Annotated in this window: 51 protein-coding genes (1 of these 51 running past the window's edge); 14 read left to right on the top strand and 37 right to left on the bottom strand. The window is 72.7% G+C overall.

What is annotated here, in order from left to right; translation table 11 throughout:
- Window positions 1-122 precede the first annotated feature (122 nt).
- Window positions 123-2,579, bottom strand: coding sequence for a DNA translocase FtsK (locus ABZV00_RS27100; protein ID WP_355610924.1), 2,457 nt, complete (start codon window positions 2,577-2,579; stop codon window positions 123-125).
- Between the two features lie 113 nt (window positions 2,580-2,692).
- On the opposite strand from ABZV00_RS27100, the gene ABZV00_RS27105 reads away from it, so the two are divergent.
- Complete coding sequence (locus tag ABZV00_RS27105) at window positions 2,693-3,172, top strand: YbjN domain-containing protein (RefSeq protein ID WP_355610927.1); 480 nt, start codon at window positions 2,693-2,695, stop codon at window positions 3,170-3,172.
- Window positions 3,173-3,279: 107 nt separating this feature from the next.
- Complete coding sequence (locus ABZV00_RS27110; protein ID WP_355611051.1) at window positions 3,280-4,899, top strand: YbjN domain-containing protein; 1,620 nt, start codon at window positions 3,280-3,282, stop codon at window positions 4,897-4,899.
- A gap of 99 nt (window positions 4,900-4,998) precedes the next feature.
- Here ABZV00_RS27110 and ABZV00_RS27115 read toward each other — a convergent pair whose 3' ends face one another.
- The 5 genes from ABZV00_RS27115 to ABZV00_RS27135 all read right to left on the bottom strand — a co-directional run bounded on the left by ABZV00_RS27115 (window position 4,999) and on the right by ABZV00_RS27135 (window position 11,191).
- Window positions 4,999-6,687, bottom strand: coding sequence for a ribonuclease J (locus ABZV00_RS27115; RefSeq protein ID WP_355610930.1), 1,689 nt, complete (start codon window positions 6,685-6,687; stop codon window positions 4,999-5,001).
- A 52-nt stretch (window positions 6,688-6,739) separates the two neighbouring features.
- Entirely contained in the window at window positions 6,740-7,666 is a 927-nt protein-coding gene (dapA, locus tag ABZV00_RS27120) for a 4-hydroxy-tetrahydrodipicolinate synthase (protein ID WP_355610933.1), read from the bottom strand.
- A 47-nt stretch (window positions 7,667-7,713) separates the two neighbouring features.
- A complete protein-coding gene (gene thyX / locus ABZV00_RS27125; protein ID WP_355611054.1) occupies window positions 7,714-8,454 on the bottom strand; it encodes an FAD-dependent thymidylate synthase in 741 nt (246 codons plus the stop codon).
- Between the two features lie 789 nt (window positions 8,455-9,243).
- Entirely contained in the window at window positions 9,244-9,867 is a 624-nt protein-coding gene (locus ABZV00_RS27130) for a DUF2752 domain-containing protein (protein WP_355611057.1), read from the bottom strand.
- 94 nt (window positions 9,868-9,961) lie between these two features.
- Entirely contained in the window at window positions 9,962-11,191 is a 1,230-nt protein-coding gene (locus tag ABZV00_RS27135; protein WP_355610936.1) for a crosslink repair DNA glycosylase YcaQ family protein, read from the bottom strand.
- A gap of 79 nt (window positions 11,192-11,270) precedes the next feature.
- Here ABZV00_RS27135 and ABZV00_RS27140 point away from each other — a divergent pair, with 79 nt between their 5' ends.
- Window positions 11,271-11,822 (top strand): GNAT family N-acetyltransferase, encoded by a 552-nt coding sequence (locus ABZV00_RS27140; protein WP_355610939.1) that lies wholly within the window; start codon window positions 11,271-11,273, stop codon window positions 11,820-11,822.
- On the opposite strand, the gene ABZV00_RS27145 is transcribed toward ABZV00_RS27140, so the two are convergent.
- Window positions 11,721-12,995 carry a glycosyltransferase 87 family protein gene (locus ABZV00_RS27145; RefSeq protein WP_355610942.1) on the bottom strand — a complete coding sequence of 425 codons (1,275 nt, stop codon included), beginning with the start codon at window positions 12,993-12,995 and terminating at the stop codon, window positions 11,721-11,723. The two genes, ABZV00_RS27140 and ABZV00_RS27145, sit on opposite strands and share 102 nt — an antisense overlap.
- Window positions 12,996-13,030: 35 nt before the next feature.
- Here ABZV00_RS27145 and ABZV00_RS27150 point away from each other — a divergent pair, with 35 nt between their 5' ends.
- Window positions 13,031-13,615: a GNAT family N-acetyltransferase gene (locus tag ABZV00_RS27150; protein ID WP_355610945.1), complete on the top strand. Its 585-nt coding sequence runs from the start codon at window positions 13,031-13,033 to the stop codon at window positions 13,613-13,615.
- 46 nt (window positions 13,616-13,661) lie between these two features.
- Here ABZV00_RS27150 and ABZV00_RS27155 read toward each other — a convergent pair whose 3' ends face one another.
- The 4 genes from ABZV00_RS27155 to ABZV00_RS27170 form a co-directional block, all read right to left on the bottom strand.
- Window positions 13,662-14,549 (bottom strand): carbohydrate ABC transporter permease, encoded by an 888-nt coding sequence (locus ABZV00_RS27155; RefSeq protein ID WP_355610948.1) that lies wholly within the window; start codon window positions 14,547-14,549, stop codon window positions 13,662-13,664.
- A 1-nt stretch (window position 14,550) separates the two neighbouring features.
- Entirely contained in the window at window positions 14,551-15,672 is a 1,122-nt protein-coding gene (locus tag ABZV00_RS27160) for a sugar ABC transporter permease (protein ID WP_355610951.1), read from the bottom strand.
- 77 nt (window positions 15,673-15,749) lie between these two features.
- Window positions 15,750-17,003, bottom strand: a complete 1,254-nt coding sequence (locus ABZV00_RS27165) for an extracellular solute-binding protein (protein ID WP_328424671.1) — start codon at window positions 17,001-17,003, stop codon at window positions 15,750-15,752.
- Between the two features lie 25 nt (window positions 17,004-17,028).
- Entirely contained in the window at window positions 17,029-18,018 is a 990-nt protein-coding gene (locus ABZV00_RS27170) for a LacI family DNA-binding transcriptional regulator (protein ID WP_355610954.1), read from the bottom strand.
- Window positions 18,019-18,164: 146 nt separating this feature from the next.
- Here ABZV00_RS27170 and ABZV00_RS27175 point away from each other — a divergent pair, with 146 nt between their 5' ends.
- On the top strand, window positions 18,165-20,267 hold the full coding sequence (locus ABZV00_RS27175; RefSeq protein WP_355610957.1) for a glycogen debranching N-terminal domain-containing protein: 2,103 nt from the start codon (window positions 18,165-18,167) through the stop codon (window positions 20,265-20,267).
- Between the two features lie 136 nt (window positions 20,268-20,403).
- On the opposite strand, the gene ABZV00_RS27180 is transcribed toward ABZV00_RS27175, so the two are convergent.
- The 7 genes from ABZV00_RS27180 to truB form a co-directional block, all read right to left on the bottom strand.
- On the bottom strand, window positions 20,404-20,874 hold the full coding sequence (locus ABZV00_RS27180; protein WP_355610960.1) for a GNAT family N-acetyltransferase: 471 nt from the start codon (window positions 20,872-20,874) through the stop codon (window positions 20,404-20,406).
- Window positions 20,875-20,951: 77 nt separating this feature from the next.
- Window positions 20,952-21,725 carry a 4-hydroxy-tetrahydrodipicolinate reductase gene (gene dapB, locus ABZV00_RS27185; RefSeq protein ID WP_328424667.1) on the bottom strand — a complete coding sequence of 258 codons (774 nt, stop codon included), beginning with the start codon at window positions 21,723-21,725 and terminating at the stop codon, window positions 20,952-20,954.
- A gap of 116 nt (window positions 21,726-21,841) precedes the next feature.
- Window positions 21,842-23,239 (bottom strand): pitrilysin family protein, encoded by a 1,398-nt coding sequence (locus ABZV00_RS27190; protein ID WP_355610963.1) that lies wholly within the window; start codon window positions 23,237-23,239, stop codon window positions 21,842-21,844.
- 47 nt (window positions 23,240-23,286) lie between these two features.
- Window positions 23,287-25,683, bottom strand: a complete 2,397-nt coding sequence (locus tag ABZV00_RS27195) for a polyribonucleotide nucleotidyltransferase (protein WP_355610966.1) — start codon at window positions 25,681-25,683, stop codon at window positions 23,287-23,289.
- 226 nt (window positions 25,684-25,909) lie between these two features.
- Window positions 25,910-26,179: a 30S ribosomal protein S15 gene (gene rpsO, locus ABZV00_RS27200; protein WP_074317913.1), complete on the bottom strand. Its 270-nt coding sequence runs from the start codon at window positions 26,177-26,179 to the stop codon at window positions 25,910-25,912.
- Window positions 26,180-26,380: 201 nt separating this feature from the next.
- Window positions 26,381-27,310, bottom strand: coding sequence for a bifunctional riboflavin kinase/FAD synthetase (locus ABZV00_RS27205; protein ID WP_355610969.1), 930 nt, complete (start codon window positions 27,308-27,310; stop codon window positions 26,381-26,383).
- A gap of 75 nt (window positions 27,311-27,385) precedes the next feature.
- On the bottom strand, window positions 27,386-28,309 hold the full coding sequence (truB, locus tag ABZV00_RS27210; RefSeq protein WP_355610972.1) for a tRNA pseudouridine(55) synthase TruB: 924 nt from the start codon (window positions 28,307-28,309) through the stop codon (window positions 27,386-27,388).
- A 59-nt stretch (window positions 28,310-28,368) separates the two neighbouring features.
- Here truB and ABZV00_RS27215 point away from each other — a divergent pair, with 59 nt between their 5' ends.
- Window positions 28,369-29,391: a hypothetical protein gene (locus ABZV00_RS27215; protein ID WP_355610975.1), complete on the top strand. Its 1,023-nt coding sequence runs from the start codon at window positions 28,369-28,371 to the stop codon at window positions 29,389-29,391.
- A 21-nt stretch (window positions 29,392-29,412) separates the two neighbouring features.
- Here the strand turns inward: ABZV00_RS27215 and ABZV00_RS27220 are convergent, their stop codons facing one another.
- The 10 genes from ABZV00_RS27220 to rimP all read right to left on the bottom strand — a co-directional run bounded on the left by ABZV00_RS27220 (window position 29,413) and on the right by rimP (window position 39,228).
- Window positions 29,413-30,726: an MATE family efflux transporter gene (locus tag ABZV00_RS27220; protein WP_355610978.1), complete on the bottom strand. Its 1,314-nt coding sequence runs from the start codon at window positions 30,724-30,726 to the stop codon at window positions 29,413-29,415.
- A gap of 533 nt (window positions 30,727-31,259) precedes the next feature.
- Window positions 31,260-31,469: a DUF6186 family protein gene (locus ABZV00_RS27225; RefSeq protein WP_328426356.1), complete on the bottom strand. Its 210-nt coding sequence runs from the start codon at window positions 31,467-31,469 to the stop codon at window positions 31,260-31,262.
- Window positions 31,469-31,876, bottom strand: coding sequence for a hypothetical protein (locus tag ABZV00_RS27230; protein ID WP_328424655.1), 408 nt, complete (start codon window positions 31,874-31,876; stop codon window positions 31,469-31,471). Before ABZV00_RS27230 ends, ABZV00_RS27225 begins: the two co-directional genes overlap by 1 nt.
- Before the next feature lie 95 nt (window positions 31,877-31,971).
- Window positions 31,972-33,030 (bottom strand): bifunctional oligoribonuclease/PAP phosphatase NrnA, encoded by a 1,059-nt coding sequence (locus ABZV00_RS27235; protein WP_328424654.1) that lies wholly within the window; start codon window positions 33,028-33,030, stop codon window positions 31,972-31,974.
- Window positions 33,027-33,518: a 30S ribosome-binding factor RbfA gene (gene rbfA, locus ABZV00_RS27240; RefSeq protein WP_328424653.1), complete on the bottom strand. Its 492-nt coding sequence runs from the start codon at window positions 33,516-33,518 to the stop codon at window positions 33,027-33,029. The genes ABZV00_RS27235 and rbfA overlap by 4 nt, the downstream gene beginning before the upstream one ends.
- A 126-nt stretch (window positions 33,519-33,644) precedes the next feature.
- Window positions 33,645-33,941 (bottom strand): DUF503 domain-containing protein, encoded by a 297-nt coding sequence (locus ABZV00_RS27245; RefSeq protein ID WP_328424652.1) that lies wholly within the window; start codon window positions 33,939-33,941, stop codon window positions 33,645-33,647.
- Between the two features lie 91 nt (window positions 33,942-34,032).
- Window positions 34,033-37,041, bottom strand: coding sequence for a translation initiation factor IF-2 (gene infB, locus ABZV00_RS27250; RefSeq protein ID WP_355610983.1), 3,009 nt, complete (start codon window positions 37,039-37,041; stop codon window positions 34,033-34,035).
- Between the two features lie 93 nt (window positions 37,042-37,134).
- Window positions 37,135-37,467: a YlxR family protein gene (locus ABZV00_RS27255; RefSeq protein ID WP_328424648.1), complete on the bottom strand. Its 333-nt coding sequence runs from the start codon at window positions 37,465-37,467 to the stop codon at window positions 37,135-37,137.
- A 16-nt stretch (window positions 37,468-37,483) separates the two neighbouring features.
- Window positions 37,484-38,527: a transcription termination factor NusA gene (gene nusA / locus ABZV00_RS27260; protein ID WP_355610987.1), complete on the bottom strand. Its 1,044-nt coding sequence runs from the start codon at window positions 38,525-38,527 to the stop codon at window positions 37,484-37,486.
- Complete coding sequence (gene rimP / locus ABZV00_RS27265; RefSeq protein ID WP_355610990.1) at window positions 38,524-39,228, bottom strand: ribosome maturation factor RimP; 705 nt, start codon at window positions 39,226-39,228, stop codon at window positions 38,524-38,526. Before rimP ends, nusA begins: the two co-directional genes overlap by 4 nt.
- A 154-nt stretch (window positions 39,229-39,382) precedes the next feature.
- Between rimP and ABZV00_RS27270 the strand changes: the two genes are divergently transcribed.
- The 7 genes from ABZV00_RS27270 (at window position 39,383) to ABZV00_RS27300 (ending at window position 45,967) form a co-directional block, all read left to right on the top strand.
- The gene (locus ABZV00_RS27270; protein ID WP_355610993.1) at window positions 39,383-39,910 is read left to right on the top strand and encodes a hypothetical protein; all 528 of its coding nucleotides are present in this window, start codon (window positions 39,383-39,385) and stop codon (window positions 39,908-39,910) included.
- The gene (locus ABZV00_RS27275) at window positions 39,907-40,344 is read left to right on the top strand and encodes a ferritin-like domain-containing protein (RefSeq protein ID WP_355610996.1); all 438 of its coding nucleotides are present in this window, start codon (window positions 39,907-39,909) and stop codon (window positions 40,342-40,344) included. Before ABZV00_RS27270 ends, ABZV00_RS27275 begins: the two co-directional genes overlap by 4 nt.
- A 53-nt stretch (window positions 40,345-40,397) precedes the next feature.
- The gene (locus ABZV00_RS27280) at window positions 40,398-41,000 is read left to right on the top strand and encodes a PadR family transcriptional regulator (RefSeq protein ID WP_355610998.1); all 603 of its coding nucleotides are present in this window, start codon (window positions 40,398-40,400) and stop codon (window positions 40,998-41,000) included.
- 17 nt (window positions 41,001-41,017) lie between these two features.
- The gene (locus ABZV00_RS27285) at window positions 41,018-41,731 is read left to right on the top strand and encodes an ABC transporter ATP-binding protein (protein WP_328426354.1); all 714 of its coding nucleotides are present in this window, start codon (window positions 41,018-41,020) and stop codon (window positions 41,729-41,731) included.
- Window positions 41,728-44,526, top strand: a complete 2,799-nt coding sequence (locus ABZV00_RS27290; protein ID WP_355611001.1) for an ABC transporter permease — start codon at window positions 41,728-41,730, stop codon at window positions 44,524-44,526. Before ABZV00_RS27285 ends, ABZV00_RS27290 begins: the two co-directional genes overlap by 4 nt.
- Before the next feature lie 77 nt (window positions 44,527-44,603).
- Entirely contained in the window at window positions 44,604-45,104 is a 501-nt protein-coding gene (locus tag ABZV00_RS27295) for a nitroreductase family deazaflavin-dependent oxidoreductase (protein WP_328424635.1), read from the top strand.
- Between the two features lie 125 nt (window positions 45,105-45,229).
- On the top strand, window positions 45,230-45,967 hold the full coding sequence (locus tag ABZV00_RS27300) for a nucleotidyltransferase domain-containing protein (RefSeq protein ID WP_355611004.1): 738 nt from the start codon (window positions 45,230-45,232) through the stop codon (window positions 45,965-45,967).
- Between the two features lie 6 nt (window positions 45,968-45,973).
- Here ABZV00_RS27300 and ABZV00_RS27305 read toward each other — a convergent pair whose 3' ends face one another.
- Window positions 45,974-46,687 carry a VIT1/CCC1 transporter family protein gene (locus ABZV00_RS27305; RefSeq protein ID WP_355611007.1) on the bottom strand — a complete coding sequence of 238 codons (714 nt, stop codon included), beginning with the start codon at window positions 46,685-46,687 and terminating at the stop codon, window positions 45,974-45,976.
- The gene (gene map / locus ABZV00_RS27310) at window positions 46,684-47,541 is read right to left on the bottom strand and encodes a type I methionyl aminopeptidase (protein ID WP_328424629.1); all 858 of its coding nucleotides are present in this window, start codon (window positions 47,539-47,541) and stop codon (window positions 46,684-46,686) included. The genes ABZV00_RS27305 and map overlap by 4 nt, the downstream gene beginning before the upstream one ends.
- 95 nt (window positions 47,542-47,636) lie before the next feature.
- Here map and ABZV00_RS27315 point away from each other — a divergent pair, with 95 nt between their 5' ends.
- A complete protein-coding gene (locus ABZV00_RS27315) occupies window positions 47,637-47,951 on the top strand; it encodes an STAS domain-containing protein (RefSeq protein WP_355611010.1) in 315 nt (104 codons plus the stop codon).
- A gap of 64 nt (window positions 47,952-48,015) precedes the next feature.
- On the opposite strand, the gene ABZV00_RS27320 is transcribed toward ABZV00_RS27315, so the two are convergent.
- From ABZV00_RS27320 to ABZV00_RS27350, 7 genes are all read right to left on the bottom strand, one after another.
- A complete protein-coding gene (locus ABZV00_RS27320; RefSeq protein WP_355611013.1) occupies window positions 48,016-51,675 on the bottom strand; it encodes a SpoIIE family protein phosphatase in 3,660 nt (1,219 codons plus the stop codon).
- A 188-nt stretch (window positions 51,676-51,863) separates the two neighbouring features.
- The gene (locus tag ABZV00_RS27325) at window positions 51,864-52,415 is read right to left on the bottom strand and encodes a pyridoxamine 5'-phosphate oxidase family protein (RefSeq protein ID WP_355611016.1); all 552 of its coding nucleotides are present in this window, start codon (window positions 52,413-52,415) and stop codon (window positions 51,864-51,866) included.
- Window positions 52,416-52,486: 71 nt separating this feature from the next.
- Complete coding sequence (locus ABZV00_RS27330; protein ID WP_355611019.1) at window positions 52,487-53,245, bottom strand: gamma-glutamyl-gamma-aminobutyrate hydrolase family protein; 759 nt, start codon at window positions 53,243-53,245, stop codon at window positions 52,487-52,489.
- Window positions 53,242-54,009 carry a 3-oxoacyl-ACP reductase gene (locus tag ABZV00_RS27335; RefSeq protein WP_328424619.1) on the bottom strand — a complete coding sequence of 256 codons (768 nt, stop codon included), beginning with the start codon at window positions 54,007-54,009 and terminating at the stop codon, window positions 53,242-53,244. The genes ABZV00_RS27330 and ABZV00_RS27335 overlap by 4 nt, the downstream gene beginning before the upstream one ends.
- A 5-nt stretch (window positions 54,010-54,014) precedes the next feature.
- Window positions 54,015-55,370, bottom strand: coding sequence for an aldehyde dehydrogenase family protein (locus ABZV00_RS27340; RefSeq protein ID WP_355611022.1), 1,356 nt, complete (start codon window positions 55,368-55,370; stop codon window positions 54,015-54,017).
- Window positions 55,371-55,394: 24 nt separating this feature from the next.
- A complete protein-coding gene (locus ABZV00_RS27345) occupies window positions 55,395-56,759 on the bottom strand; it encodes a glutamine synthetase family protein (RefSeq protein WP_355611025.1) in 1,365 nt (454 codons plus the stop codon).
- Between the two features lie 168 nt (window positions 56,760-56,927).
- Window positions 56,928-57,671, bottom strand: the 3' portion of a protein-coding gene (locus ABZV00_RS27350) for an amino acid permease (protein WP_355611028.1). It continues 843 nt past the right edge of the window; only the last 744 of its 1,587 coding nucleotides appear in the window; the start codon falls outside the window, past its right edge; the stop codon is at window positions 56,928-56,930.

Raw genomic sequence — 57,671 nt, forward strand, 5'->3', positions numbered from 1 at the left:
CACGACCCGCGGCGCAGCGGAATCCCGACGACGAGGCACAAACCGAACCCAACACCACCGGTACGACAACTTCCCAACCACTCACCAACCCGGCGCACGTTAGCGGCCACCGCACTAGCCGCTCAGTCCTCGTCGCCGCGCAGGCCGGCGAGGACCTCCTCCAGCTCGTCCGGCTTGACCAGCACGTCGCGCGCCTTGGAGCCCTCCGAGGGCCCGACCACGCCGCGGGTCTCCATCAGGTCCATCAGCCGTCCCGCCTTGGCGAACCCGACCCGCAGCTTGCGCTGAAGCATCGAGGTGGAGCCGAACTGCGAGGTGACCACCAGCTCCACCGCCTGCACCAGCAGGTCGAGGTCGTCGCCGATGTCCTCCTCGACCTTCTTCTTGGTGTCCTGCGCGGGGGCGAGCACGTCCTTGCGGAACTCCGGCTCGCGCTGGTCCTTGCAGAACTTCACCACGTCGGCGATCTCGCGCTCGGTGACCCAGGCGCCCTGGATCCGTACCGGCTTGGAGGCGCCCATCGGCAGGAAGAGCCCGTCACCGCGGCCGAGCAGCTTCTCCGCGCCCGGCTGGTCGAGGATGACCCGCGAGTCCGCGAGGGACGAGGTCGCGAACGCAAGCCGGGACGGCACGTTGGCCTTGATCAGACCGGTCACCACGTCGACCGAGGGCCGCTGGGTGGCCAACACCAGGTGGATGCCCGCGGCCCGGGCCAGCTGAGTGATCCGGACGACCGAGTCCTCCACGTCGCGCGGCGCCACCATCATCAGGTCGGCCAGCTCGTCCACGATCACCAGCAGGTACGGGTACGGGCGCATCTCCCGCTCGCTGCCCGGCGGGGCCTTGATCTCGCCGTTGCGCACCTTGCGGTTGAAGTCGTCGATGTGCCGGACCCCGTTGGCGGCGAGGTCGTCGTAGCGCATGTCCATCTCGCGGACGACCCAGTCCAGTGAGTCCGCCGCCTTCTTGGCATTGGTCACGATCGGAGTGACCAGGTGCGGGATGCCCTCGTACCCGGTCATCTCGACCCGCTTCGGGTCGATCAGCAGCAGCCGCACCTCGTCCGGGGTCGCGCGGGTGAGGACCGACACCAGCAAGGTATTGAGGCAGCTCGATTTCCCGGCTCCGGTGGCACCGGCAATGAGAATGTGCGGCATCTTGGCGAGGTTGGCCACCACGTAGCCGCCCTCGATGTCCTTGCCGAGCGCCACCACCATCGGGTGGTGGTCGCTGGTCGCCGCCCGCGAGCGCAGCACGTCGCCGAGCGCGACGTTTTCCGGGTCGGTGTTCGGGATCTCCACGCCGACCGCGCTCTTGCCCGGGATCGGGCTGAGGATCCGCACGTCCGGCGACTTCACCGCGTACGCGATGTTGCGGGAGAGCTGGGTGATCCGCTCGACCTTGACCCCGTGCCCCAACTCCACCTCGTACCGGGTGACCGTCGGGCCTCGGGTGAAGCCGGTGACCGCGGCGTCCACATCGAACTGGTCGAACACGCCGGTCAGCGCGGCGATCACCTCGTCGTTGGCCTTGCTGCGGGTCTTCGCGGCGGCACCGGCGCTGAGCATGTTGGCCGGCGGCAGGGTGTAGTCGCCGGCCAGCCCGGTCAGCGCGAGCTGTTCGGCCCGGGTCGGCGCAGGCGAGTGCTCCGGTGGCTCGGCCGGTTTGCGGCTGGCCGGCACCTTCCGCGGCGCCTTGCGCGGCAGGACCATCGTCTCCTGGAGGTCGACACCGTCCAGATCGTCGAAGTCATCCGGGTCCACCGGCGGCGGCATCCGCTTCGCCGGTCGCTTGCGCGCCGGCCGGGCGGCCGTCTCGTCCGCCTCCTCCGCGGTGGCGTCCGGCGGGGCGACCAGCCCACCGGCGAGCAGGCCCAGCCGCTCGGGGATCTTGTTGATCGGCGTCGCGGTCACCACGAGCAGGCCGAAGAGCAGCAGCAGGATCAGCAGCGGCACCGCGACCCAGGCGGTGACCGCCCGCTCCAGCAGCCCGCCGATGCCAGCGCCGACCAGGCCGCCGGCGAAGTCACGTTGCACCGGGTCGATCGGGTCCTGGCCGATCTGGAGCAGCGCGGCGGTGGACACCAGCAGCGAGCCCCAGCCGATCAGCCCTCGGCCCCGGTGCGCGGGATCGGCCGGCTGGCGCATCAGCCGCCAGGCACCGATCATCAGCAGCACCGGCACCACCACGGAGATCGCGCCCAGGAACAGCCGGATCGAGTCGGCCAGCCGCGCGCCCACCGGGCCCGCCCCGGAGAACCAGAGCGCGACGGCGCTGAGCAGGGCGAGCCCGAACAGCAGCAGCCCGCCGCCGTCGCGGCGGTGCTCGGGGTCGAGGTCACGGGCGGAGGCGGCCTGCCGACCAGCGGCCCGCACCGCCCAGCCCATCCCGTGCGCCAGACCCATCCACAGTGCACCGACCGCGCGGCCGACGTAGACGGCGGGGCCCGGACGGGCGGGTGTCGTGCGGCGCCGGACCGGTGCCCGGGTCTTCTTCGCCGGTTGACGGGCACGGCTGTTGGAGCCACCGCGCGGCGACGCGCCGCGCCGTCGGCTCGCCTGAGAGGTACGGCCCGCCATAGAGTCACGGTAACGGTGGGGGCCCGCAGATCCCCGCTTTTCCGGGTCGTGTCCGCGCGTCGCAGCGTGGACACCGCCGCCGGTCGTGATATCCGCCTCAGAAGGGATGCCCGATGGCGTCGCCGGGATTCGAGGACGGTCCGGACGATCCCCTGGCCGGGCACCCGGGTGCGTTGCGCCCGCTGACCGGCGAGCTGGTCGCCGCGGTGCTCGCCGCCCGCGGCCGGCGGGTCGGTCGGTCGGTGAACGGCGACCTGGTGGGCCGCTTCGACGACAACCTGATCTGGTTCCTGCGTCTCGGCGGGGACGGCGAGCTGCTCCAGGTCCGCACCATGGTCACGCCCACCTTCCCGATCGAGCAGGTGCCCGCGCTGTACGCCTTCTGCAACTCGTGGAACCACGACCGGCTCTGGCCGAAGGCGTTCGTGCACGTCGACGATGACGGCCGGGCCCGGGTCTACGGCGAGGTGATCACCGACCTGGAGCGTGGGGTGACCCCACACCAGCTCGACCAGCTACTCGACTGTGGCATCTCGGCCGGCTGCCAGCTCGCCGTGGCGGTCGGCCGGTTGCCGGGCGCGGTGCCGGCGTGACCGGCCGGGAGGAGTCCACGGGCAGCCGGACCGACCGGGCGGTCGACCCCGGCGCGCCGCACGCCACTCCCCGTGACCGGGTCGCCGACCGTCGCGTTCCCGCACTGGTGGCCGCGCTCGCCGACGCCCGGGACCTACCCGACGGTCCGGGCCGACTGGTGGCCCTGGAACGGCTCGCCGAGCGGTCCGACGCGGCCGGGGACGTGCGGTCCGGGGTGGACGCCCGGTTCGCGCTGATCGAGGCGTACCTGCTGCACGGGGAGCGGTGGCGGCTGGTGGAGCCGGTACGGCGCTGCCGGGCCGCCGTCGACCACCGTCCCGAGCTGCTCACCGACACCGACGCCGGGCTGCTGCTGCGCTACCAGCGGTACGCGGTGGAGGCTCTGCTCGGCACCCCCCGGGTCGGGCTGGACCAGACCCGGTCCCTGCTGGACGATCTGGCCCACCGGGTCGGGGCGGACGGGCCCGACGTGCCGACCGTCGCGGAGCTGCGCACCCGGATCGCCGACCATCTCGGCGACGAGCCCACCGCCCGCCACTGGTACGGGCGCTGGGCGGGCACGCGCCCCGGACCGGCCGGCGGTTGCCCGGGCTGCGCTCCCGCCCGGCGTGCGGAGCTGCTGGCCGGTTGGGGTGAGTGGCGAGCCGCGCTCACCGAGTTGCGGGAGTCCCCCGGCGACCTGGAGGCCTGTACCGACCAGCCCGAGCGGGCACTGGTCGCCGGGCTGCTGCCCGCGCTGCGGGCCGGCGAGCCGGAGCGGGCGGCGGTGGCGCACGTGCGGTCGTACCGCCGGCACCGGCGTGAGCGTGCCGCGTTCCCGCACCTCGCGGCGCACCTGCGGTTCTGTGCGCTGGGCGGGCACCTGGAACGCGGGCTGGCCATCCTGGCCGAGCAACTGCCCCGGCTGGACCGGCCCACCGACGACCTCGCCGCGATGGAGTTCGCCGCCGCTGGCGCGCTGGTCTGCGGGCTGGCCGTCGAGGCCGGGCTGGGCGGGCGGCCCGTCCAGCGCCCGGGGTACGGCGGGCGGCCGGCCACCGCGCTGGACGTGTCCATGCTCGGCGCGCTGCTGGTCGGGGTGGCCAGCGAACTGGCCGGCAGCTTCGACGCCCGCAACGGCACCGGCCACCACTCCGGTCGGATGGCCGCCTGGTTGGCCGAGCGCCCTCTCACGGCACCGGTCCCGCTGCCCACCGACGCCACCGACGCCGAGCACGTCGACGACGCCACCGACGACGGACGCTCCGACGAGTCCGACACGGACCCGGGTGGCGACGGTCGGGCCGACGCTGGCCAGCCCGGTGCCGGCCTGGGCGACCAGGAGCTGGTGGCGCTCACTCTCGATCTGATCACCTCGGTGCTGGACCGGCGCGGCGACCAGTACCTGGTGGACGAGGGCGGCACGGTGGTCGGCCGGTGGGGTGACGCGGTGATCCAGTTCCGCCAGGCCGGGGAGCGTGGCGAGGTGCTGCACACCCGGGCGATGGCCGTCCGCCGGCTGCCGGCGACCCGCCGCGCCGAGGCGTACGCCTTCTGCAACGCGTGGAACCACGACCGGCTGCTGCCCAAGGCGTACGCGCACGACCTCGGCGAGGAGCTGATGCTGGCCGGCGACGTCGCCACGGACCTGGCGCACGGGGTGGCCCCGGCACAGTTGCTGGTGCTGGTGGAAGCCGCGATAGCCACCGGCGTCGCGTACGCCGAGGCGGTCGCCGCGCTGCGCTGACCCGCATGCCGGGCCGACCCGCCGGTCGGCACCCGGTCCGGTCCGTGCACGGCGACGCCCGCCGCACCTGGGGTGCGGCGGGCGTCGGAACGCGCGGTGTCAGACCTCGACGACGGTGGGCACGATCATCGGCCGACGACGGTACGCGTCGTTGACCCACCGCCCCACGGTCCGCCGGACGATCTGCTGGAGCTGGTGCGGGTCGGTGATGCCGTCCGCGGCGGCCCGGTTGAGCGCCTCGGTGACCAGCGGGATCACCGGGTTGAACGCCTCCGGGTCCTCGGAGAAGCCCTTCGCGGACAGGGTCGGGCCGGCGACCACCTTGCCGGTGACCGAGTCGACGACCACGGTGGTGGCGATGAAACCGCCGTCGCCGAGTATCCGCCGCTCGGTGAGCAGCGACTCACTCACGTCACCGACCGCGAGGCCGTCGACGTAGACGTACCGGCTCTTCACGTGCCCCACCAGGGTGGCCCGGCCCTCGACGAGGTCGACCACGTCGCCGTCCTCGCAGATCACGACCCGGTCGGCGGCCACCCCGGACTCGATGCCCAGCCGGGCGTGGGCGCGCAGGTGACGCCACTCGCCGTGCACCGGCATCAGGTTGCTGGGCCGGACCACGTTGAGCAGGTAGAGCAGCTCCCCGGCCGGGGCGTGCCCGGAGACGTGCACCTTCGCCACGTCCTTGTGCACGACCACCGCGCCGGCCCGGGCCAGCCGGTTGATCACCCGGTAGACCGAGGTCTCGTTGCCCGGCACCAGCGAGCTGGCCAGCACGACGGTGTCGCCGGGGGCGATGGTGATGTGCCGATGGTCCCCGCTGGCCATCCGGCCCAGCGCGCTCATCGGCTCACCCTGCGAGCCGGTGGACATCAGCACGATCTGATCGGGCGGCAGCGTGGTCGCCTCCTCGATCCCGACGACCAGGCCGGCCGGGATGTTGAGCAGGCCGAGGTCCCGGGCGATGCCCATGTTGCGGACCATGGACCGCCCGATCAGCGCGACCTTGCGGTTGTGCTCCGCAGCGGAGTCGAAGACCTGCTGCACCCGGTGCACGTGCGAGGCGAACGAGGCCACGATGATCCGGCCCTTGGCCTTCGCGAAGATCGAGTCGAGCACCGGCCCGATCTCCCGCTCCGGGGTGACGAAGCCGGGGATCTCCGCGTTGGTGGAGTCGGACAGCAGCAGGTCGACGCCCTCGGCGCCGAGCCGGGCGAAGCCGGCCAGGTCGGTGATCCGGCCGTCCAGCGGGAGCTGGTCCATCTTGAAGTCGCCGGTGTGCAGCACCAGGCCGGCCGGGGTGCGGATGGCCACGGCGAGGGCGTCCGGGATCGAGTGGTTGACCGCGAAGAACTCGCACTCGAACGGGCCGAGCCGCTCCCGGCCGCCCTCCCGCACGGTCAGCGTGTACGGCTGGATCCGCCGCTCGGCCAGCTTCGCCTCGACCAGGGCGAGGGTGAACTGTGAGCCGACCAGCGGGATGTCCGGCTTGTGGGCGAGCAGGTAGGGCACCGCGCCGATGTGGTCCTCGTGGCCGTGGGTCAGCACGATCGCCTGGACGTCAGCCAGCCGGTCCAGGATCGGACCGAAGTCGGGCAGGATCAGATCCACGCCCGGCTGCTCGACGTCGGGGAAGAGCACCCCGCAGTCGACGATCAGCAACTTGCCGTCGTACTCGAAGACGGTCATGTTGCGACCGATGGCGCCAAGCCCGCCGAGCGGGATGATCCGCAGGCCACCTTCCGGCAGCGGCGGGGGCAGTTCCGCCTCGATGTGCGCCTCGGTCACGCGTCCACCTCATTCTGCGACGCCGTCAGTCGGCGCCCATCGTGTCGTTCGATCATTCGGGCAGCTCCAGGCCCGCCGCCGCGAAGTCCGCGCGCAGCTGGGCTATCTCGTCGTCGGTGGCATCCACCAGCGGGGGTCGCACCGGGCCGGCCGGCAGGCCCAACGCCGCCAGGCCCGCCTTTACCAGGATGGTGCCCTGGGTGCGGAAGATGCCGGTGAACAGCGGCAGCAGCCGCCGGTGCAGCGCCAGCGCGGCCGGCATGTCCCCCGCGTCGTACGCCTCGATCATCTGTGCGGTCAGCGCCCCGGTGAAGTGCGTCGAGGTGCCGACCACGCCCACGCTGCCGACGGCCAGCGCCGGCAGGGTGAGTGCGTCCTCGCCGCTGTAGAAGGCGAGGGCGGTCCGGCTGGTCACCCAGCTGGTGGCGGTCAGGTCGCCCTTGGCGTCCTTGACCGCGACGATCCGGCCGTGCTCGGCGAGCCGGACCAGCGTCTCGGTGTCGATCGGCACACCGGAGCGGTGTGGGATGTCGTACAGCATCACCGGCAGGCCGGTGGCGTCGGCCACCGCGGTGAAGTGCCGCAGCAGACCGCTCTGCGGCGGCTTGTTGTAGTACGGGGTGACCACCAGCAGGCCGTGCGCGCCCGCCTTCTCGGCGGCGGAGGCCAGCTCGATGGTGTGCCGGGTGTCGTTGGTGCCGACCCCGGCGACCACCTTGGCGCGGTCACCGACGGCCTCCACCACGGCCCGGATCAGGCGTTCCTTTTCCGCATCGGTGGTGGTCGGCGACTCGCCGGTGGTGCCGTTGACCACCAGCGCGTCGTTGCCCTGTTCGTCGACCAGGTGGCTCGCCAGCCGGACGACGCCGTCGAGGTCGAGCGAGCCGTCGGGAGTGAACGGGCTCACCATGGCTGTGAGCAGCCGCCCGAAGGGGCGGGACACCGGCCGGGCGGCCGCGTCAGGGTGGTCGTGCGTCATACCCTCCAACCTAGCGGACGACCAGTCGGCACCCGCCGGGGAAGGGCTCAGGACGCCTCGTGCGGGCTGGCCGCCACCTCGGTGCCGTCCGGCAGCGTGGAGATCACGAAGTCGGCGAAGACATTCGGGGCGACCGCCAGCAACTGGCGCAGGCACTCCACGGCCAGCTCACGGATCTCCACGTCGGCGTGCTCGGTGGCCCGCATCGAGATGAAGTGCCGCCAGGCCCGGTAGTTGCCGGTGACCACGATGCGGGTCTCGGTGGCGTTGGGCAGCACCGCGCGGGCCGCCTGCCGGGCCTGCTTGCGACGCAGCGTCGGGTTCGGCTCGTCGGAGAAGCGCTGCTCCAGCCCCTCCAGCAGTTCGTTGTACGCCCGCACGCTCGCCTCGGCGGCCTCGACGAAGCGCTTGTGCAGCTCCGGGTCGTCGGCGATCACCGCCGGCTCGACCATGGCCGCGTCCCGCTCCGGGACGTACCGCTGGGAGAGCTGGGAGTACGAGAAGTGCCGGTGCCGGATCAGCTCATGGGTGAAGGAGCGGGACACCCCGGTGAAGTAGAAGGTGACCGAGCCGTGCTCCAGCACCGAGAGGTGCCCGACCTCGAGGATGTGCGCGAGGTAGCCGGCGTTGGTGGCGGTCGCCGGGTTCGGCTTCTTCCACGATTGGTAGCAGGCCCGGCCGGCGAACTCGGCGAGCGCCTGGCCACCCTCCGCGTCGGTCGACCACGGCACGTCGTCCGGGGCCGCGAACTGGGTCCACGCGATCAACTTGACCTGGGGCTGCACCATCTCCGGCATGCCTGGGACTGTAATGGTCGCCGGCCCCGCACCCAACTCGGGCTCGCGGTGGCGAAACCGCCCAGCCGCCGCCAAATCACCGATACGTCCCGGCCCATCGGGCCCGCAGGTGTCCAAGATCTCGACGATCGGGACCCGCTGCCCGCCGCCTCCCGGCCGGGTCCCGCACTGCGTGTCGAGCTGCCCCAAATATGGGACGCAGCACGACCCTGAACCGGCAGATCACCGCGACACGACGGCAACCTCGACGCTCACCCAAGCGGCCCGACAGTCCCCCGCGGCCTGTCGAGCTGCCCCAAACATGGGACGCGGCTCAGCCCTGAACCGGCAGATCACCGCGACACGACGGCGACCTCGACGCTCATCCAAGCGGCCCGACGCTCCCCCGCCGCGTGTCGAGCTGCCCCAAATATGGGACACGGCACGACCCTGGACCGGCAGATACCCGCGACACGAGTGGGACGCGGCACGGCGCTCGACCAGCAGATCACCGCGACACGACGGCGACCTCGACGCTCACCCAAGCGGCCCAACGGTCCCCGCCGCCTGTCGAGCTGCCCCAAATATGGGACGCAGCACGGCGCTCGACCCGCGGATCACCGTGACACGAGGTCGGTCTCGCTCACCCCCAGCGACCCGATCGCCTGGCGGCGGCTCAGCCAGAGCGCACGGCGGCGGGTCACCCACGGCGCGGCGCGACCGCCCCATATCTGGGGCAGCTCGACAGGCACGACAAGGGGCCTGGCGAGCCCAGGCGGAGACACCGCCAGCGGCGCCGGGTCAGACGTAGAACGCGGTGAACGGCGCCCAGGGCAGGTTGCGCAGCACCGAGAAGGCGAGCCACGCGGCCAGGAAGCCACCGATGACCTTGGAGCTGATCCGCAATTCGGGCAGCCGCCAGCCGAACGCCTGGTTGCCCGCCCAGGCCACGAAGAGGTACGCCAGGAACGGCAGCGCGAAGATGAACAGGAAGTGGTGCCGGGCAGCGGCCGGCAGGTCGCCGTGCAACACGTACCAGAGCGCGCGGGTGCCTCCGCAGCCCGGACAGTCCAGCCCTGTCGTCAGCTTGAGCAGGCAGGTCGGCGCGGCGTCCGGGTCGGCGTGGGTCGGGTCGCTGACCAGCGCGTAAGCCATGCCGACTGCGACGCAGCCGACCGCGGCCAGCGGCACCGCCCAGCGCGGCGAGCGCTCGTAGAGCCGCAGCACGAACCGGGTGAGCCGGTCCGGCTCGGTGACCGGGTAGCTGCCCTGCGGGCTCGCCGGCCAGCCATCCTGCGGGCTTGTCGGGTAGCCGCCCTGTGGGCTCGCCGGCCAGCCGCCCTGTGGGCTCGTCGGGTAGCCGGCGGGGCCGGTGTCGGCAGCGCCGGCTGGGAACCCGCCCGGCGGCTCGGCCGCGACCGCCACGGTCGGCGACGCCGGCTGGCCGTCCGGCCAGGCCGGGACCGTCCCGGGCGCGGGCTGCGGTTGGTCGACCGGTCCGGGAGCGCTCGTCACGCGCTCACGGTACACCGGACACGCCGGCCAACGCGGCGGTGAGCGGACCGGCCAGGTCGCCGGCCGCAGGCGGCGCCACCGCGTCCAACCCGAGCCAGCCGGCGAGCCGGTACAGCTCGGCGGCGAGCGCCACTGCGGTCTCCCCCGGGTCGGCCCCGGGCTCGATCCACGCGGCCGGCACCAGCAGCACCCTGGCCTTGCGATCGGCCTTCAGGTCGACCCGCGCGGTGAACCGATCACCCTGGAGGAAGGGCAGCACGTAGTAGCCGTACACCCGCTGCGGCGCCGGGACGTAGATCTCGATCCGGTAGCTGAAGTCGAAGAGCCGTTCGGTGCGGCTGCGCTCCCAGATCAGCGGGTCGAACGGGCTGACCAGTGTGTTGCCCCGGACCCAGCGCGGCAGCCGGGCGCTCGTGTGCAGCCAGGTCGGCTGCCGCCAGCCCGGCACGGTGACCGGCACCAGCTCACCGGCTTCGGCCAGCTCCGCGACGGCCTGCCGGGCACCGGCCAGTGGCAGCCGGTAGTAGTCGCGCAGCTCCGGCTCGGCGGCCACCCCGAGCGACCGCGCGGCGAGGGCGACCAGGGTCCGGTACGCCTCGGCGTCGGTCGGGGTGGACGCGGCCAGCACGGCCGGCGGCAGCACCCGCTCGGGCAGGTCGTAGCGGCGGGCGAAGGAGGTGCTGCGCTCTGCGGCGGTCACCTCACCGGCCCAGAACAGGAACTCCAGCGCCCGTTTCACCGCCGACCAGTTCCACCCCCAGTTGCCGGTCTCCCGTGGTGCGTCGTGTTCGATCTCAGCGGCGGTCAGCGGACCACGGGCGGCCACCTCGTCGCGCACCCAGGTCACCAGCTCCGGCTGCTCCTGAGCGATCCGCCGCATGCCACCCCAGGACTCGCTGTGCGCCCGAGCCATCCGCCAGCGCAGTGTCGGATGCAGACCGACCGGGACCAGCGACGCCTCGTGGCCCCAGTATTCGAACAGCTCGCGGGGGCGGCGGTAGGCGGCCTGGTCGAGCAGGGTGGTCGGATAGGGCCCGAGTCGGCTGTACAGCGGCAGGTAGTGCGCGCGTTGCAGCACGTTGACCGAGTCCATCTGGATCAGCCCGACCCGGTCGAGCACCCGGCGCAGATGCCGACGGGTGGGCAACCCGGCCGGGGCCGGGTCGGCGAAGCCCTGGGCGGCGAGCGCCACCCGCCGGGCCTGGGCAAGCGAGAGTGATTCCGGTGCGGCCATCGTCGGGGACCCTAATTCATTGGTACGACGCCGGTGCGGGAAGCTGGACGGGACGGCTACCGGGGCATAGAACGGTGCAATGCTGACCATCCGCCGGGAGGAACCGGACGACGCCGAGGCGGTCGCCCGGGTACACGTGCACGGCTGGCAGGCGGGCTACGCCGGGTTCATGCCGGACGAGGTGCTCGGGCGGCTCAACGTGCTGGCCTGGGCGCAGCGCCGACGCGACATCGGTACCGCCGACCCGGAGCATCCGTTCACCACCCTGCTCGGCGAGGTGGACGGGCTGGTGGTCGGCTTCACCACCTTCGGGCCGTACCGCCGCAACCAGGACCGGGACGACCTGGACCCGGCGGTCGGCGAGGTGCTGGCGCTCTACGTGGAGCCGGCCTGCTGGGGCGACGGGACCGCTGCCGCGCTGCTGGCCGCCGCCCGAGCCGGGCTCACCGAGCGGGGCTGGACCGGCTACCGGCTGTGGGTACTGGCGGAGAACCTGCGGGCCCGCCGGTTCTGTGAGCGGGCCGGACTGTCAGCGGACGGTGAGCGGTCGACCTACCACGTGCCGCTCGCCGGTGGGAGCCCGCCGGTCGGACTGGTCGAGCTGCGGTACGCCGGACGACTCGACGGCTGACCCGCCCGGGGTCAGCCACCGGCGCACCGGCAGGAAGGCCAGCAGCGCCAGGCTGATCCAGACGTAGGCGTTGCTGCCCACGAAGCCGTCGACGCCGGTGAAGTCCTTCTCCCAGAACCAGACGGTCCGGCTGATCAGCAGCACGTACCCGACGGTCGCGGCTACCAGCAGGATCCGGCGGCGGCCACCGGCCGGAGCGGCCATCGCGTTGTCGACCAGCAGGATCAGCGCGGGCAGCAGCCAGACCAGGTGGTGCACCCAGGTGACCGGGCTGACCAGGCACATCACCGCGCCGGTCAGCGCCAGGCCGGTCGCCTCGTCGCCGGCCGCGACGGCGGCCCGGGACCGCCAGGCCCAGAGCGCCAGGGTGCCGAGCACCAACAGCAGCCAGAGCAGGGTGCTCGGGTGCTCCGGGTTGAGCCGGGCGACCACCCCGCGCAGCGACTGGTTGGAGACGAACGCCAACTCGCCCACCCGACCGGTGTTCCACAGCGCTTCGGTCCAGAACTCGCGGGAGGCGTCCGGGAAGAGCGCGCCAGCCAGCAGCGAAACCCCGGCGGCGGCGCCGCTGGCGGTGAGCGCCGCCCGCCAGCGCCCGGTGACCAGCAGGTAGACGATGAAGATGCCCGGGGTCAGCTTGATCGCGGTGGCCAGCCCGATGCCCACCCCGGCCCACCGGTTGCCGGCCGGCAGCAGTCGCAGCAGATCCACCGCCACCAGAAAGAGCAGCAACATGTTGACCTGGCCGAAGTTGACCGTCTCCCGCATCGGCTCGAACGCGGCGGCCAGGCAGAGCGCCACGGCGAGGGCGAACCACCCGGTCCAGCCGGCCCGCCGGGCGATCGGGTCGACCAGCCACCAGATCAGCACCGTGGTGGTGACCACGCTGGCGAGCACGCTCACCACGATCGCGGCCGACCACGGCAGGTACGCCATCGGCAGCATGACCAGCGCCGCGAACGGCGGGTAGGTGAAGCCGTACTGGGTGCCGGGCTTGAGGTAGTCGTAGATCTCCCCACCGTCGTGCACCCACCACGTCAACGCGCCGTAGTAGACCTTCAGGTCGAAGAAGCCGTGTCGCACGGCCGCGACGGTGAGGAACGCGGTGACCGCCGCGGCGAGCACCACCACGCCGACGACCTGCGCGGCCGTCCTGTTGGCACCCTGCGCCACCGTCGCCTCCCTGGCCCTGCGTAGGCTTCCGTCCCATGGCTCTCGGGTACGTCCGCCCGGCGCGTCCTGAGGACGCCGGCGAGATCGCACGCATCCAGCTCGCGACCTGGCGGGTCGCGTACCGCCGGATCCTGCCTCGGCACGTGCTCGACAACCTGGACGAGGCGTTCCTCGCCCGGCGGTGGAGCGCCGCGGTGCTGGAGCCGCCCTCTGGCGCACACCGGGTGCTGGTCGCCGTCGAACAGGCCGAGCAATCGTATCTGGTGGGGTTCGCCGCCTCCGGCCCGGCCGACGCCGAGGCGCTGGCTCCGGGCGAGCCGGCCGACGCGCTCGGCCCGGACGTGGCTGCGGTGACCGACCTGCTGGTCGAGCCGCGCTGGGGTCGGCGTGGGCACGGCAGCCGGCTGCTCGCCGCCACCGTCGACCTGTGGCGGGAAGACGGCCTGAGCCGGGCGGTGGCCTGGGCGTTCGAAGGTGACGAGGCGACCCGGAAGTTCCTCACCAGCACCGGTTGGGAGCCCGACGGCTCGGCCCGGGCGTTGGACGTCGACGACATGCTGGTGCCCCAGGTGCGCCTGCACGTGGGCGTTCCGCCCGAGAAGGTGCCAGCGGACGACTGACGTGACCGATGTGGCGGCCCGCGCCGGGGCCGCCACACCTATCGGGTCAGCCCTTGTCGGAGCCGTCGTTGGCGTCCCGGACGAAGTACCGCTGGAACACCACGAAGATGATCGCCACCGGGATGGTGGCCAGCAGCGCGGCGCCCAGCTTGAGCGGATACTGGGTGCCACTGCCGAGCGACCCGCTGACCAGGTCGGCCAGGCCACGCGGCAGGGTGAACAGGTCCGGGTCCTGCACCGCCACCAGGCTGTGCGGAAACTCGTTCCAGGAGCCCTGGAACGACAGGATGGTCAGGGTGATCAGCGCCGGTTTCGCCATCGGCAGCACCACCGACCAGAAGGTCCGGAAGATACTCGCCCCGTCGATCCGGGCGGCCTCCTCCACGCTCAGCGGGATCGACTCGAAGAACTGCTTCATGATGAACACGCCGGCCGCGTCGGCCAGCAGCGGCACCACGAGACCGGCGTAGCTGTTGTAGAGGCCGAGCTGGTTGAGCACCAGGAACTTCGGGATCAGCAGTACCACTCCCGGCACCGCCATCACCGCGATGACCGCGGCGAACAGCCCGCCGCGACCCCGGAACCGCAGCCGGGCCAGCGCGTACCCGGCGAGCGAGTCGAAGAACACCCGACCGATGGTGACCAGCACCGTCACCAGTAGCGAGTTGCCCAGCCAGAGCGGGAAACTGGTGCCCGCGAAGATTCGTTCGAAGCCGGCCAGCGAGAGCGGGTCCGGGAACGGCGAGAGCGGGTTGGCCGCCGCGTCCGACTCGGTCTTGAGCGCGTTGCCGATCTGGATGACGAACGGGTAGAGGAACACCAGCCCGAAGAAGACCAGCGTGGCGTACCCCAGGAAGCGGGTGGCCAGCGTGCGGGCCGCGCGCTGGTCGCGCCGCGCGGGCGCCGCCGGCGGGCGGTCGGTCAGCACGGCCATCTCAGGACCTCTCCGGTACGCGCCGACGCCACCAGCCGCGGCGCGGCCGGTCGGTGTCCCGTTCGGCCAGCGCCCGGCGCTGGATCAGCGTGAGCACGATGATGATCAGGAACAGCACGAACGAGATCGCCGCGCCGGAGCCGTAGTCGAAGTCCCGGAACGCGGTCCGGTACGACAGGTAGGCCGGGGTGAGCGTGGTCTTGGCCGGGCCACCCTGACTCATCACGTACACCTGGTCGAAGACCTGCCAGGAGCCGATCAGGCCGAGGGTGAGCACCAGGAAGGTGGTCGGCCTGATCAGCGGCAGGGTGACGTGCCGGAACCGCTGCCACCGGGACGCGCCGTCTAGGGTGCTCGCCTCGTCGAGGGCGACCGGCACGTTCTGCAACCCGGCCAGGAACATCAGCATGAAGGTGCCGGAGGTGGTCCAGACCACCAGAGTGATGATCGATATCATCGCCACGCTGGGTCCGGCCAGCCAGTCCCACCAGCTCAGCCCGAACGGGCCGCCGTCGGTCAGCGCCGCCGGGGGCGAGTCGACACCGACCGCGCCGAACAGCAGGTGCAGCACGCCCCGGGAGTCCGCGAACCACTCCGGGCCGTCGATCCCGAGGAAGCCGAGCAGCGCGTTGACCGCCCCGGAGTTGGCGAAGAGGAACAGGAACACCACGCTGATCGCGACCGAGCTGGTGACCGAGGGGAAGTAGAAGGCGCTGCGGAAGAAGCTCTTGCCCTTGAGCATCCGGTTGTTGACGACCAGCGCCAGCCCGAGGGCGAGGGCGGTCTGCGCCGGCACCACGATCGCCACGTAGTAGATGTTGTTGCGGATGCTGGTCATGAAGTCGCGGCGGGCCAGCCCGTCCTCGGTGAACAACTGGGTGTAGTTGTGCCCGCCGACGAACGGCACCTCACCCGTGAACGGGCTGCCCTGACCGTTCCAGTCGGTCAGGCTGACCCAGAACGCCATCAGGATCGGCAGCAGCAGGAACAACCCCAGGATGACGATCACCGGTGCGACGAAGAGCCAGCCGGCGACGTTCTCGTTGCTGCGGATGCCGCCCCGGCCTCGGCGAGGGCTCCTCCCCGGCGCGGTCGCCACAGCGGCCAGTGTCTCGGTTGCCATCTTCCTTCCCTCCCTCCCTGTCTCGGGCCGAAGGTGAAGCGGGGGCCCCGGGTGCTACCGGGACCCCCGCCGTCACCTCAGCTGCCGCCGAGTGCCGCCTTGGCGTTCTTGTCGAAGTTCTGCAGCACCGTCTTCGGGTCGCCGTTGGTCAGGCCCTGCAGACCGGTGTCGAGCTCACTGAGGACGCTGTCCATCTTCGGGGCGTTCACCGGACCCTGGGCGTACGCGGCACCGTCGATGAACGGCTTGTCCGCCGGGAAGGCGGCGGTGTACTGGTCGCGCACCGACTGCCGGGACGGCATCACGCCGAACGCCTTGGCGAAGGCCATCTGCTGCTCGCCGCTGGTCATCGCCTCGACGAACTTGATCGCCTGGTCCTTGAACTTGCTCTTCGCCGCGATGCCCCAGCACTGGGTGAAGGAGAGCGTGCCCTGGCCCTTCGCACCGGCCGGCAGCGGGACGACCTTGTACTTGACGTTCGGGAAGTCGTTCTGCAGGGCGCCCTTGATCCAGTTGCCCTCGATGGTCATCACGGCCTTGCCCTTGCCGAACGCCTCACCGGACCAGCCGGCGTCGAGCTGCTTCGGGAACTTGGCCAGGCCACCGGTGAGCATGGTCTTGACGTACTGGAGTGCGGCGAGGTTCTCCGGAGTGTCGGCGGTGGGCTGCTTGCCGTCCTTGCTCAGCAGCCAGCCACCGTTCTGCACCATGAAGGCGCCGATCCGGTCCCGGGTATCGCCGAGGGCCAGCGGGACCTGCCCCTTGGCCTTGATCTTCTGGGCGGTCGTGGTGAGCTGGTCCCAGGTGGTCGGCACGTCGGCGTCGGTCAGCCCGGCCTTGGCCCACAGGTCGGTGTTGATCTGCAGGGCCAGGGTGGAGAAGTCCTTCGGCGCGCAGTAGAGCTTGCCGTCGTAGGAGAACGTGGTGCGCAGGCTCTCGTAGAAGTCGCCCGAGTTGCTGACCTTGTCGCCGTACGGCTCCAGCGCGCCGACGCTGGCGTAGTCGGCGAACCGGGCCGCGTCGACGTAGAAGACGTCCGGCGGGGTGCCACCGGCAAGGGCCTGGCCGAGCTGCTGGGTGAGGTCCTGCGCCGGGGTGACCGTGGCGGTGTTACCGGAGCTGCCGGCCCACTTCGCCGCAGCGTCCTGGACGGCCTTGGTCTCGGCCTCGCCCGAGGAGCCGATCAGGATCTGCAGGCTGGCCGGCCCGCTGCTGGACTGGGCGGCGTCGCCGGACGAGTCGTCGAAGCCGCTGCCGCAGGCCGCGGAGCCGAGGAGTGCGACGGCGGCAAGGCCGGCCACCGCCGCCCGGGTGAGGGTTCGAGGTGCCATGGTTTCTCCTGGTGGGGGGAAGGGACTAGGCGGTGTGCCGGAGCGCCAGCGCGGGCTGGAGCAGCACGTGGGTGGGCGTCTCGTGGTTGCCGTCGAGGACCCCGGTGAGCAGGTCCACGCAGCGGGCGGCGGCCTCGCCGAGCGGCTGGCTGACGCTGGCCAGCCCCACCGCCGCAGCCACCGGCGTGTCGTCGAAGCCGATCACCGACACGGGCGGGTCGGTGCCGCGGATCGCCTGGAGGGCGCCGAGGGCTAGCGAGTCGCTGGCGCAGACCACGGCGGTCGGCGCCACGGCGACGAGCAGGTCGCGCATCAGCCGCTCGCCCTCAGCGATGCCGTCCTCGGTCTCCCGGTGCAGCCCGGTCGGGTCGACGCCGGCCGCGCGCAGCGCGTCGCGCCAGCCGGCCCGGCGGTCGTCGCCGACGCCGGAGCCGAGCGGCCAGCCGATGAAGGCGATCCGCCGGTGCCCGCCGGCCAGCAGGTGCCGGGTGGCCTGGGCGGTGCCGGCGGCGCCGTCCACGTCCACCCAGGGGTGGGCGTCGAGTGCGTCCCACGGCCGGCCGAAGGTCACAAACGGCACGTCCCGGCCGGCCAGCCAGGCGGTACGCGGGTCGCCGTACTTCGTGCCGACGAGCACGAACGCGTCCAGCTCGTACGTCCCGAGCAGGTCGTTGTAGGTGGCGATCTCCCGCTCGTCGTCGGTGGCGGTGTAGAGCAGCACCCGATAGCCGGCGGCATCGGCGGTCTCGGTGAGGCCGTGCAGGAAGCGGTCGAGCACCGAGCCGTTGATTCCATCGCGAGTGGGCTCGATCCGGGCGGCGATGAGACGGGACCGGCCGGTGCGCATCTGTCGGGCGGCCTGGTTGGCCCGGTAGCCGAGCGCGCTGATCGCGTCCTCGACCCGCAGCCGGGTCTCCTCCCGCACGATGTGCGGGGCGTTGAGCACGTTGGACACCGTCTGCCGGCTCACTCGGGCGTGCTGGGCCACCGTGGCGATGGTCACCTTTTCAGCCACTAAATCCCTCTCGCCATCTTGAACGATCCAATCTGGATAAGGCAGGATTAGATCGTTCAAGTTTCTGGAATGTTTCGCACTTTGCACCGCCGGGGGCTGCGTTGTCAAGACGTCCGCCCCGCACCCTCAGGATCTGGAGCCACACCGTGATCGAACGCCAGCTGCAACCCCTCCTGCACGAGTTGGTCGGGGTGGTCCTCGCCCCGACCAGCGCGCTGGGGGACGCGACCGGGCAGATCCGCCCGACCGGCGTCCAGGGCGTCTTCCACGCCGACGCCCGCGTGCTCTCCCGGGCGGAGCTACGCGTCGACGACCGGGAGCTGGAAGGGCTGACCCGCGGCGACGACGGCCCGCACGGCGTCCGCTTCGTGAGCCTTGCGCGCTGGCTCGGCGACCCCGTGCCCGACCCCACCGTCCGGATCGACCGGCTCCGCCGGGCCACCCGCAACGGCCTCACCGAGGAGCTGCGGATCGTCTCCACCGCCACGGTCGGAGTACGCGCCACCGTCAGCGTCGACCTCGGCTGCGACCTGGCGCCCATCGAGGTGGTCAAGTCCGGTGGCGCCGCGACGCCACTGGAGGCCAAGACCGGCCAGCCCGGCGTCCTCACCTGGTCGGCGGAGGGGATCACCGTCACCGTCACCGGCGCGGGTGCCGACGTGCTCGCCACCGATGAGCGGATCACCGCACCCCGGCTGGCCTGGCCTGTCGAGCTGCCCCCCGGCGGCGAGACGGTGCTGCGCTGGCACCTGACCGTCGAGGACCCGCGCGCCGTGGTCGTCGGCCCGGCTGGCGAGCCGGACTGGTCCCGACCCGAGGTGACCGCGGACGACCGGCGGCTGGTCCGGCTGCTCGACCGCAGCCTGGACGACCTGCGCGGGCTGCGACTGGCCGAGACCGGCGCCCCACGGGACGTCTTCCTCGGTGCCGGGGTGCCCTGGTTCCTCACCCTGTTCGGCCGGGACAGCCTCTGGGCCGCCCGGATGATGCTGCCGCTCGGCACCGACCTGGCCGCCGGCACCCTCAGGGTGCTCGCCCGCCGACAGGGCACCCGGATCGACCCGGCCACCGGCGAGGCCCCGGGCAAGATCCTGCACGAGTTGCGCCGGCACGAGTTCGCACTGCCCGACGACGGGCTGCGCCTGCCACCGGCCTACTACGGCACCGTCGACGCCACCATGCTCTGGGTCAACCTGCTGCACGACGCCTGGCGCTGGGGTCTGCCGGCCGAGCAGATCGAGCCGCTGCTGCCGTACCTGGAGGCGGCACTGCGCTGGCTCGGCGAGCACGCCGACCCCGACGGCGACGGGCTGGTCGAGTACGTCGACACCACCGGCCACGGACTGTCCAACCAGGGCTGGAAGGACTCCGGCGACGCCGTCCGGTTCCACGACGGCTCCCTGGCCACCGCACCCATCGTGCTGGCCGAGGTGCAGGGGTACGCGCACGAGGCGGCGGTGAACGGCGCCGCGCTGCTGGACGCCTTCGGTCGCCCGGGCGGGGACCGCTGGCGCGCGCACGCCGCCGCGCTGGCCCGCAGGTTCCGGGACAGCTTCTGGGTCGACGGCCGGTACGGCCCGCAGCCCGCGCTGGCCCTCGACCGGGACAAGCGCCCGGTCGACTCGCTGACCAGCAACATCGGCCACCTGCTCGGCACCGGCCTGCTCAGCGGCGACGAGGAGGACCAGGTCGCGCGCCTGCTCACCACCGACGCGCTCGCCGGCGGCTTCGGGCTGCGGACCATGTCCACCGACGACGCCGGCTTCAGCCCGCTGTCGTACCACTGCGGCTCCATCTGGACGCACGACACCGCGATCGTGCTCGCCGGGCTGGCCCGGGCCGGGCACCGCGACGCCGCGCTCAGCCTGGCCGAAGGTCTGCTCACCGCGGCCGAGGCGTTCGACTACCGGCTGCCCGAGCTGTACGGCGGAGACGACCGGTCGCTGGTGAACCGCCCGGTGCCGTACCCGGCGGCGTGCCGGCCGCAGGCCTGGGCCGCGGCCAGCGCGGTGCTGCTGCTCCAGGCCGCCACCGGGCTCTACCCCGACGTGCCGGCCGGCACGGTCCGGCTGGCACCGCTGGCCGGAGCCGAACTCGGCGCGCTCACGGTCAACGGCCTGCGACTGGGCGGCGCACCGGTGAACATCACCGTCGACCGAACCGGCCACCCCACCCTCACCGGCCTACCCACCACCCTGACCCCAACCGTCCCCACCCAACGCCGCCCCACCACCCCCCTCCCCCACTGACCCCCCCCCACCCTCCGCCCCACCCCCCTGCCCGGTCGATCATGGACTTGTGGTGGGCATTAGCTCCGCATACGCGCCTTCTGCGAGGCACCACAACACCATGATCGACCGGGCAGGGGGGTGGGGCGGGGGTGGGTCAGCGGGTTCGTTCGGCGATCAGTTCCTCGTCGTCCATGGCGCCGGTGGGGTGGAAGTCCAGGGCTGTGTAGAGGCGGGCGGCCTGGGTGTTGTCGGGGTGGTACGAGAGGCGGACCGGGGGGTTGCCGTCCCTGCTGGCCAGCCAGGTCGCCAGGGTCTGCACGGTGGCCCGTCCCACGCCCCGGTTCTGCTCGGCGGCGTCGATCACCATCCCGCCGATCCAGTGCGAGCCGTCGTCGTCCACGCCCCACATGACGTGGCCGACGACGGTCTCGTCGGCGTACACCGCGAGCGAGGTCCACACCTCGGAGCGGGTGCTGAGCAGCAGGTAGCGGGCGGCCAGTGCGGCCACGAACCGGCGCTGGTCGTCGCGCGGGGCGACGTCGGCCACCGCCCGCCAGTTGTCGTCGTCCACCGGGCGCAGGGTGACCCGGCGTCCGGCCCGGTCCAGGTGTCCACTATTGATCATGAAGGCACCCTAGGATCGGCCCGCCCCACCCGCGACCAGGTTTCCGACCGGCCACCGGCGCACCCGTCGAACGGCGGTCAGTCGAGCAGTGCGTCCAGGGCGACGGTGAGGCCGGGACGGTTGGGCACCGCGCGGACGGCCAGCAGCACGCCCGGCATGAACGACGCCCGGTCGTACGAGTCGTGCCGGATGGTCAGAGTCTCGCCGGTGGTGCCGAAGAGCACCTCCTGGTGGGCGACCAGCCCGGTGGCGCGCACGGCGTGTACGCGTACCCCGTCGATCTCGGCGCCCCGCGCGCCCGGCACCTCGTCCTTGGTGGCGTCCGGCACCGGCCCGAGGCCGGCCTCGGCGCGGGCCCGGGCGATCTGTCGGGCGGTGTGCGTGGCCGTGCCGCTCGGGGCGTCCAGCTTGCGCGGGTGGTGCTGCTCGATGATCTCAACGGACTCGAAGTGCCGGGCGGCCCGCGCGGCGAACTGCATCATCAGCACCGCGCCGATGCCGAAGTTCGGTGCGATCACGACGCCCACGCCGGGCTTGCGGGCCAGCCAACCGCGCACCCGCTCCAGCCGCTGCTCGGTGAAGCCCGTGGTGCCGACCACGGCGTTGATGCCCTGATCGATGCACCAGTGCAGGTTGTCCATGACGACGTCCGGCGTGGTGAAGTCGACGACCACCTCGGCGCCGGCGTCGGAGGCGGCGAAGAGGCCGTCACCCTGGTCGATCATCGCCACGAGCTCAAGGTCGTCGGCGGCGTCCACCGCCTTGCACACCTCGATGCCCATCCGGCCCCGGGCACCCAGCACACCGACCCGCAGCGGCTCGGCCGGGTTTCTCTCCTGCTCGTCAGTCACGGGGCACAACCTATCCCAATCGGGACGCGCACCCCCGGCCGGATCGGGTCCCCACCAGGTGCCGGGACGCCCCCACCCAGCGGCGGGACCACCCGCCCGACGGACGGCGGCAGCCCTCAGTTGGTGAAGTCGCTGGCGCCGAACGGGCCGACCACGGCCAACGACATCGGCCGGCTGAGCAGCTCCGCGGCGAGGGAGTTCACGTCCGCCACGGTGACCTCGTCGACACGGCGGAGCAGCTCGTCCACCGGCATCAGGTCGCCGTAGAGCAGCTCTCCCTTGGCCAGCCGGCTCATCCGGGAACCGGTGTCCTCCAGGCCGAGCACGAACGAGCCCTTGCTCATCCCCTTGCCCCGGGCAACCTCGGCCTCGGTCAACCCGTCGGCGGCCACCCGGGCCAGCTCGGCGCGGGTCAGGGCCAGCACCTCGTCCACCTTGCCCGGCGCGCAGCCGGCGTAGACGGCGAACAGGCCGCTGTCGGCGTACTGGCTGGCGTAGGAGTAGACCGAGTACGCCAGGCCGCGCTGCTCCCGGATCTCCTGGAACAGCCGGCTGGACATGCCGCCGCCGAGCACGTTGTTGAGCACCCCGAGGGCGAAGCGCCGCTCGTCGAGGCGGTCGATGCCGGGGCAGCCGAGGATGACGTGCGCCTGCTCGGTCTCCTTCGGCTCCACCAGGGTGGTGGCCGGTCGGGTTCGTACCGCCGGGGTGGCCTCGCGGTGCGGCGCCGGGGTTGCCGGGTCGCTGTCCAGCGGGGTGCCGCGCACCGCCTGGCGGACCAGCTTGACCACGGCGGCGTGGTCGAGGTTGCCGGCCGCGGCGATGACGATCTCCGGCGCGGTGTAGCGGCGCCGGTAGAAGCTCTGGATCTGCCGCCGGGTCATCGGCGTGACGGTCTCCTCGGTGCCGGAGATCAGTCGGCCCAGCGGGTGGTCGCCGTAGACGGCGCGGGCGAAGAGGTCGTGCACCTCGTCACCGGGCTCGTCGTCGTGCATGGCGATCTCTTCGAGGATCACGCCGCGCTCGGTCTCCACGTCGGCCGGCTCCAGCAGCGAGTCGGCGACCAGGTCGCACATCACGTCGATCGCCAGCGGCAGGTCCTCGTCCAGCACGCGGGCGTAGTAGCAGGTGTATTCCTTCGTGGTGAAGGCGTTCGTCTCACCACCCACCGCCTCGATCTGCGACGAGATCTCCAGCGCGGTGCGCTTGTGGGTGCCCTTGAAGAGCAGGTGCTCCAGGAAGTGCGCGGCGCCGGCCTGCGGGCCGGTCTCGTCCCGCGAGCCGACCGACACCCAGATGCCGAAGGAGACGCTGCGCATCGCCGGGATCGCCTCGGTGAGCACGCGCAGGCCGCTGGGCAGCACGGTACGTCGTACCGTGCCGCCCAGCGGGTCGTCGCTGAGCGTCCGGGTCACCGCCCGGGCGGTGCCGCCGGAGCGGCCCGCCCCGGTGTCCCGAGACGCAGCCACCCCCCGTCGATCCGGTGGAAACGGCGCACTGAAGGCCCGACTCACGTACTGCTCCCGGTTCGACGAGGGGTGGGTGATGCGATGTACGACGATCAGCTGTGCCGGGTCCGGCGGCGCGGACGCTCGCCGCCCTCGCCACCCTCGCCGCCGCCGTTGCCGCCCTCGCCGCCGCCAGTGCCGCGCTCCGGGCCACGCCCGCCCCGGTCGCCGCCACGCTCGCGGTCACCGCGGTCACGCGGGCCACGGTCGCCCCGGTCCCGGCCAGCCGGACGGTCGCCACCGGCGGCCTCACCGGCGGCCGGCGCCTCGGCGCCCTCCGGGCGGACCTTGTCCAGGTAGATCTTGCCGCGGGCGTCGATGTCCGCGATCTCGACCTCGACCCGGTCGCCGACGTTGAGGAAGTCCTCAACGCGCTCGACCCGCTTGCCGTCGCCCACCTTGGAGATGTGCAGCAGGCCGTCGCGACCCGGCAGCAGCGAGATGAACGCACCGAACGCGGCGGTCTTGACCACCGTGCCGAGGAACCGCTCGCCCTGCTTCGGCAGCGTCGGGTTGGCGATCCCGTTGATCCGGTCGACGGCCGCCTGGGCCGACGGGCCGTTGGTGGCGCCGACGTAGATCGTGCCGTCGTCCTCGATGGAGATCTCGGCGCCGGTCTCGTCCTGGATCGCGTTGATGGTCTGCCCCTTCGGGCCGATCACCATGCCGATCTTGTCGACCGGGATCTTGACGGTGGTGACCCGCGGCGCGTAGTCCGACATCTCGGCCGGAGCCTCGATCGCCGCCTTCATCACGCCGAGGATGACCTGCCGGGCCTCGTTCGCCTGCTGCAACGCGGCGGCCAGCACGTCCGACGGGATGCCGTTGAGCTTGGTGTCGAGCTGGAGCGCGGTGACGAAGTCCGGCGTACCGGCGACCTTGAAGTCCATGTCACCGAACGCGTCCTCGGCACCGAGGATGTCGGTCAGCGTCACGTACTGGGTCTTGCCGTCCACCTCGTCGGAGATGAGGCCCATGGCGATGCCGGCGACCGGCGCCTTCAGCGGCACACCCGCGGAGAGCAGGCCCAGCGTCGAGGCGCAGACCGAACCCATCGAGGTGGAGCCGTTGGAGCCGAGCGCCTCGGAGACCTGCCGGATGGCGTACGGGAACTCCTCGCGCGACGGCAGCACCGGGATCAGCGCCCGCTCGGCGAGTGCGCCGTGGCCGATCTCGCGCCGCTTCGGCGAGCCGACCCGGCCGGTCTCACCGGTCGAGTACGGCGGGAAGTTGTAGTTGTGCATGTAGCGCTTGCGGTTCTCGGGGGACAGCGTGTCCACCATCTGCTCCATGCGGAGCATGTTCAGCGTGGTGACGCCCAGGATCTGGGTCTCGCCCCGCTCGAACAGCGCCGAACCGTGTACCCGGGGCAGCACGCCGACCTCGGCGGTCAGCGACCGGATGTCACGCGGGCCGCGGCCGTCCATCCGGACCTGCTCGCGCAGCACCCGGTTGCGCACCTCGGACTTGGTCAGCGACCGGAAGGCGGCGCTGAGCTCCTTCTCCCGACCCTCGAACCGACCGCCCAGCTCCTCGGCGACCCGGGCCTTGACCCGGTCCAGGGCCTCCTCGCGGTCCGCCTTGCCGGCGATGGTGATCGCCTCGGCCACGTCGCCGCGGGCCAGGTCGGCCACCGCGTCGTACACGTCGTCCTGGTAGTCCAGGAACACCGGGAACTCGGTGACCGGCTTGGCGGCGACCTCGGCCAGCTCGCTCTGCGCGCGGCACAGCTCGCGGATGGCGGGCTTGGCGGCCTCCAGGCCGCTGGCCACGATCTCCTCGGTCGGCGCGACGGCGCCGCCCGCGATCAGGGCGACCGCGTTCGGCGTGGCCTCGGCCTCGACCATCATGATCGCGACGTCGCCGTCCTCGAGCGTGCGGCCAGCCACGACCATGTCGAAGGTGGCCCGGGCCAGCTCCTCCAGGGTCGGGAAGGCAACCCACTGGCCGTCGATGTGGGCGACCCGGGTCGCACCGATCGGGCCGGAGAACGGCAGACCCGACAGCTTGGTCGACATCGAGGCGGCGTTGATGGCCACGACGTCGTACGGGTGCTGCGGGTCGAGCGCGAGGATGGTCTCGACGACCTGGACCTCGTTGCGCAGGCCCTTGACGAAGGACGGGCGCAGCGGCCGGTCGATCAGCCGGCAGGTGAGGATCGCGTCCTCGCTGGGCCGGCCCTCACGACGGAAGAACGAGCCGGGGATCCGGCCCGCGGCGTACATCCGCTCCTCGACGTCGACGGTCAGCGGGAAGAAGTCGAACTGCTCCTTCGGGTGCTTACCGGCGGTGGTGGCGGAGAGAACGACCGTCTCACCCAGCTGGGCGATGACGGAACCGGCGGCCTGGCGGGCGAGCCGGCCGGTGGAGAAGGTGATCTCACGGGTGCCGAAGGACCCGTTGTCGATCACAGCGGTACGGGATTCGGTGCCGAGTGTGGTCTCGGTCATGTGCTGTCGTGCTCCTTCGCGTCGTGGGCCCACGACATTGGGGAGCTGCTCAGCCGGCCGGTCTTCGATCGAAGCGCCCGGGTGGCCGGCATGATGCCGGGGTTCCCGGGGGCCACTACCGGAGACCGGTACGCTGACCGGCTCCCTCTCGGGTGGTCGCGCGGCCCGTGTTCTTCAGGTGGGACGCCGATCGGGGGAGCGGCCGGTCGGCCACTCCCCCGTCACGTCACCGGCGCAGGCCGAGCCGCTCGATGAGCGACCGGTAGCGGGCAATGTCCTTCTTCTGGACGTAGTTGAGCAGCCGACGGCGCCGGCCGACCAGCAGCAGCAGCCCACGGCGGCTGTGGTGGTCGTGCTTGTGCACCTTCAGGTGCTCGGTCAGCTCAGCGATCCGCTTGGTGAGGACCGCAACCTGGACCTCCGGCGAACCGGTGTCGCCCTCGGCGGTCGCGTACTCCGCACGGATCGTGGCCTTGGCTTCCTGGTCGAGCGCCATGTTCTCCCTGTTTCGGTGGGTTGATCAAGTAGGTGTCCGTCGTCCCGGTGGACCGGGAACGGACCGGTACCTCGCACCCGCGGCGTCGAGCAGGCACGCGAGGCCCCACGCCGGTCACCCGACGTCTCCGCAAGACTACCAGCACTCGCCGATAGCACCCGGTCAAGGGCTCGGCCGAGGCCGCATCGTCTCGCGCGACGATCAGGCCAGAGCGCGCCGGGTGCGTACGACGTCCTGTTCCATCTGGGCGATCAACGGCTCGATCGAGTCGTACCGGATCTGTCCGCGCAGGTGCGCCACGAAGTCCAGGGCCAGCCGCTCGCCGTAGAGGTCGCCGTCGAAGTCCAGCGCGTACCCCTCCACCCGCCGCTCCCGGCCGGAGAAGGTCGGGTTGGTGCCCACCGACACCGCTGCCATCAGCGGCTCGCGCTGCCCGCGACGGACCAGCCGGGCCGCGTACACCCCGTCGGCGGGCACCGCCGCGTACCGGTGGCAGAGCAGGTTGGCGGTGGGGAAGCCCAGCTCCCGCCCGCGCTGGTCGCCGCGGACCACCACGCCCTCCAACCGATGCGGGCGACCCAGTGCGGCCGCCGCCGCGCCCACGTCGCCCGCATCGACGCAGGAGCGGATGTACGTGGAGGAGAAGACGGTCCCGTCCTCGGCGACCAGCGGGCCGCCCTCCACGCCGAAACCGAAGGTGCGGCCGAGCCGCTCCAGAAGTGCCACGTCGCCGGCCGCCCGGTGCCCGAAGCGGAAGTTGCTGCCGACCACCACCAGCGCCGCGTGCAGGTGCTCGACCAGGATGTCGTGCACGAACTGTTCGGCCGGCAGCCGGGAGAACTCCGGGGTAAACGGCACCACGCAGAGCACGTCCACGCCGAGCGCCTCGATCAGCTCCGCCTTGCGGGCCGGCTCGGTGAGCACCGCCGGATGCGAGCCGGGGCGGACCACCTCGGCCGGGTGCGGGTCGAAGGTGACCACCACCGACTGCACGCCCAACTCCCGGGCCCGGGCCACCGCGTGCCCGATGGTCGACTGGTGCCCCTTGTGCACGCCGTCGAAGACGCCGATGGTGACGACCGAGCGCCCCCACCCACCGGGCGCCGCGTCGTACCCCCGCCACCGCTGCATGCCGCTCCTCCCTGCTGGCCCGCCGACCGGCGGGTGACATCGCCGGCCGCTGGCCGGCGGACCTGCGCCCCGCCGTCAGGCCGGGGCGAGCACGATCTCCGCGCGGGCCCGGCCGTCCCGCTCGCTGACGATAGCGATCAGTCCGCCGGCCGGCCCGAAGACGGCGTACGGCCCGGCGAGGCCGGTCGGGTCCAGCGGACCGCCGTGGGCGAGCACCCGAGCCTCGTCGGGCGTGGCCTCCCGGCGCGGGAAGAACCGGTCAGCGGCCGCGTCCAGCGGCAGGTTGACCACGTCCGGGGCGCGCTGCTCCAGCTCGTCGAGGGTGGCCGCCTCGGCGAGGGTGAAGCCGCCCACCGCGGTCCGCCGCAGCGCGGTCAGGTGGCCACCGACCCCCAGCGCCAGGCCCGCGTCCCGGGCGATGGCCCGGATGTACGTCCCGGAGGAGCAGGTCACGTCCACGTCCACGTCCACCACGTCCGGCTCGGTGCGGCGGATCGCCAGCACCTCCAGCCGGGAGATGGTGACCCGCCGCGCCGGCAGCTCGACGGTCTCCCCGTCGCGCACCCGCTTGTACGCCCGCTGCCCGTCGATCTTGATGGCGCTGACCGCGCTCGGCACCTGGTCGATCTCACCGGTCAACGCGCTCAGCGCGGCACGGATCCCGTCGTCGGTGACCTGACCCGCCGGGGTGCTGGCGATCACGTCGCCCTCGGCGTCGTCGGTGATGGTGGCCTGGCCGAGTCGGATGGTGCCGGTGTAGCTCTTGCCGGCGCCGATCACGTAGGTCAGCAGTCGGGTGGCCCGGCCCACCCCGATCACCAGCACACCGGTGGCCATCGGGTCGAGGGTGCCGCCGTGCCCGACCCTCCGTGTCTTCGCCAGCCGGCGGATCCGCGCCACCACGTCGTGCGACGTCATGCCGCCGGGCTTGTCGACCACGATCAGACCATCGGTGCTCACGACGCCCAAGCCTGCCAGACCGGCCCGGCGACGGGGCACCAGGGCGGCGTGCCGGATGCGAAGATCACTCGCCCGCTCCCGTCGACCCAGGACGACAGATGACCAGCGAAGACCCCGCCAGCCCGCCCACCACCGTGGCCCGATACAGCGTCGCCACCGAACCCGAGCGGATCCGGGTACCGGACTGGATGCGGGAGCCCGCGACGGAACACGCGTTGACCCGGCGGGATCGGCTCCGACTGCTGTGGGAGCGGCACGCCGGAAAGCTGCTCGGCGGCGTCGGCGCGGTGGTCGCCCTGGTGCTGGTGGCCATCCTGGGCTGGAGCGGATTCAGCGCCGTGCAGCGGATCCACAACGGAGAGCCGCTGCGGCCGGGACTGGCCAGGTCACCCTCGCCGGCGCCGCGGCCGGTCGACGAGAGTGGCAACAGCCTCGGGCCGTTCGTCGCCACGCCGGCCGAGAAGTACGCCGTGGGCGAGGCCGCCATCACCCTGCCTGCGGCCCGGGCCGCCGCCCCGTTCACCGCCAAGCAGGTTGCCGACGCGCTGGCGATGGTCAAGCAGGCGCTGGTCCAGGGTCGGCTCGATGTCTCGATGCTCCTCGGTAAGCCCGACAAGTTCCTCGCCCTGCTGGCGCCGGAAGACCGGGACCACGTGCGTAAGGAGTTCGCGGAGGGCGCGAGCCTGGGCTACGCCACCCGGACCGACCGCGACGCGTCCCCAGAGTTGGAGTTCAGGGACGGCATTCGGGCCAGCGGCACCGTGCAGTACCGGTCGACCGTCGACCACGACGGGATCCGGGTGCTGGAGATCTCCACCCGGTTCATCTGGGTCTACTCCTTCGACCTGCCCCGACCGCAGGCGTACCCGCCCGGCGCCGAACTCGTCACCCTTCGGGACGAGGTGGTCTGGCACGTACCGCATCCGGAGGACGTTCGGTCGACCTCGCGCGGGCTCTGGGTGGAGAGCGCCGACGTCACCGTGCTCAACGCCACCTGCCCGGCGCTCCGGAAAGGCCTGATCGACCTGGAGGTTGAGCCGCAACGACGCCTGCCGGCGGCGGCACCGACCGGGGACATCTACGGCCCGGGCTGGCGTCCCGGCGACGGCGAGGAATGCTGACCGGCGGGCCCGGCGACCCGGTCAGCGGACCGCGCCGACAACCGCCCAGCGGCCGTCGCGCATTCGCAACAGCAGGGCGACCAGCCGGATCACCACGAACAGGGTGAGCCCGGCCCAGATGCCGCCCAGCCCGAGGTCGAGCCCGTACGCCAGCCAGATGGCCGGCAGGAAGCCGCCGAGCGCCGCCACGATGGTGAGGTTGCGCAGGTAACGCACGTCGCCAGCGCCGATCAGCACGCCGTCGAGCGCGAACACCACCCCGGCCAGCGGCTGCATGGCCACGAACCAGGGCCAGGCCACCATGGCCTGCTCGCGTACCCCCGGGTCGGAGCTGAACCACGACGGCACGACGCCGGCGCCGGCGGCGATGAGCAGCGCGAAGGCGACGCCGCAGACGCCGCCGAGCAGCGCGATCCGGCGGGCCAGCGCCCGGGCGCCCGCCTCGTCGCCGGCCCCGAGGGCGGCGCCCACCAGGGACTGCGCGGCGATGGCCAGCGCGTCGAGCACCAGCGCGGTGAAGAACCAGAGCTGGAGCGCGATCTGGTGGGCGCCGACGGCGGCGGCGCCGAAGCGGGCGGCGACGGCGGTGGCGGAGAGGAAGCTGGCCTGGAACGCCACGCCACGGATCAGCAGGTCCCGGCTGAGCACCAACTGCTGGCGGATCAGCCGGGGCTGGGGTCGCAGCGACACCCGCTCGGCGACCAGCGCCGCGGCGAAGAGCACCCCGGCGAGCGTCTGCGCGATCACGTTGGCCACCGCCGAACCCACCAGGCCGAGCCCACCGGGGTAGACCAGCAGCGGGCAGAGCAGCGCGGAGAGCAGGTTGGGGCCGAGCACGAAGACCAATGGGCGGCGGGTGTCCTGGACTCCGCGCAGCCAGCCGTTGCCGGCGGCGGCGAGCAGCAGGCCGGGGGCGCCGAGCGCCGCGATCCGCAGCCACTGCGCGGCGGCGTCGGCCACCTCGCCGCCACCTCCGGCGAGGGTACGGGCCAGCGCGCCCCCACCGAACTGCATGCCGACGGCGACCAGCAGCCCGACGCCGAACGCCAGCCAGGACGACTGGACACCCTCGGCCACCGCCGCCGCCCGGTCGCCGGCGCCGAAGCGGCGGGCCGATCGCCCGGTGGTGCCGTAGGCGACCACGGTGCCGAGCCACGCGGTGAGCGTCATGACCGTGCCGCCGACGGCGAGCGCGGCGAGTGGCACCCGGCCGAGGTGACCGACCACGGCCGTATCGACCAGCACGTAGAGCGGCTCGGCGGCCAGCACCACGAGGGCGGGCAGGGCGAGGCCGGCGATCCGGCGGGGGGACGCGGCAAGCGTGCTGGTGTCCATCGCCGGCGATCCTGTCACGAGCCAGGTAAGGATCGCAAGGTAGGCCAGTACTTACCGGCGACGACCGGCGGGGCTACGCCGTCGTGCTTGCGGGATCAGTGCGAGGCGCGGTCAGACGGGCGGTGACGCCGTGGACGGAGGCCGTCGGCGGCGTCATCGCCGGACGGATCGGGTCACTGGCGGGTGTCCATCGACGTCTGCAACGCGCGGCGGGCCTGCTCGCGGGCGTCGTCGGTGGTCTCCGGCTTGGGCTTGTTCGGCATGGTGGCGCTCCTTCCAGGGTGCGAGCCACCGGCACGCGGCGGCCCTCACGGGCGGTCGTGCTGAGCGCCCCCACGGCGGTCCGGGGTTACCGGAGCAGCCGGCTGGGAAGCGTGAGCCCGGGTCGGTCCGACCCTGGAGGGAGGCAGCGCGAGGTGTGGCACCACCGCCCATGACCTGCACCGCAACGCGATGCCGACCGTCTCCCAAGCTATCGTTCAGGTCCACATACTGCTCACGGTTCCCGCCATCTGGACATCCCGGGGCCCGGCTCAGCGGGCCAGGAAGTGCCAGCCCAGCCACCACCAGAAGCCGAACAGACCGATCCGGCCCACCGGCACGGGGCCGACCTCGTAGCGCATCACGTACGCGCAGACCTCGCCCAGCGTGGGGATCCGGGAGCCCTCCCGGCGGGCCAACCACTCGACCACGGCGAAGAGCGCAAACGCGGTGATGAAACCGCCGATCGCGAGTGCCCGCATCATCGCCGCACCAACCCCCAGAACGCCCCCAGCCAGGCGAACCAGGCCGCCGAGCGGGTGAGATGGTCCTCCAGGAGGGGATCGGCCAGCCGGGAGAAGGTGGGGAAGTCGTCGCCCACCGCCATCACGAAGGTGACGCCCTCGAAGACCCCGAAGACCACCACCGGCAGCGCCCACCAGGCCGCGCCCACGCCCAGCCGGCGCGGCGCCGGGCGGCGGGGCACCCGGTTGCTCAGACCGAGCCAGATCAGCACGCCGCCGGTGCCGAGGGTGTACAGGTTGGCTTCGGTGGAGAACGAAGCGAACCGGCCACCGACGAGCGACAGGCAGAGGAGTACCGGTACGGAGACGGCGGGCCGGTCCCAGGTGCGGGGGGCCTCCAGGGTGAGGTCGTGCGGCTGCTCCATCCCGCAATTCTTCCCGGTCTCACGGAACGCGGAAAGACCAACACTCCCCGGAGTTGACCCTGATCTTCCTGCGGGGCGAACGCGCGGCGTCGAGGTCAGACGCCGGGACGGATCAACGCCGTGTCGAGCTGGCCCCGGATCGCCTCGACCACCTGATCGACCGTGCCCCGACCGGTGAACCCCGCCGCGAACCGATGGCCACCGCCGCCCAGGGCGATCGCCACCCGGCTGACGTCGACCGCACCCTTGCTGCGCATCGACACGGCCCACTCGCCGGGCGTGGTCTGCTTCAGCACGCAGCTCACGTCCGCCTCGGCGGTGCACCGCACCGAGTCGATCAACGCCTCCAGCACGTACGGCCGCTGGTCGTGCCGGGCCAGATCGTCCAACGTGGCGAACGTCCACACCAACCCTCGACCGTCGGCCGCGGCCGGTTCCAGCCGAGCCCGGCCGAGCACCTCACCGAAGAGCCGGACCGCGCCGAAGGGCCGGGTGTCGAAGACCCGCCGGGAGATGTCACCGGGCGAGATGCCGGTGGCCAGCAGCCGGGCGGCCAACTGGTGCACCGCCGGGGTGGTCGCCTCGAACCGGAACGAGCCCGTGTCGGTGGTCAGCGCCACGTAGAGGCATTCGGCGATGGCCGGATCCAGCGCCACGCCGAGCCGGGCCAGCAACTGCTCCGCCACCACCGACGTCGCCGCAGCGGTCGGGTCGATCAGGTTGACCGTGCCGAAGCCGCCGTTGGAGGCGTGGTGGTCGAGCACCAGCGCCGAGCCGGCGGACGACAACCGCCCGGCCAACTCGCCGAGGCGCGACTCGCTCGCCGCGTCGAAGCAGATCACCAGGTCCGGGTCGGCGTCCGCAGCGCTCGCCGGGACCAGCAGATCCAGCCCGGGGAGCCCACGGAACGGCTCGGGCACCTCCGGCGGCCCGGGAAAGGTCGCCTGCAACCGGCGTACGCCGAACTGGCGCAGGCCCAGACCGAAGCCGAGCATGCTGCCCAGCGCGTCGCCGTCCGGGTTGACGTGGCAGATCAGCAGCACCCGGCCCGTCGGCGGGAGAGCACGTAGCAACGCCTCGGCCGCGGCCCAGTCCGCCTCGGTGGGGCCGGCGCCGACCGCGGTAGCGAATTGAGCGCCGGCGGTGCCGGTCACCGCGCTTCCCCACCCCGGGGGGTCTCGTCGACGTCGGTGGCCTGGTCGGCCTCGTCCGTCTCGTCGTCCTCCTCGTCGACCCGGTACGGCTGCGCCTCGCCCGCGTACTCCGCCTGGGCGGCGAGCCGCTGCACCTCGGCATCGGCGTTACGGGCCGCGGCGAGCAGGTCGTCGATGTGCTTGACCTGGTCCTGGACGTCGTCTAGGACGAAGGTGAGCGTCGGCGAGTGCCGCAACCCCAGCGCCTTGCCGACCGTGCTGCGCAGCATCCCCTTGGCGCTCTCCAGCGCCGCCGCCGTGTCCGACTGGGCCGCCACGTCACCGAGCACCGTGTAGAAAACCGTCGCGTCACGCAGGTCGGCGGTGATCCGGGCGTCGGTGATCGTGATCATGCCGAGCCGCGGGTCCTTGATCTGGCTCCGCACCACCGACGCAACCAGCTCACGCACCCGTTCCGCGTGCCGGCGTACCTTGGCCGGATCAGACATCTCGCCACCTCCACGGCGTCCTGCTCCCGGCCGACCCGGCGACCCGGGGGCCGCCGGCCGACCGGCCAACATCTCGAACATTACCTTCGCGGCCGGACCGGGTCGCCGGCACAGCCGGCACCCTGGTCAGTCGTCGTCCGCGCCGTACAGCCGGCGCCGGACCGACAGCAACTCGGCCTCGGGCCGAGCCGCCACCAAACGCTCGCAGGAGTCCAGCACCTCGCGGACGTGCGCCGCCTCGGCGGCCACCACGGCCACCGCTATCTGCGCTCGACCGTGCAGGTCGAGCGCTCCCACCTCGGCGACCGACACCTCGAAGCGGCGCAGTGCCGCCACGATCGGCCGTACATATGATCTCTTGGCTTTGAGCGACCGGGAGTCGCCCGGCAGCAGCAGGTCGAAGACCGCGGTTCCGGTAAACATCGCCCCGGACGATACCGGCAACCCGCCCTGCATGATCAAGGGGTTTACGCCGGTTCGGCGTAAACCCCTTGATCAGCGTGTCACTGCCGGATCAGGCGCGAACCTTCTCCCGCATCTCGAAGGTCTCGATGATGTCGCCGGCCTGGACGTTGTTGTAACCACCCAGGGTCAGACCACACTCGAAGCCCTCGCGGACCTCCGTGGCGTCGTCCTTGAACCGCTTCAGGGAGCTGATCGTGAGGTTGTCCGCCACGACCGTCCCGTCCCGCAGTAGGCGCGCCTTCGCGTTGCGCCGGATGACACCCGACCGGACGATACAACCGGAGATGTTGCCGATCTTGGACGAGCGGAAGACGTCGCGGATCTCCGCGCTGCCCAGCTCGACCTCCTCGTACTCCGGCTTGAGCAGGCCCTTGAGCGCAGCCTCGATCTCCTCGATGGCCTGGTAGATGACGGTGTAGTACCGGATCTCCACGCCCTCGCGGTCGGCCATCTCACGGACCTTGTTCGAGGCCCGCACGTTGAAGCCGATGATCGTGACCGGCTCGGACGAGGCGCTCGCGAGCATGACGTTGCTCTCGGTGATCGCGCCGACGCCCCGGTCGAGGACCTTGAGCTGGACCTCCTCGGGGATGTCGAGGTTGAACAGCGCGTCCTCGAGGGCCTCCACCGAACCGGAGCCATCGCCCTTGAGGATGAGGTTGAGCGACGTCTTCTCGCCCTCCTTGAGCTGCTCCATGAGCGTCTCGAGGGTGGCCCGACCACGGGAGTTGGCGAATGCCGCCGCCCGTCGCCGCGCCTGGCGCTGCTCGGCGATCTGCCGCACCGTACGGTCGTCCGCCGCGGCGAGGAACGTGTCACCCGCGCCGGGCGGCGCGGTCAGACCCAGGACCATGACCGGACGCGCCGGCCCGGCCTCGGCAACCTGGTTGCCGTTCTCGTCGAGCATGGCCCGAACCCGGCCGTGCGCCCCGCCGGCGACGATCGAGTCGCCCGCCCGCAGGGTGCCCTTCTGCACCAGCACCGTCGCCACCGCACCGCGACCCTTGTCCAGGTGCGCCTCGATGGCCACACCCTGCGCCGGCCCGTCGATCGGAGCGGTCAGCTCCAGCGACGCGTCGGCGGTCAGCAGGACAGCCTCGAGAAGCTCCTCGATGCCGATGCCCGGCTTGGCTGCCACGTTGACGAACATGGTCTCGCCGCCGTACTCCTCAGCGACCAGGCCGTACTCGGTCAGCTGCTGGCGGACCTTGTCCGGGTTGGCCTCCGGCTTGTCGACCTTGTTGACCGCGACCACGATCGGCACGTCGGCCGCCTTGGCGTGGTTCAACGCCTCGATGGTCTGCGGCATCACGCCGTCGTCGGCCGCGACCACCAGGATCACGATGTCCGTCACCTGCGCACCACGGGCACGCATGGCGGTGAACGCCTCGTGACCCGGCGTGTCGATGAAGGTCACCGCGCGGTCCACGCCATCGTGCGGGACGTGCACCTGGTAGGCACCGATGTGCTGGGTGATGCCACCCGCCTCGCCAGCCACGACGTTCGCCTTGCGGATCGCGTCGAGCAGCTTGGTCTTACCGTGGTCGACGTGACCCATGACGGTCACCACCGGCGCACGGCTGACCAGACGCTCCTCAGCCACCTCCGCGTCGAGGTCGATGTTGAACTGCGCGAGCAGCTCGCGATCCTCGTCCTCGGGGCTGACGATCTGGATGTCGAAGCCCAGGTGCTCACCCAGCAGCTGCAGGGTGTCGTCCGAGCAGGACTGGGTCGCCGTGACCATCTCGCCCAGGTTGAACATCTCCTGGACCAGCGAACCCGGGTTGGCGTTGATCTTGTCGGCGAAGTCCGACAGCGAGGCGCCACGGGAGAGCCGGACGACCTGACCCTGACCCCGGGGAGCACCCGAGCTCATGGTCGGAGCCGACAGGTTGTCGAACTCCTGTCTGCGCTGCTTCTTGGACTTGCGACCGCGCGTCGGCCGGCCACCCGGACGCCCGAAGGCACCCGCGGCGCCACCGCCACGACCACGACCACCGGCACCCGGACGACCGCCGCCACCGGACGGAGCACCCGGACGGAAACCGCCACCGGGAGCACCGCCACCGCCGCCGGGACCGCCACGGTAGCCACCGCCACCGCCGGCACCCGCGCCGCCACCGGGGCCACCGCGGTAACCACCGCCGCCACCGGCACCGCCGCCAGGACCACCGCGGAAGCCGCCGCCACCGCCACCGGGACGACCAGCGCCGCCACCGCCACCGGGGCGACCAGCGCCACCGGGACCGGGACGACCGGCAGCCGGACGCTGACTCGGCATCGACGCCGGGCTGGGCCGCGGCGGCATGGAGTTCGGGCTCGGCCGCGGCGGCATACCCGCCGGGCCACTGGGCCGGGGACCACCCGCGCCAGCGGCCGGGGGCCGCTGCTGCTGGCCACCCTGGATACCGAACGGGTTGTTACCGGCGCCGCGCGCCGGCGGGCGACCGCCGGGCCGGGCACCCGGACCCGGAGCCGGCGTGCCCGGACGGGCGGCCGGTGAACCGGGACGGGGCGGCATCGCCGTGGGACCCGGCCGAGGGCCGGGGCCGGGACGGTTGCCGTCTGCCGGAGGCTCCCGGCGGACGTTGTCCCGCTGCTGCTGACGGGCGGCCTGCGCGGCCTTGACCGCGGCCTCCTGCTCAGCCTTCAGCGCGGCGGCACGCGCCTCCGCGGCCGCCACCTCGATGTCGTGGGCACTCGCCGGTTGCGGCGCACCGGGAACCGGGCCCTTGGGCTTCGGACCCGGGGCCGGGGCCGGGGCCGACGGCCGCCGGGGCGGCATCGGCTTGGCCGAGACCCGGGGCGCGCCCGGGGTCGGGGATGGCGTCGGGGTCGAAGCCGGCGCCGCAGTCGGCGCGGGCGCCGACGGGGCGGCCGGCGCCGAAGCACCGGCGGACGCGACGAATGCGTTACGCAGCCGCCGGGCGACTGGCGCCTCGACGGTGCTGGACGCGGACTTCACGAACTCGCCCATTTCCTTCAGCTTGGCGAGAACGGTCTTACTCTCGACCCCGAGCTCTTTTGCAAGCTCGTGTACGCGGGCCTTGCCTGCCACTGCACTCCTCACTCCGAGGTCGTGCGGGCAGCACCCGCAGCGACCTCACTCGTGCACTTGAAGCCTGGTCATTTCAGGGACTTCATCGTGTGCTCATGTCGGTCGTCCTACCTTGCTAGCGACCCTCGCCCGGTCGGGCTGACCGGACGTAGTGGTTGGCGCATCGACGTGCTCCGCCAGCGCACCGTGGTCGGGGACCCCGGTGATGCGCAGCGCACGCCCGAAGGCGCGGCGCCGCACTGCCAGCGCGAAGCAGGCCGGATCCGGGTGCATGTTCGCTCCCCGACCCGGCAGCCTGCGGAGCGGATCAGGCCGGAGGCTGTGACCAGCCTCGTCCCCGATCGCTACGACCCGCAGCAATTCGCTGGCCGGCGCACGTTGCCGGCAACCCACACAAGTGCGCTCCGGCTGCGCGCGTCGTACCACTGGAGGAAGTCTACCCCTAGCTGCCCGAGATCGCGCCGCCCGGCTCCCGGACGTGATCAGCCGCGCCCCGCGCGGCCGGGCTGGTCTGCTCCGCGTCGGAGCGGATGTCGATCCGCCAACCGGTCAACCGGGCCGCGAGGCGGGCATTCTGCCCCTCCCGCCCGATGGCAAGAGAGAGTTGGAAGTCCGGCACGGTCACCCTTGCGGTCCGGGTGGCCAGGTCCACCACCTCGACCCGCAGCGCCTTGGCCGGCGACAACGCGTTGCCGACGAAGGTGGCCGGGTCGTCCGACCAGTCGATGATGTCGATCTTCTCACCGTGCAGCTCGCTCATCACGGCACGCACCCGCTGGCCCATCGGGCCGATACAGGCACCCTTGGCGTTCACGCCGGGGGTGGCGGAGCGTACGGCGATCTTGGTGCGGTGACCTGCCTCACGGGCGATCGCGCCGATCTCCACCGTGCCGTCGGCGATCTCCGGTACCTCCAGCGCGAACAGCTTCTTGACCAGCGCCGGGTGCGACCGGGACAGGGTGATCTGCGGACCACGCATGCCCTTGGCCACGTGAACCACCACGCAGCGGATCCGCTCGCCGTGTACGTACCGCTCGCCGGGCACCTGCTCGGACTGCGGCAGCACGCCCTCCAGCTTGCCCAGGTCGACGCTGACGATGCCCTTCTCGGACCGCGCCTCGTGCGCCTGCACCACGCCGGTGACCAGGTCACCGTCGCGACCCACGTACTCGCCGAAGTGCACCTCGTCGGTGGCCTCCCGCAGCCGCTGGAGGATCACCTGCTTGGCGGTCATGGCGGCGATCCGGCCGAAGTCGTGGGGAGTGTCGTCCCACTCCCGCACCAGACTGCCGTCGTCGTCCATCTCCTGCGCGTACACCAGGGCGGCGCCCGACTTGCGGTCGATCTCCACCCGGGCGTGCGGCTCGGCACCGTCGGTGTGCCGGTAGGCGGTCAGCAACGCGGTCTCGATCGCCGCGAGAATCGTGTCGAACGGGATCTCCCGCTCGCGCTCGAGTGCGCGCAGCGCCGCGAGGTCGATGTTCACCTCTCCTCGTCCTCCACATCATCTTCGTCGTCGATGTCGTCTGAATCGTCGATCTCGTCTGTCTCGTCCGCGTCGTCGGTATCGTCCGCGTCGTCGAACTCGTCCGGCTCACCCAGCTCGGCGAGCCTGGTGAACTCGACCTGCACCCGACCGGGGCCCAACTGGGCGTACGCCCAGGAGGCCCGGCCGTCGTCGGTCTCCAGCTGCACGCCCTCGTCGTCGGTCCCGACCACCCGGCCGGTGACCTGGCGGTCCCCGGTGGGCTGCTCGCCGCGCTGATCGGGCAGCACGGCCGCGCCCCGGACGGTGACCTTGACCAGCCGACCGACGTTGCGCCGCCAGTGCCGGGGCAGGGTGAGCGGCCGGTCCACGCCCGGTGAGCTGACCTCCAGCTGGTACTCCCCGGCGACGATGTCGCCGCCGGTCTCCTCGGCGGCGTCGAGCGCGGCCGAGACCGCGCGGGAGACGTCCGCGACGGCGTCCAGGTCGATCCCGCCGTCGGCGTCCACGATCACCCGCACCACGTGCCGGCGCCCGGCCCGGGAAACCGACAGGTCCTCCAGGTCGTAGCCCACGCCGTTGACCACGGGCTCGATCACGGCCCGCAACCGGTTACGTCGCGCGGTGAGATCACCGCCGCGGGGACTCACACCACCACGGGGTCGATCCGTCGACCTGGTGGCACGGCCACGCTGCGTCATCTCCGCACCCTTTCCCTGGTCGACGGCGACGGTCGTCCCGCCATGCCGGCACGCCACCGGAGCGAACGCCCCGGTGGCTGCGCAGAGCGTAACGCGCCTGCCCGCTGGTGGACCGGGCGGCGCACCGACGCGGGTGGCCCCCGGACCGGGCCGGATGGTGTTGACTTGCCCGGTGGGGATCGGCAGAACGACACAGCGCGACCAAGCATCCGGACATTCCCGGCGAAAGCTCCTGCGCGCCGGAGCGCTGCTGGCGCTCGGCGGTGCCGCAGCACCGCTGACCGGCTGTGATCTTTTCGACCGCGATGGCCAGCCGGCGCCGCCGCCTGACCCGTTGCGGCCGATGGTGGACGAGTCGCTCGGGCTGGCCGCGGCACACCGGGCGAGCGCTGCGGCGCACCCGGAGCTGGCCGACCGGCTCGGCCCGATCGCCGAGGCGCACACCGCGCACGCCACCGAACTGGCCCGGGTGATCGGCGTCGCGTTGCCGTCGACGCCCGCCGCCGCCCCGACCACCGCCCCGGCGGCCGAACCGGCTGGCGCGCTGGCCGCCCTGCGAGCGCTGGAGAAGACCGGCCAGCAGTCCGCGACCGCCGCCTGCGCCGCGGCACCGGCGGAACGGGCAGCGCTGCTCGGGTCGATCGCCGCCGCGCGGGCCACCCACCAGGAGGCACTGAAGTGAGGCAGCCATCCGCCGCGGAGGCGCTCGCCGCCGCCCTCTCCGCCGAGTACGCGGCCATCTACGCCTACGGGCGAATCGGCGTCCGGCTCACCGGGGCGGCGCGGGACGCCGCGCGCCAGGCGGAGGCCGCGCACCGCCGCCGGCGCGACGCGCTGGTGGTGCAGCTCAGCACCTCCGGTGGCGACGTGCCACCGGACCGGGCCGGGTACGCGCTGCCGTTCGCGGTCACCGACAAGGCGAGCGCGTTGCGGCTGGCGGTCGAGGTGGAGGAGCGCACCGCGGCGCACTGGCGGGCGGCGCTGGCGTCCACCACCGGCGCCGACCGGGACCAGGCGCTGGCCGCCCTCGTCGAGTACGCCGTACGGGCCACCCGCTGGCGCAAGACCGCCGGGCTCACCCCGCAAACTGTCGCGTTTCCCGGCCGCCCCACCTGAACCGGTCCGCTCCGGTTGCGGAGCGCCATACCAGGTATGCATACTCCGTTCCCATGTCCATCCGTCACGGGTTGCTCGCCCTGCTCGAACGCGGCCAGATGTACGGCTACCAGCTGCGCGCCGCGTTCGAGGAGTCGACCGGCTCGACCTGGCCGCTGAACATCGGGCAGGTCTACACCACGCTCTCCCGGCTGGAGCGGGACGGTCTGGTGCGCCCGCTGCCGGAGAGCGAGGCCGGGCAACGCCCGTACGAGATCACCGACGCCGGCCGGGCGGATCTGGCGCTGTGGTTCGCCACCCCGATCAGCCGCACCGACCGCCCCCGCGACGAGCTGGCGATCAAGCTGGCGCTGGCGCTGACCACCCCCGGCGTGGACGTCCGCTCGGTGGTACAGGCCCAGCGCAGCGCGACGATGCGGGCGTTGCAGGAGTTGACCCGGTTGAAGTACGGCAGCAACCGGCCGGAGGACCTGCCCTGGCGGCTGGTGCTGGACTCGATGGTGTTCCAGGCCGAGGCGGAGGTGCGCTGGCTGGACCACTGCGAGACCAGCCTGGTCCGGCACCAGCCCGGCACCCCCGCGCCGCCCATGCCCAGAGCCGGCGACGCCGACATGTCCGACGCGGCGCGGTGGGCCGACGAGGAGGCGCGACGGTGAGCGGAGCGGACGACGCGGTGCTGGAGCTTCGCGCCGTCCACCGCACCCACGGGGTCGGCCCGGCGGCCGTGCACGCGTTGCGCGGCGTCAGCCTGGTCGTCCGGCCGGGTGAGCTGGTCGCCGTGATGGGTCCGTCCGGCTCCGGCAAGTCGACACTGCTGGCCCTCGCCGGCGGCCTGGACCGCCCGACCCGCGGCGAGGTCCGGGTCGAGGGGCAGCCGTTGGGTGCGCTGGACCGCCGCGGGCTGGCCCAGCTGCGCCGCCGCCGGATCGGCTACATCTTCCAGCAGCTCAACCTGCTGGGCAGCCTGAGCGCGATGGAGAACGTCGCCCTCCCGCTGGAACTCGACGGCGCCGGCGGGCGCCGGGCCCGCGCGGCGGCCCTGGCCGCGCTGGCAGAGGTGGGCCTGCCGGCGCTGGGCGACCGCTTCCCCGACCAGCTCTCCGGCGGCCAGCAGCAGCGGGTCGCCATCGCCCGCGCGCTTGTCGGCGAGCGGCGGCTGGTGCTCGCCGACGAGCCGACCGGGGCGTTGGACTCGCAGACCGGCGAGGCGGTGCTGCACCTGCTGCGCCGCCGGGTCGACGCGGGCGCGGCCGGCGTACTGGTCACCCATGAGGCGCGGCACGCCGGCTGGGCCGACCGGGTGGTGTTCCTGCGGGACGGGGTGCTGGTCGACACCACGGCACCGCTGGGCAGCGTCGAGCAACTGCTGTCCGGTAGCGACCGGTGACCGTCCGCCGGGTGCGGCGGGCCTCCGGCCGCGCCGACGTCCCGGCGGCACCGCCGGTCGCGCCGCCGGCACCCGCGGGCCGGCGTCGGTTGGCCGAGCTGACCGGCTCCTGGCGGGCGGCGCTGCGGATCGCCCGGCGGGAGTCGCGTCGGGCCCGCCGGCGAACCGCCCTGGTGCTCGCCATGATCGCCCTGCCGGTGCTGGTGCTGGCCTTCCTGGCCGTGAGCTACGACATGGCCGAGCTGACCCCGCAGGAGCGCATCGACCGCCGACTCGGCGTCGCCGACGCGGAGCTGCGGTGGATCACCGACACCCCGATCGGGCAGGACGAGTGGGGCGAAGGCTGGTACACCCGGGAGGGCGACCACGGGCCAAACGGTCGGGTGGCCACCGCCGCCGAGGTGTCCACGCTGCTCGGCCCCGGCAGCCGGGTCACCGAGGTGCGCGCTCTACTCCCGCTGACGGTGCGCGGCCCGGAGCGCGACGAGAACGTCGAAGGACGGGTACTGGACCTCACCGACCCGTTGGCCCGGGGGCTGGTGCGGTTCCGGGCCGGACGGGCGCCGCGGCAGCCCGGCGAGGTCGCCGTGAGCCCGGCGGCGCTACGCCGCCTGGACGTACGCCTCGGCGACGCCGTGGCCACCGCCGACGGCACCCGGGCGTACACCGTGGTCGGGGTGGTCGAGTTTCCCGACGATCTCGGCCCGGTGGTGGCGTTGCACCCGGGTGCCGTGCCACGAAGCGATCCGCTGCCGGACAGCAGCTGGCTGGTGGACGTGCCCGGCACCGTCGACGCCGCGCTGGTGTCCCGACTCAACGACCATGGCGTGCTGGTCACCCCGCGCCACCCGACCATCCCGGCGGCGGGACAGTCGCGGCCGTGGCCCGGGTCCATCGGTCCGAGCAGCGCCACGGACCTGAGCACCGGCGTGCTGATCGCCGGCCTCGGGCTGCTGGAGGTGGTGCTGCTGGTCGGGCCGGCCTTCGCGGTCGGCGTCCGCCGCCGGCGGCGGGACCTGGCACTGGTCGCGGTTGCCGGTGGGGACGCCGCCCAACTGCGTCGGGTCGTGCTCGCCGACGGCGTGGTGCTGGGCGTGCTGGGCGCCGCCGCCGGCCTGATTCTCGGCGTCGGCGCGGCGTTCGCCGGTCGTCCGCTGGTGGAGCAGTACGTCTTCGGCGCCCGCTTCGGCGGGTACCGCTGCTGGCCGTCGGCGCTGATGCTGCTCGGGGGGGTCGCGGTGCTGGCCGGGGTGCTGGCCGCGCTGGCACCGGCCTGGACCGCCGCCCGGCAGGACGTCATCGCCGGGCTCGCCGGGCGACGCACCCCTCCCCCGAGCCGAGCCCGGTGGCTGACCATCGGGCTGGCACTGGTGGCCGGCGGGGCGGCGCTGGCGGCGTTCGGGGCCACCCGAACCTCACCGGCGGTGATCCTCACCGGCCTGATCCTCGGCGAACTGGGCCTGGTCTGCTGCACACCCACACTGATCGGCGCGCTCGCCCGCCTCGGCCGGGTGCTACCCCTGGCACCCCGGATCGCGCTACGCGACGCCAGCCGCAACCGGGCCGTCGCGGCACCGGCGATCTGCGCCGTGATGGCGGCGGTGGCCGGCAGCGTCGCGCTCGGCGGGTACCTGGCCAGCGACGGGGCCCGCGACACGCGCGCCTACCAACCGATGCTGCCGACCGGGCACGTGCTGGTCAGTGCGACCGAGCCGACCCGGCTGCCCCGACCCACGCTGGCCGAGGTCACCACCGCGGCCCAGGCGCAGCTGGGCGCCGGCGCGGTGGCCGCGGTGCACACCGTGGCCTGCCCACCGGATGGCAACCCCGGCGACTACTGCTACGTCGCACCGAGGCTGCCGCCGGAGCGGGCCTGCCCCTGGCTGCCCGGGGACAACCTCTCCCCGGCGGAGCGCCGGCAGGCCCGGGCCGACCCGCGCTGCCAGCTCCGCGACGGGGACTACTACGGCGGCTACGTCGAGACGCTGGTGGACGACGGCAGCGCCCTGCCGATCCTCACCGGCGCGGACCCGGCGGCCACCGCTGCCGCCACTGCGGTGCTGCGCGCCGGGGGCGTCGTGGTGACCGACCCGCGCTACCTGCACGACGGCCTGGTGACCGTGCAGGTGAGCCGGGCGGAGGCCGGAACGGACGGGCCGAACGGTGCCAGCGATCTGCCCGGGTACGCGCTGCCCGCGGCAGTCGGGCAGCCCCGCCTGCTGCTGTCCCCGTCCGCGGTCCGACAGCTCGGCCTGAATTCGTCCCAGACCGGCTGGGTGATCGACACCCCGGCCCCGCCGGACGAGAACCGGCAGGAGCGGTTCACCGGTGCACTGAGGTCCTTTGGGGCGTTCTCGCTGAGCGTGGAGCAGGGCGCCGCCCCCCGCGACGTGTCACCGCTGCTCCTGCTGCTCGCCGCGGCGGCCGGGCTGATCACGGTGGGCGCGGCCGGAATCGCCACCGCGCTCGCCGCCGCCGAGGGGCGCGCCGAGCTGTCCACACTCGCGGCCGTCGGCGCGGCCCCGGCGGTACGCCGGCTGCTGGCGATCTGCCAGGCCGGGGTCATCGCCGGCCTCGGCTCGGTACTCGGCATCGTGGCCGGGTTGGGCACCGCCGCGATCGTGCTGTTCTCCGTCAACCGGCAGTACGCCACCAGCTGGCCCGTGAGCGAGCCGTACCCGTTCCTGGTGCCGTGGCCGGCGCTCGGCGTCCTGGTGCTGGTGCCGATGGTGGCGATGCTCGGCGCCGGCCTGTTCACGCGTGCCCGCCTGCCCATCGAGCGGCGGTTGGACTGAGCGGGACGCTCCGGCGGGCAGCCGAAGCGGCGCAGGGGGCTGGCCACCGAGGCGCGGCAACCGGCAGACTGGGCGGCGTGTCAGTGCTGGGATCCCTCACCCGTCGAGTCGGCCACCACCGTTGGTTCGGCGCCGCCGCCCGCCTGCTGGTCCCCGCCGACCGGGTGGTCGGCCGGCTCACCCGGGGCCGGGTGGTCGCGCTCGGCCTGGTCTCGTCCCTGATCATCACCACCACCGGCCGCCGCTCCGGCAAACCGCGCAGCAATCCCCTGATCTACGTGCCCGACGGCGACGCGTACGTGGTGATCGGCTCCAACTGGGGGCAGACCCAGCAGCCCGGCTGGGCGCTGAACCTGCTCGCCGAGCCGGCCGCCGAGGTGGACGTGCGGGGTCGACGGGTTCCGGTGCGGGCCGACGTGGCCACCGGCGCCGAACGGGACCGGCTGTGGGCACTCCTGGTCACCGAGTGGCCGGCGTACCGCACGTACGTCCAGCGAGCCGGCGGCCGGGAGATCCGCATCTTCCGGCTGGTGCCGACCGGGCGCGGCGCGCCGGCTGGCCCGCGACCGGCTGGCTAGGCTGACGCTCAGTCGCCAGGCGGGGACGATCCGGTGAGCCCCGCGGTCGGGAACGAAGGGTGGCCCGTGAGCGCGAGGAGTGAGCCGGTTTTGCGAGCCCCGCAGTCGGGAACGAAGGCGGCCCCGTGAGCGCGAGCAGCGAACAGGCCGATGTCGACCGGGGCTTCGACGATCGACGGTGGACGGTGGCGGAGCGGGTCGCCCAGGCGGCCCAGCGACGTTTCGCGGCCGACGTGCTCGCGGTCGCGGTGCACGGCCCGCTGGCGCACGGCGACGACGACGGCGGCGGGGACCGCGAGGTGGGGATGCTGGTGGTCACCTACCGACCCGGCACCGGCCCACCCCCGGCGACCCGGCGGGTGGACGGGGTGCTGGTCGACCTGACCGTGGCCGCCGCCGAGGACTACCTCGGGCAGGCCCGGGTGCTCTCCCCGCTCTGGCCGCTGACCGCGGACCGGTACGTCACCACCCGGGCGTTGCACGACCCCACCGGCTGGCTGCGGACGCTGCGCGACGAGCACCTGGGCCGGCTGGCCCGGGCACGGCCGGCGGAGTTCAGCACCGCAGCCCGGCAGGCCTGGTACCGGGGCAGCGCGGCGCACGCGCGGGCCGCCCGGCTGGCCGAGTGGTACGAGACCGACCAGGCGCTGCTGATGCTCGGCGAGGCGCGGCTGGCCGCGGCCACGGTGACCGGTCTGCTGAGCCGCACCTACTTCCGCGACCCGGGGGACGCGGTGCGCCGCACCGGTCTGGCCGGCGCGGACATGACCGAGGTGGGGCTGGTGCTGGGCCGGCAGGCCGAGGAGCTTGCCGCCCGTGGCCGGCCGGTGGATGGCACGGTCGACGAGTTGCTCAGCTGCTGACCGGCGTTACAGCGCGCCCTGTACGCCGATCAGGGCGCCGATCAGGTAGGTGGCGGCGGCCGCCGCGGCACCCAGCAGTAGCTGGCGCAACCCGCTGGTCCACCAGGGCCGGTTGGTGAACCGGGCCACCGCCGCCCCGGCGGCGAACAGCCCGAGCCCGCCGACGGCGAGCGCCAGCCAGAGCTCGGTGGCGCCGAGCAGGTACGTGAGCAGCGGGATCAGCGCCCCCACCGAGAAGAACAGGAACGAGGAGATCGCCGCCGTCCACGGGCTGGGCTGGTCGTCGGGGTCGACGCCCAACTCCTCGCGGACGTGCACCCGCAGCGCCTCCTCCGGATCGCGCCGTACGGCTTCCGCGACCTGGGTTGCCAGGTCGCGGGGCAGGCCGCGCGCCACCCACGCGTCGGCCAGTTCGCGGGCCTCGGCTTCGGGATGCCGCTCCAACTCGCGCCGTTCCTTGGCCACCTCGGCGGCGATCTGCTCGTTGGCCGAGCGCACGCTGGTGTACTCGCCGAGCCCCATCGAGATCGCGCCGGCCACCAGACCGGCGGTGCCGGTCAGCACGATGCTGCGCGGCGAGACCCCGCCGCCGCCTACGCCGGCGATCAGGGCGATGTTGGTGACCAGCCCGTCCATCGCGCCGAAGACGGCCGGGCGCAGCCAGCCGCCGGAGACGTCCGCGTGGTGCGCCTCGCGCAGCGCCGCAGGGGTGTCGGTCACGGCAGGGTGAGAATCTCGTGACCGTCGTCGGTCACCACGATGGTGTGTTCGAACTGGGCAGTCCACTTCCGGTCCTTGGTGACCACGGTCCACCCGTCGTCCCACATGTCGTACTGGTAGGTGCCGAGCGTGATCATCGGCTCGATGGTGAAGGTCATCCCGGGCTCCATCAGGTCCGTGGGACGCGGGCTGTCGTAGTGCGGCACGTACAGCCCGCTGTGGAAGGTCTCTCCGATGCCGTGGCCGGTGAAGTCGCGGACGACGCCGTAGCCGAACCGCTTGGCGTACGACTCGATGACCCGGCCCACGACGTTGATCTGGCGGCCCGGGGCGACGGCGCGGATGCCCCGCATCATCGCCTCGTGGGTCCGCTCGACCAGCAGCCGGGCCTCCTCGCTGACCTCGCCGACACAGAAGGTGGCGTCGGTGTCGCCGTGCACCCCGTCGATGTACGCGGTCACGTCGACGTTGATGATGTCGCCGTCCTGCAGCACGGTGGTGTCCGGGATGCCGTGGCAGATGACCTCGTTGAGGCTGGTGCAGCAGGACTTGGGGAAGCCCTTGTAGCCCAGCGTCGACGGGTACGCGCCGTGATCGCAGAGGAATTCGTGGACCACCCGGTCGATCTCGTCGGTGGTCACGCCGGGCTTGGAGTGCTCGCCGGCGAGCTGGGTCGCCTGGGCGGCCAGCCGGCTGGCGATCCGCATCTTCTCGATGGTCTCCGGCGTCTGCACGTGCGAGCCGCGCCACTCCTGGGGACGCTTCTTGCCCACGTACTCCGGGCGGGGAATGTGGGCCGGCACCGGTCGCATCGGGGAGAGCGTGCCTGGGGTCAGCGGCGGACGGACGGTCATGCCTCAAGCCTATCGCCGGCCCGGCTGGTGACCCGCGCCACGGCCGCTCCGGACCGGTTGTTGCCCTGCCAGGTCGGCTGTGCCATGGTGTCTGCGTGGATCAAGGAGGAGCACCACCCGTCTTCTCCGCCAGCGCGGAGATTGACGGCGATCACCTCCACGTGGTGGTGGCCGGTGAGGTCGACATGGCCACCGCCGACACCATGCTCCAGACGGCCCTGCGCGAGCCCGCCGAGCGGATCACCCTCGACCTGACCGCGGTCACCTTCTTCGACTCGGCCGCCATCCACGCGCTGGTCCGGCTCGCCCAGCAGTTTCCCGGCACGCTCACCGTGCTGCCGTCCCGGCAGGTCCGCCGCGTGCTGGACATCTCCGGCCTGGGCGAGCAGAGCTGGCTGAGCCCGGCCTGAGCCACCCGCGACCCGGCTGATCTGTCGGGCGCACGCGCCGCGCCGGCCACCGTCGGGCGCGAGGTCAGTCCTGCAGCTGCCGGCGCAGCGTCACCTCGGTGCCCTCATCGGTACGCCGCACCGCCAGCTCACCCAGCGCCTTGATCAGAGTCAGCCCGCGCCCCCGGAACCCGGAACCGGCCGACTCCCGCCACCGGCCGCTGTCGCGCACCGTGACGGTCAGTGTCCGGTCCTCGATGGCCACCTCAACGCTGATCACCGGCTCGGCGGGGTGGACCGGGTGCTCGATGGCGTTCGCGGCGGCCTCGGAGACCGCCACGGTCACGTCGAACAGGTCCGTCTCGCCGACCCCATGCGCGACCAGGAAGTCCTCCAGGCGCTTGCGCAGCACGCTCAGCCGGGTCGGGTCCGCGGGCAGCCGCAACGCGAAGCGGTTCAGCTCGGCCGCCTCCAGGGCGAGCACGGCCACGTCGTCGCGGCGCGGTTGACCGGCGACCCGCTCGATCACCGCTTCGATCAGGTCCGTCACGTGCTCACCAGGGGTGGCCGCGTCGGTACACAGCTGGGCCAGCGCGGCGTCGATGTCGAGCTGCCGATCCTCGATCAGCCCGTCGGTGTAGAGCAGCAGCCGGCGGCCGGGAGGCAGCTCCCCCTCGACCGAGTGGTACGTCACGTCGGGGATGGCGCCGACCGGCGGGCCGAGCGCCTGGTCGTGCAGGAATGCCACGTCACCTCCTCTGATCAGCAGCGGGGACGGGTGACCGGCGCTGGCGTACCGCAACCTCCCGGTACGCGGGTTGAACAGCAGACAGACCACAGTGGCGAAGGATCGGCGTTCGGTGGACCCGACCAGCCGGTTGAGCCGGGTCAGCGACTCACCCGGGTCGAAGCCCTCCAGCAGGTACGCGCGCAGCGCGTTGCGGAGCTGCCCCATCGCCGCGGCGGCCTGGACGCCCTTGCCGACCACGTCGCCGATGACCAGCGCCAGCTCGTCACCCTCCAACGCGATGGCGTCGTACCAGTCGCCGCCGACCTCGACGTCGGCGCTGCCCGGAAGGTAGCGGCTGGCCACCACCGCGCCCGGCAGCTGGGGCAGCGACCGGGGCAGCAGGCTGTGCTGCAACGTGGTGGCGATGCGATGTTCGGCCTCGTAGAGCTGGGCGTTCTCCAGGCGTACCCCGACCAGCCGGGCGAGCTGGGTCAGCGCGGCCTCGTCGGCCTGCGCGTCGTCGCCGGCCGACCGCCAGACCCGCAACTCGCCGAGCCGCTCACCGGTGGTGCCGGTCAACTCGGCCACGAAGGACGGGTCCACGGCGGTGGTGCCGCCGGCGTCCGCCTCGGATCGGGCCCCGGTCGCGGTGACCACCACCCGCGCGGCTTCGGCGAGGCTGAGCGCGTGCCGGGCGGCGACCTGGAGGACGTCGGCGGTGGACCGGGCGGTGTTCACCGCCACCGCCGCGTCGGCCAGCGCCCGCAGCCGGCGGATGATCTGCCCCCGCAGTTGGCCCAGCTCGACGTTGGCCCGGACCCGCGCCACCAGCTCCTGCCCGGAGAACGGCTTGGTCAGGTAGTCGTCGGCGCCGACGGAGAGGCCGGCGACCGCCTCCGCGGAGCCGGCCCGGGCGGAGAGCAGCACGATCGGCACGTGTCGGGTACGCGGGTCCGCGCGCAGCGCGCCGACCAGCCCGAACCCGTCCAGCCGGGGCATCATCACGTCGGTGAGCACCAGGTCGAACCCGCCCTCACGGGCCAGCGGCAGGGCCGCCAGACCGTCGCTGGCCGTGACCACCTCCCAGGTCGGGGACAGCAGCCGGGTGACGTGCTCGCGCAGGTCCGGGTTGTCGTCGACGACCAGGATCCGGCCGGCCGGGGTGACCGCCGCCAGCTGGTTGCCGAACTCCGGCGGCGGCTCGGCGCCGGTCCACAGCGCGGTCTCCGCGACGTAGAGCCGGGCCTGTTCCGGCTCGCCCGACGGCTGAGCGCCGAACGGCGCCACCCGGTCGGCGGGCAGGTGCGCCGATCCGAACGGGACGGTCACCGCGAAGGTGCTCCCGTCGTCGACCCGGCTGGTGACCCCCACCTCGCCGCCGTGCATCTCGACCAGCTCCCGGACCAGCGCCAGGCCGATCCCGGTGCCCTCGTGGGTGCGGGCGCGCACCCCGGACACCCGGTGGAACCGCTCGAAGACGTGCGGCAGCTCGCCCGGCACGATCCCCACGCCGGTGTCGGTCACCTCCAGCCGGGCGGCGTCGCCAGAGGCATTGACCCGGACCCGGATCTCGCCGTCGAAGGTGAACTTGACCGCGTTCGACACGAGGTTGAGGACGACCTTTTCCCACATGTCCCGGTCGACGAAGACCGGCGCCGGCAGGGGCGGGCAGTCCACCACCAGTCGCAACCCGGCCCGGTCGGTGGCCGAGCGAAAGGTGCTGGCGAGCCGCGCGGTGTAGCCGGCCAGGTCGGTGGGCTGGTAGTGGGCGGCCGGCCGGCCGGACTCCAGCCGGGAGAAGTCCAGCACGGTGTTGACCAGCTTGAGCAGGCGCAGCGCGTTGCGGTGCATCATGGTGAGCCGGTCGGTGTGGGTGGCGGCCAGTGCCGGGTCAGCCAGCATGTCCTCCATCGGGCCGAGCACCAGGGTCAACGGGGTGCGGAACTCGTGGCTGACGTTGGCGAAGAAGTTGGTCTTCGCCTGGTCCAGCGCGGCCAGCTCCGCGACGCGTGCCCGCTCCTGCTCGTACGCCCGCTGTTTGCCCACCGCGCGGGAGATCTGGGCGGCGACCAGGTCGAGGAAGTCGCGGTACTCGTCATTGAGCGCCAGCAGGCCTGCCATGCCGACGACCAGCGCGCCGACGGTCTCGTTGGTCGCCGTGATGGGCAGCACGAGGGCGTGGTCGGCTGCGTCGGCCGGCGGCGGGTCGAGCAGACTGGCCACCTCGACCGTGACGGGTGCGCCGTCGGCGGCCACCCGGGCGAGCACCTCGGGCGCGATGTCGACAGCGACCTGGCCGGTGCCCTCGGAGCCGGCCAGGGTGAACCGGCCGGCCTCGTCGCCCAGGTAGATCAGCGCGAACGGCACGTCCGCCCGGTGCCGACCGAGCACCTCGGCGGCCGTCCGGCCGAGTTCGGCGGCGCTGACCACGTCGGCCAACTCGGCGCCCAGCTCGGCGAGTGCCCGCAGCCGGCGCTCACCGAGCACCCGCCCGGTGGTCTCGTTCACGATGCAGTAGACGCCGTGGACCGAACCGTCCGCGCCCCGGATCGGGTCGTACGAGACGTCGAAGTAGGTCTGCTCGACAAAGCCGTGCCGGTCCAGCAGGAAGGGGTGGTCCGCGCCCCGGTACGACTGTCCGGTGCGCCGAACCTCGTCCAGCAGCGGGCCGAGCACCGCCCAGGTCTCCGCCCAGTGCTGCCGGGCCGGTTGACCGAGCACGTCCGGGTGCTTGCTGCCGATGGTCGGCCGGTAGGCGTCGTTGTAGAAGGCGAGCTGGTCGTCGCCCCAGAACATCACGATCTGCGCGCTGGAGGCGAGCATCATGCCGACCGCGCTGGAGAGCGCCGTCGGCCAGCGACCCGGCGGGCCGAGCGGAGCAGTGGACCAGTCGAGGCTCCCCAGTCGCTCGCCCAGCTCACCGCCGGCCGCGAAGGCGGCCGTCAGCAGTGGGGGCACGTCGCTGGCGGCCGCGAGGGACTGCCCCGCGTCCGCGCCCCCCTGGGCCGAGCTCATAAAGCCTCCCGCTCCGGCTGCCCCCCAGCCGATGATCTTCGCCAGCCGTGTTCCGACTTGTACCCCGGCGGACGAGGAACGTAACGCATCGCGCCTGTTCGACGCTGATTGCCTACGCCCTGTCAGTGACCGGACAGTGGCGGCGGGTGCGGCGTCGGCGTCGGCCGTGCCGGAGCGCGCCCGGCGGCTCAGAAGACCGGCAGCCCGTCGATACTCGCCGCGTTCTTGGTGGCCCGGTAGACCACCAGGTCGTCGGCGGTACGGCGGGAGTGTGAGCTGAGCAACAGATCGCGTTCCGCGCGGTAGTCCATCAGTGGCACGGCATAGCCACACGAGTCGCTGACCCGGTCCACCTCGACGGTGATCACGGCCCGTACGGCGTGCACGTCCGGCGGCTCGGGAAACTCGGCGAGCCGGTCGGCGAAGGCGGCCTCGGTGACCGCGACGGTGCTGCCCCGGCCGTGCAGTCGGAGGATCTTCGGCGGCCCGTCGAAGGCGCAGAACATCAGCGTGATCCGGCCGTTGTCCCGCAGGTGGGCGATCGTCTCCGCGCCGCTGCCGTGGTAATCCAGGTAGGCCACCCGGTGCGGACCGAGAATCACGAACGTGCCCCGCATGCCCTTCGGCGAGACGTTGACCTGCCCCTCCGCGCCGGATGGCGCGGTGGCCACGAAGAAGACCGGCTGGGCTGCGATGAAGTCGCGCAGCCGACCGTCGATCGCCGGATACACCTTGCCCATGCGCTGATCCTCCCACCGGCCGCCGCTCCCGTCGGGGGCGACGTACGTCACACCCGCAGGTGGAACGCGCGTCACGGCGTTGGCGGCCTCGCGAGATCCACGCCACCGTCGTGGGCGGCGACCAGCGGGCCGGGCGGTCGCTGGCGGGCGGCCCGGACCAGCGCGGTGATCGGCCGCGGATCCGGCTCGTTCTCCGGATGCCACTGCACGCCCAGCACGAACGGCCGGCCCGGATCCTCGACCGCCTCGATCACCCCGTCCGCCGCCCAGCCGGTGACGGCGAGCCGCCCCGGGTCGGCAACCGCCTGGTGGTGGTACGAGTTGACCCGGCCCACCCCGGCCAGCACCGTCGCGGCCAGGCTGCCCGGCGCGAACCGCACCGGATGGGCACCGTAGACCCCGGGCGCCGGACGGTGTTCCTCGTGACCGACCACGTCCGGCAGGTGCTGGTGCAGGGTGCCGCCGTAGGCGACGGCGAGCAGTTGCATCCCCCGGCAGACACCCAGCACCGGCAGGTCGGCGGCGAGCGCGGCGGCCAGCAGGGTCAGCTCGCCGGTGTCCCGGTCCGGCCGGTCCTCGGTGCGCGGGTCGGGCGGTTGGCCGTACCGCCCCGGGCCGACGTCGGCGCCGCCGGCCAGCAGCAGCCCGTCGAGGACCGCCAGCACGTCGCCGTCCTCGTCGTCCGGCGGCAACACCACCGCCCGCCCGCCGGCGGCGCGCACCGCCCGCACGTACGCCTCCGGCACCAGCACGGCTGGCACGCCGCGCCAGGTCGCCCAGTCAGCGGGCTCGACGTACGCACTGATCCCGATCAGTGGCCGCCGCGTCATAGCGGTGTGACGTACGCGCCGGTGATGCCGCCGTCCACCACGAACTGCGCGGCGGTCATGAAGGAGGCGTCGTCGCTGGCCAGGAACGCCACCGCGGCGGCGATCTCCTCGGGTTGCCCGAACCGGCCCATCGGCACGTGCACCAGCCGGCGGGCGGCCCGCTCCGGGTCGGCGGCGAAGAGTTCCAGCAACAGCGGGGTGGCCACCGGGCCGGGGCAGAGCGCGTTGACCCGAATGCCCTCGCGGGCGAACTGCACGCCCAACTCCCGGGTCATCGCCAGCACCCCGCCCTTGCTCGCCGTGTACGCGATCTGGGACGTCGCCGCGCCCATCAGCGCCACGAACGACGCGGTGTTGATGATCGAGCCCTTGCCCTGGCGGCGCATGTGCGGGATCGCGTACTTGCAGCAGAGGTAGACGCTCGTGGTGTTGACCCGCAGCACCCGCTCCCAGGCATCCAGGCCGGTGTCCAGAATGGAGTCGTCGTCCGGGGGCGAGATGCCGGCGTTGTTGAATGCGATGTCGACCCGCCCGTGCCGGTCGGCCACCCCGTCGAACAGGTCACGCACCGCCGACTCGTCGGCGACGTCGGTGGCCACGAACTCGCCGCCGCACTCCTCGGCGGCCCGCTCGCCGGCCGCCACGTCGATGTCCACGCAGACCACCCGGGCACCCTCGGCGGCGAACCGCCGGACGGTGGCCAACCCGATGCCGCTGCCCGCTCCGGTGACCACGGCCACCCGGTCCTGCAACCGACCCTGCACTAGCGTCACTCCTCTGTCGCGATGAACACGTTCTTGACGTCGGTGAAGGCGTGCAGCGCGTCCGGACCGAGCTCCCGGCCCAGCCCGGAGCGCTTCATCCCGCCGAACGGGGTCCAGTAGCGCACCGAGGAGTGCGAGTTGACGCTGAGGTTGCCCGAGTCGACGGCGCGGGCCATCCGGAGCGCGCGACCCACGTCCCGGGTCCAGATGGAGCCGGAGAGGCCGTACTCGGTGTCGTTGGCGAGCCGGATCGCGTCGGCCTCGTCGTCGAACGGGAGCACCGAGACCACCGGGCCGAAGATCTCCTCCCGCCAGTGCCGGTCGGCTGCCGAGTCGGCCAGCAGCACGGTCGGGGCCTGCCAGAAGCCGGGGCCGTCGGGGCAGGAGCCGGTGAACGCGACCCGCGCCCCGGCCAGGTAGCCGGCGACCCGGTCCCGCTGGCCGGCGGAGATCAGCGGGCCCATCTCGGCGGTGTCCTGGGCCGGGTGTTCCACCCGCACCGCCCGCACCGCCGGTTCGAGCAGTGCCAGGAAACGGTCGTACACCGGGCGCTGGACCAGGATCCGGGACCGGGCGCAGCAGTCCTGGCCGGCGTTGTCGAAGACCGCGCCGGGCGCGGTCGCGGCGGCGCGTTCCAGGTCGGCGTCGGCGAACACGATGTTCGCGCTCTTGCCGCCCAGCTCCAGGGTGAGCCGCTTCACCTGGCCGGCGCAGCCGGCCATGATCCGGGTGCCCACCTCGGTCGACCCGGTGAAGCAGATCTTGCGGACCGCCGGGTGGCTGACGAACCGCTCCCCCACCACCGCGCCCTCGCCCGGGACGACGATGAACACGTCGTCGGGCAGGCCGGCCTCGCGGGCCAGCTCGGCCAGGCGCAGCGCGGTGAGCGGGGTCAGCTCGGCGGGCTTGAGCACCACGGTGTTGCCGGCCGCGAGGGCCGGAACGAACCCCCAGGCGGCGATCGGCATCGGGAAGTTCCACGGCACGATCACCCCGACCACGCCGAGCGGCTCGTGGAAGGTGACGTCCAGCCCGCCGGGCACCGGAATCTGCCGCCCGGTCAGCCGCTCCGGCGCTCCGGCGTAGTAGTCCAGCACGTCCCGGACGTTGCCGGCCTCCCACCGGGCGTTGCCGATGGTGTGCCCGGAGTTGCGGACCTCCAGCGCGGCCAGCTCGTCGAGGTGCGCGTCGACCACGGCGGCGAACCGCCGCAGCAGCCGTGCCCGGTCTCCCGGCGCCACCGCCCGCCACGCCTCGAACGCGGTCGCGGCCCGCGAGATCGCCGCGTCAACCTCTGCCACCGAGGCCGCGGGCACGTCCCGAAACCCCTCCCCGGTCGCCGGATCCACCACCACAGTCACGCCGGCACCCCCATCCCTGCGTCGTCAGAGGCGTTCGAAGCCACGGGTCAACTCCCAGTCGGTGACGGCGGCGTCGAAGGCGGCGATCTCCACCCGGGCCTGGTTGGCGTAGTGTGCGACGACCTCGGCACCGAAGGCGTCGGCGGCCACGGTGGAGGACTCCCAGAGGGCCAGGGCGTCACGCAGGGTGCCGGGCACCCGCTCGGCCTCCGGATCGTCGTACGCGTTGCCGATGCACTCCCGGCCCAACTCCAGCTCCCCGTCGATGCCGTGCAGCGCGCCGGCGACCAGCCCGGCGATCGCCAGGTACGGGTTGACGTCGGCGCCGGGCACCCGGTTCTCCACCCGCATGCCCTGCCCGTGGCCGACCACACGCAGCGCGCAGGTGCGGTTGTCCACTCCCCAGCGCAGCGCGGTCGGGGCGAACGACCCCGGCTGGTAGCGCTTGTAGGAGTTGATGTTCGGGGCGAAGAGCAGGCTGAACTCCCGCATGGTGGCCAGCAGCCCGGCGAGCACCCGCTGCCCGGTCTCCGACAGGTGCGCCGGCCCGTCACCGAGCATCGCCGAAGCCCCGGCGGCGTCCCGCAGGGAGAAGTGGATGTGGCAGGAGTTGCCCTCCCGCGCGTTCGGCTTGGCCATGAAGGTGATCGCCATGCCCTCCTGGGCGGCGATCTCCTTGGCCCCGTTCTTGTAGATCACGTGGTGGTCGGCGCAGGCCACCGCCTCGTCGTACCGGAACGCGATCTCGTGCTGGCCGAGGTTGCACTCACCCTTGGCGCTTTCCGGGGTGAGCCCGGCGCCGGCCATCTCGGTGCGGATCCGGCGCAGCAGCGGCTCGACCCGGGCGGTGCCGAGCAGCGAGTAGTCCACGTTGTACTGGTTGGCCGGGGTGAGGTCGCGGTAGCCGCGGCGCCAGGCGTCCTCGTACGAGTCACGGAACAGCACGAACTCCAGCTCGGTGCCGGCGTACGCGGTCAGCCCGTGCTCGGCCAGCCGGTCCAGCTGCCGGCGCAGGATCTGCCGGGGCGAGGCGATCACGTCACCGGAGCCGTCCAGCCAGGCCAGGTCGGCCAACAGCAGCGCGGAGCCGGGCTGCCAGGGCGTCCGGCGCAGCGTGTCGAAGTCCGGCACCATCGCGAAGTCGCCGTAGCCCCGCTCCCAACTCGACATCGCGTACCCGTCGACGGTGTTCATGTCGACGTCCACGGCGAGCAGGTAGTTGCAGCCCTCGCTGCCGTTGGCCACCACCTGGTCGAGGAAGTACGGAGCGTGGAACCGTTTGCCCTGCAACCGCCCCTGCATGTCGACCAGGGCCAGCACCACCGTGTCGATCTCACCCTCGGCGACGGCGACCCGCAGTTGCTCCAGCGTGAGCGGCGCTTTCCTCATTCGCGGGCCTCCATCACCAAGGTCTACCGGTCGAGCGGATCATCGTCAATGCCCGCTGCGGCCACCCCGGCAAACGGGATGGCTCGGGTGGATCGCGTGTGCACCGGCGGCAGGCTGAGGCCGCGACCGCGTCCCGGTCCGCCTGCGCGGCGGACCGGGACGTCCGGGTCAGCCGGGCCCGTCGACCGGTGCCGGGTCGGGCGCCCGTGCCGGGTCCTCGACGGTACGCACGGGGCCGGTGAACCACTTCCGGGCCGAGGCGTACCACCAGACGGCGACCACCAGCAGCACCCCGCCCACGGCCAGCGGGGCGTAGTTCACGGCCGACCAGGTGAACCCGTCGTTGCCGGGCACCCCGGCGGGCACGATCGGCAGCACGAAGTAGACCGCGATGACCGCGATCTCGATCACCGCGATCCAACCGAGCAGCTTGTACTTCCGCCCGAGCGTCCACGGCCCGGGGATGAACCGGTCGCCCATCCGCAGCCGCAGCGCGATCGGGATGAGGAAGGACAGGTAGAGCCCGAGCACCGCGACGGAGACGACCGCGTAGAAGGCGATCGGGATGCCGGCGGAGCTTTCGTAGAGCGCCGGCAGGGTGAGGACCATGCCGGCCAGGGTGGCGCCGATGATCGCGTTGGCCGGGGTGCCGTTGCGGTCCACCTTGGACCAGAGTCGCCAGCCGGGCACCGCCCGGTCGCGGCTGAACGCGTACGCCATCCGGCTCATCGAGGTCACGCAGCTCATCCCGCAGAAGAACTGCCCGATGGTGGAGATGATGATGACGATCTTGAAGAAGACCGGGGTCAGCGCGGACTCGAAGATCGCGCCGGAGAAGCCGCCGGCGGCGTTGACCGCCTCGACGTCGGTGGCCGCGAAGAGGAACGCCAGCAGCAGGATCCAGCCACCGAC

Origin of the sequence: Micromonospora sp. NPDC005173 (assembly GCF_040608515.1) — a bacterium.
Classification (GTDB): Bacteria; Actinomycetota; Actinomycetes; order Mycobacteriales; family Micromonosporaceae; genus Micromonospora.

Excerpts from the sequence above, each read along its gene's own strand:
- ABZV00_RS27325 (WP_355611016.1), bottom strand. The coding sequence starts at position 52,415 with ATGGGCAAGGTGTATCCGGCGATCGACGGTCGGCTGCGCGACTTCATC.
- dapA (WP_355610933.1), bottom strand. The coding sequence starts at position 7,666 with ATGACGCACGACCACCCTGACGCGGCCGCCCGGCCGGTGTCCCGCCCC.
- ABZV00_RS27230 (WP_328424655.1), bottom strand. The coding sequence starts at position 31,876 with ATGGAGCAGCCGCACGACCTCACCCTGGAGGCCCCCCGCACCTGGGAC.
- ABZV00_RS27165 (WP_328424671.1), bottom strand. The coding sequence starts at position 17,003 with ATGGCACCTCGAACCCTCACCCGGGCGGCGGTGGCCGGCCTTGCCGCC.
- ABZV00_RS27160 (WP_355610951.1), bottom strand. The coding sequence starts at position 15,672 with ATGGCAACCGAGACACTGGCCGCTGTGGCGACCGCGCCGGGGAGGAGC.
- ABZV00_RS27220 (WP_355610978.1), bottom strand. The coding sequence starts at position 30,726 with ATGGACACCAGCACGCTTGCCGCGTCCCCCCGCCGGATCGCCGGCCTC.
- ABZV00_RS27150 (WP_355610945.1), top strand. The coding sequence starts at position 13,031 with ATGGCTCTCGGGTACGTCCGCCCGGCGCGTCCTGAGGACGCCGGCGAG.
- ABZV00_RS27215 (WP_355610975.1), top strand. The coding sequence starts at position 28,369 with ATGACCAGCGAAGACCCCGCCAGCCCGCCCACCACCGTGGCCCGATAC.
- ABZV00_RS27155 (WP_355610948.1), bottom strand. The coding sequence starts at position 14,549 with ATGGCCGTGCTGACCGACCGCCCGCCGGCGGCGCCCGCGCGGCGCGAC.
- ABZV00_RS27270 (WP_355610993.1), top strand. The coding sequence starts at position 39,383 with ATGGTGTTGACTTGCCCGGTGGGGATCGGCAGAACGACACAGCGCGAC.
- ABZV00_RS27140 (WP_355610939.1), top strand. The coding sequence starts at position 11,271 with ATGCTGACCATCCGCCGGGAGGAACCGGACGACGCCGAGGCGGTCGCC.
- ABZV00_RS27280 (WP_355610998.1), top strand. The coding sequence starts at position 40,398 with ATGTCCATCCGTCACGGGTTGCTCGCCCTGCTCGAACGCGGCCAGATG.
- rpsO (WP_074317913.1), bottom strand. The coding sequence starts at position 26,179 with ATGGCGCTCGACCAGGAAGCCAAGGCCACGATCCGTGCGGAGTACGCG.
- ABZV00_RS27345 (WP_355611025.1), bottom strand. The coding sequence starts at position 56,759 with ATGAGGAAAGCGCCGCTCACGCTGGAGCAACTGCGGGTCGCCGTCGCC.
- thyX (WP_355611054.1), bottom strand. The coding sequence starts at position 8,454 with ATGGTGCAGCCCCAGGTCAAGTTGATCGCGTGGACCCAGTTCGCGGCC.
- ABZV00_RS27330 (WP_355611019.1), bottom strand. The coding sequence starts at position 53,245 with ATGACGCGGCGGCCACTGATCGGGATCAGTGCGTACGTCGAGCCCGCT.
- ABZV00_RS27135 (WP_355610936.1), bottom strand. The coding sequence starts at position 11,191 with ATGGCCGCACCGGAATCACTCTCGCTTGCCCAGGCCCGGCGGGTGGCG.
- ABZV00_RS27205 (WP_355610969.1), bottom strand. The coding sequence starts at position 27,310 with ATGCAGCGGTGGCGGGGGTACGACGCGGCGCCCGGTGGGTGGGGGCGC.
- rbfA (WP_328424653.1), bottom strand. The coding sequence starts at position 33,518 with ATGTCTGATCCGGCCAAGGTACGCCGGCACGCGGAACGGGTGCGTGAG.
- ABZV00_RS27100 (WP_355610924.1), bottom strand. The coding sequence starts at position 2,579 with ATGGCGGGCCGTACCTCTCAGGCGAGCCGACGGCGCGGCGCGTCGCCG.
- ABZV00_RS27245 (WP_328424652.1), bottom strand. The coding sequence starts at position 33,941 with ATGTTTACCGGAACCGCGGTCTTCGACCTGCTGCTGCCGGGCGACTCC.
- ABZV00_RS27105 (WP_355610927.1), top strand. The coding sequence starts at position 2,693 with ATGGCGTCGCCGGGATTCGAGGACGGTCCGGACGATCCCCTGGCCGGG.
- rimP (WP_355610990.1), bottom strand. The coding sequence starts at position 39,228 with ATGACGCAGCGTGGCCGTGCCACCAGGTCGACGGATCGACCCCGTGGT.
- ABZV00_RS27180 (WP_355610960.1), bottom strand. The coding sequence starts at position 20,874 with ATGATCAATAGTGGACACCTGGACCGGGCCGGACGCCGGGTCACCCTG.
- ABZV00_RS27225 (WP_328426356.1), bottom strand. The coding sequence starts at position 31,469 with ATGCGGGCACTCGCGATCGGCGGTTTCATCACCGCGTTTGCGCTCTTC.
- ABZV00_RS27195 (WP_355610966.1), bottom strand. The coding sequence starts at position 25,683 with ATGACCGAGACCACACTCGGCACCGAATCCCGTACCGCTGTGATCGAC.
- ABZV00_RS27320 (WP_355611013.1), bottom strand. The coding sequence starts at position 51,675 with ATGAGCTCGGCCCAGGGGGGCGCGGACGCGGGGCAGTCCCTCGCGGCC.
- map (WP_328424629.1), bottom strand. The coding sequence starts at position 47,541 with ATGACCGTCCGTCCGCCGCTGACCCCAGGCACGCTCTCCCCGATGCGA.